The 42,899-nt window shown below is 75.3% G+C and carries 38 protein-coding genes and 3 pseudogenes; 18 read left to right on the top strand and 23 right to left on the bottom strand.

Annotated features, from left to right (window positions below; genetic code table 11):
* From EFE23_RS17275 to mraZ, 4 genes and pseudogenes are all read right to left on the bottom strand, one after another.
* Positions 1 to 254 (bottom strand): annotated as a pseudogene (locus EFE23_RS17275) (penicillin-binding protein 2); the annotation flags it as partial.
* Between the two features lie 3 nt (positions 255 to 257).
* Positions 258 to 842 carry a cell division protein FtsL gene (gene ftsL, locus EFE23_RS17270; RefSeq protein WP_123241962.1) on the bottom strand — a complete coding sequence of 195 codons (585 nt, stop codon included), beginning with the start codon at positions 840 to 842 and terminating at the stop codon, positions 258 to 260.
* Positions 839 to 1,948 carry a 16S rRNA (cytosine(1402)-N(4))-methyltransferase RsmH gene (gene rsmH, locus EFE23_RS17265; RefSeq protein ID WP_123241968.1) on the bottom strand — a complete coding sequence of 370 codons (1,110 nt, stop codon included), beginning with the start codon at positions 1,946 to 1,948 and terminating at the stop codon, positions 839 to 841. Before rsmH ends, ftsL begins: the two co-directional genes overlap by 4 nt.
* 207 nt (positions 1,949 to 2,155) lie before the next feature.
* Positions 2,156 to 2,587, bottom strand: a complete 432-nt coding sequence (gene mraZ, locus EFE23_RS17260) for a division/cell wall cluster transcriptional repressor MraZ (RefSeq protein ID WP_089006009.1) — start codon at positions 2,585 to 2,587, stop codon at positions 2,156 to 2,158.
* A gap of 355 nt (positions 2,588 to 2,942) precedes the next feature.
* Between mraZ and EFE23_RS17255 the strand changes: the two genes are divergently transcribed.
* The 3 genes from EFE23_RS17255 to EFE23_RS17245 are packed head-to-tail and all read left to right on the top strand — an operon-like array spanning position 2,943 to position 5,606.
* On the top strand, positions 2,943 to 4,190 hold the full coding sequence (locus EFE23_RS17255; protein ID WP_123241967.1) for a MurT ligase domain-containing protein: 1,248 nt from the start codon (positions 2,943 to 2,945) through the stop codon (positions 4,188 to 4,190).
* Positions 4,180 to 4,902, top strand: a complete 723-nt coding sequence (locus EFE23_RS17250; protein ID WP_123241961.1) for a type 1 glutamine amidotransferase — start codon at positions 4,180 to 4,182, stop codon at positions 4,900 to 4,902. Before EFE23_RS17255 ends, EFE23_RS17250 begins: the two co-directional genes overlap by 11 nt.
* Complete coding sequence (locus EFE23_RS17245) at positions 4,899 to 5,606, top strand: TVP38/TMEM64 family protein (protein ID WP_123241960.1); 708 nt, start codon at positions 4,899 to 4,901, stop codon at positions 5,604 to 5,606. Before EFE23_RS17250 ends, EFE23_RS17245 begins: the two co-directional genes overlap by 4 nt.
* A 133-nt stretch (positions 5,607 to 5,739) precedes the next feature.
* Here EFE23_RS17245 and EFE23_RS17240 read toward each other — a convergent pair whose 3' ends face one another.
* Positions 5,740 to 6,981: an IS110 family RNA-guided transposase gene (locus EFE23_RS17240; protein ID WP_199737116.1), complete on the bottom strand. Its 1,242-nt coding sequence runs from the start codon at positions 6,979 to 6,981 to the stop codon at positions 5,740 to 5,742.
* Between the two features lie 253 nt (positions 6,982 to 7,234).
* Entirely contained in the window at positions 7,235 to 10,075 is a 2,841-nt protein-coding gene (gene leuS / locus EFE23_RS17235) for a leucine--tRNA ligase (RefSeq protein WP_123241959.1), read from the bottom strand.
* Positions 10,076 to 10,425: 350 nt separating this feature from the next.
* Here leuS and EFE23_RS17230 point away from each other — a divergent pair, with 350 nt between their 5' ends.
* From EFE23_RS17230 to EFE23_RS17220, 3 genes are read left to right on the top strand one after another with little or no spacing between them, the layout of a single operon-like run.
* A complete protein-coding gene (locus tag EFE23_RS17230; RefSeq protein ID WP_123241958.1) occupies positions 10,426 to 11,478 on the top strand; it encodes an AAA family ATPase in 1,053 nt (350 codons plus the stop codon).
* Between the two features lies 1 nt (position 11,479).
* Positions 11,480 to 12,778 carry a DUF58 domain-containing protein gene (locus EFE23_RS17225; RefSeq protein ID WP_123241957.1) on the top strand — a complete coding sequence of 433 codons (1,299 nt, stop codon included), beginning with the start codon at positions 11,480 to 11,482 and terminating at the stop codon, positions 12,776 to 12,778.
* A 16-nt stretch (positions 12,779 to 12,794) separates the two neighbouring features.
* Positions 12,795 to 15,263: a transglutaminase TgpA family protein gene (locus EFE23_RS17220; protein ID WP_123241956.1), complete on the top strand. Its 2,469-nt coding sequence runs from the start codon at positions 12,795 to 12,797 to the stop codon at positions 15,261 to 15,263.
* Between the two features lie 285 nt (positions 15,264 to 15,548).
* Here the strand turns inward: EFE23_RS17220 and EFE23_RS17215 are convergent, their stop codons facing one another.
* The 5 genes from EFE23_RS17215 to EFE23_RS28545 form a co-directional block, all read right to left on the bottom strand.
* On the bottom strand, positions 15,549 to 15,941 hold the full coding sequence (locus tag EFE23_RS17215) for an SCO2097 family morphological protein (RefSeq protein ID WP_123241955.1): 393 nt from the start codon (positions 15,939 to 15,941) through the stop codon (positions 15,549 to 15,551).
* 115 nt (positions 15,942 to 16,056) lie between these two features.
* Positions 16,057 to 17,316: a DNA polymerase IV gene (locus EFE23_RS17210; protein ID WP_123241954.1), complete on the bottom strand. Its 1,260-nt coding sequence runs from the start codon at positions 17,314 to 17,316 to the stop codon at positions 16,057 to 16,059.
* Between the two features lie 38 nt (positions 17,317 to 17,354).
* Positions 17,355 to 18,518 carry an alkaline phosphatase family protein gene (locus tag EFE23_RS17205; protein ID WP_123241953.1) on the bottom strand — a complete coding sequence of 388 codons (1,164 nt, stop codon included), beginning with the start codon at positions 18,516 to 18,518 and terminating at the stop codon, positions 17,355 to 17,357.
* Positions 18,515 to 19,264 carry a methyltransferase domain-containing protein gene (locus EFE23_RS17200; RefSeq protein WP_199737115.1) on the bottom strand — a complete coding sequence of 250 codons (750 nt, stop codon included), beginning with the start codon at positions 19,262 to 19,264 and terminating at the stop codon, positions 18,515 to 18,517. The genes EFE23_RS17205 and EFE23_RS17200 overlap by 4 nt, the downstream gene beginning before the upstream one ends.
* A gap of 14 nt (positions 19,265 to 19,278) precedes the next feature.
* A complete protein-coding gene (locus tag EFE23_RS28545) occupies positions 19,279 to 19,455 on the bottom strand; it encodes a hypothetical protein (protein ID WP_199737114.1) in 177 nt (58 codons plus the stop codon).
* A 179-nt stretch (positions 19,456 to 19,634) separates the two neighbouring features.
* Here EFE23_RS28545 and EFE23_RS17195 point away from each other — a divergent pair, with 179 nt between their 5' ends.
* Entirely contained in the window at positions 19,635 to 20,357 is a 723-nt protein-coding gene (locus tag EFE23_RS17195; RefSeq protein WP_158675878.1) for a sulfite exporter TauE/SafE family protein, read from the top strand.
* Positions 20,358 to 20,399: 42 nt separating this feature from the next.
* On the opposite strand, the gene EFE23_RS17190 is transcribed toward EFE23_RS17195, so the two are convergent.
* The 9 genes and pseudogenes from EFE23_RS17190 to EFE23_RS29450 all read right to left on the bottom strand — a co-directional run bounded on the left by EFE23_RS17190 (position 20,400) and on the right by EFE23_RS29450 (position 29,527).
* Positions 20,400 to 23,750 (bottom strand): error-prone DNA polymerase, encoded by a 3,351-nt coding sequence (locus EFE23_RS17190; protein WP_123241950.1) that lies wholly within the window; start codon positions 23,748 to 23,750, stop codon positions 20,400 to 20,402.
* Positions 23,747 to 24,004 (bottom strand): hypothetical protein, encoded by a 258-nt coding sequence (locus tag EFE23_RS28015; RefSeq protein ID WP_148058464.1) that lies wholly within the window; start codon positions 24,002 to 24,004, stop codon positions 23,747 to 23,749. The genes EFE23_RS17190 and EFE23_RS28015 overlap by 4 nt, the downstream gene beginning before the upstream one ends.
* Positions 23,997 to 24,323: pseudogene (locus tag EFE23_RS29780) on the bottom strand (DNA polymerase Y family protein); the annotation flags it as partial. The pseudogene EFE23_RS29780 and the gene EFE23_RS28015, both read right to left, overlap by 8 nt.
* Positions 24,324 to 24,497: 174 nt before the next feature.
* Positions 24,498 to 25,769 (bottom strand): annotated as a pseudogene (locus EFE23_RS17185) (DNA polymerase Y family protein); the annotation flags it as partial.
* Entirely contained in the window at positions 25,766 to 26,542 is a 777-nt protein-coding gene (imuA', locus tag EFE23_RS17180) for a DnaE2-dependent mutagenesis accessory factor ImuA' (RefSeq protein ID WP_123241948.1), read from the bottom strand. The gene imuA' and the pseudogene EFE23_RS17185, both read right to left, overlap by 4 nt.
* 128 nt (positions 26,543 to 26,670) lie before the next feature.
* Positions 26,671 to 27,174, bottom strand: coding sequence for an SAV_6107 family HEPN domain-containing protein (locus tag EFE23_RS17175; protein ID WP_123241965.1), 504 nt, complete (start codon positions 27,172 to 27,174; stop codon positions 26,671 to 26,673).
* A gap of 434 nt (positions 27,175 to 27,608) precedes the next feature.
* Positions 27,609 to 28,250, bottom strand: a complete 642-nt coding sequence (locus EFE23_RS17170; RefSeq protein WP_233601031.1) for a lysophospholipid acyltransferase family protein — start codon at positions 28,248 to 28,250, stop codon at positions 27,609 to 27,611.
* Between the two features lie 40 nt (positions 28,251 to 28,290).
* Positions 28,291 to 28,926, bottom strand: a complete 636-nt coding sequence (locus EFE23_RS17165) for a DJ-1/PfpI family protein (protein WP_123241946.1) — start codon at positions 28,924 to 28,926, stop codon at positions 28,291 to 28,293.
* 10 nt (positions 28,927 to 28,936) lie between these two features.
* Positions 28,937 to 29,527, bottom strand: a complete 591-nt coding sequence (locus EFE23_RS29450; protein ID WP_305034573.1) for a TetR/AcrR family transcriptional regulator — start codon at positions 29,525 to 29,527, stop codon at positions 28,937 to 28,939.
* A 204-nt stretch (positions 29,528 to 29,731) separates the two neighbouring features.
* On the opposite strand from EFE23_RS29450, the gene EFE23_RS17155 reads away from it, so the two are divergent.
* The 3 genes from EFE23_RS17155 to EFE23_RS17145 are packed head-to-tail and all read left to right on the top strand — an operon-like array spanning position 29,732 to position 32,494.
* Positions 29,732 to 31,129: a ferredoxin reductase family protein gene (locus EFE23_RS17155; protein ID WP_233601030.1), complete on the top strand. Its 1,398-nt coding sequence runs from the start codon at positions 29,732 to 29,734 to the stop codon at positions 31,127 to 31,129.
* Between the two features lie 20 nt (positions 31,130 to 31,149).
* Complete coding sequence (locus tag EFE23_RS17150; protein ID WP_123241944.1) at positions 31,150 to 31,680, top strand: FMN-binding protein; 531 nt, start codon at positions 31,150 to 31,152, stop codon at positions 31,678 to 31,680.
* A gap of 7 nt (positions 31,681 to 31,687) precedes the next feature.
* Positions 31,688 to 32,494, top strand: coding sequence for an FAD:protein FMN transferase (locus EFE23_RS17145; protein WP_123241943.1), 807 nt, complete (start codon positions 31,688 to 31,690; stop codon positions 32,492 to 32,494).
* On the opposite strand, the gene EFE23_RS17140 is transcribed toward EFE23_RS17145, so the two are convergent.
* Entirely contained in the window at positions 32,476 to 33,666 is a 1,191-nt protein-coding gene (locus EFE23_RS17140; protein WP_123241942.1) for an FAD-dependent monooxygenase, read from the bottom strand. The two genes, EFE23_RS17145 and EFE23_RS17140, sit on opposite strands and share 19 nt — an antisense overlap.
* Before the next feature lie 82 nt (positions 33,667 to 33,748).
* Between EFE23_RS17140 and EFE23_RS17135 the strand changes: the two genes are divergently transcribed.
* The 7 genes from EFE23_RS17135 (at position 33,749) to EFE23_RS17105 (ending at position 39,950) form a co-directional block, all read left to right on the top strand.
* Positions 33,749 to 34,501: a TetR/AcrR family transcriptional regulator C-terminal domain-containing protein gene (locus tag EFE23_RS17135; protein WP_123241963.1), complete on the top strand. Its 753-nt coding sequence runs from the start codon at positions 33,749 to 33,751 to the stop codon at positions 34,499 to 34,501.
* Between the two features lie 117 nt (positions 34,502 to 34,618).
* Positions 34,619 to 35,107 carry a YbaK/EbsC family protein gene (locus EFE23_RS17130; protein ID WP_123241941.1) on the top strand — a complete coding sequence of 163 codons (489 nt, stop codon included), beginning with the start codon at positions 34,619 to 34,621 and terminating at the stop codon, positions 35,105 to 35,107.
* A complete protein-coding gene (locus EFE23_RS17125) occupies positions 35,104 to 35,862 on the top strand; it encodes a monooxygenase (protein ID WP_123241940.1) in 759 nt (252 codons plus the stop codon). Before EFE23_RS17130 ends, EFE23_RS17125 begins: the two co-directional genes overlap by 4 nt.
* The gene (locus EFE23_RS17120; RefSeq protein WP_123241939.1) at positions 35,859 to 36,425 is read left to right on the top strand and encodes a GNAT family N-acetyltransferase; all 567 of its coding nucleotides are present in this window, start codon (positions 35,859 to 35,861) and stop codon (positions 36,423 to 36,425) included. Before EFE23_RS17125 ends, EFE23_RS17120 begins: the two co-directional genes overlap by 4 nt.
* Positions 36,425 to 37,264, top strand: coding sequence for a carotenoid biosynthesis protein (locus tag EFE23_RS17115; RefSeq protein ID WP_373684022.1), 840 nt, complete (start codon positions 36,425 to 36,427; stop codon positions 37,262 to 37,264). Before EFE23_RS17120 ends, EFE23_RS17115 begins: the two co-directional genes overlap by 1 nt.
* Before the next feature lie 58 nt (positions 37,265 to 37,322).
* Complete coding sequence (locus EFE23_RS17110; protein ID WP_123241937.1) at positions 37,323 to 38,450, top strand: glycosyltransferase family 2 protein; 1,128 nt, start codon at positions 37,323 to 37,325, stop codon at positions 38,448 to 38,450.
* 12 nt (positions 38,451 to 38,462) lie between these two features.
* Positions 38,463 to 39,950: a phytoene desaturase family protein gene (locus EFE23_RS17105; protein ID WP_123241936.1), complete on the top strand. Its 1,488-nt coding sequence runs from the start codon at positions 38,463 to 38,465 to the stop codon at positions 39,948 to 39,950.
* 81 nt (positions 39,951 to 40,031) lie between these two features.
* Here EFE23_RS17105 and EFE23_RS17100 read toward each other — a convergent pair whose 3' ends face one another.
* Positions 40,032 to 40,721: a CDP-alcohol phosphatidyltransferase family protein gene (locus EFE23_RS17100; RefSeq protein ID WP_123241935.1), complete on the bottom strand. Its 690-nt coding sequence runs from the start codon at positions 40,719 to 40,721 to the stop codon at positions 40,032 to 40,034.
* Between the two features lie 44 nt (positions 40,722 to 40,765).
* Positions 40,766 to 41,683 (bottom strand): methylenetetrahydrofolate reductase [NAD(P)H], encoded by a 918-nt coding sequence (gene metF / locus EFE23_RS17095; protein WP_123241934.1) that lies wholly within the window; start codon positions 41,681 to 41,683, stop codon positions 40,766 to 40,768.
* A gap of 214 nt (positions 41,684 to 41,897) precedes the next feature.
* Here metF and EFE23_RS29445 point away from each other — a divergent pair.
* On the top strand, positions 41,898 to 42,899 hold a 1,002-nt coding region (locus EFE23_RS29445), incomplete at its 3' end, for a helix-turn-helix domain-containing protein (protein ID WP_148058463.1).

Raw genomic sequence — 42,899 nt, 5'->3', positions numbered from 1 at the left:
CGGGCTATCCGTGGCAGCGCCGGCCGGAACGGGTCGCCGGAGCGGTTGCTCCGTGGGGTACGCCGCTGCTCGGCGCCCCCGCCCCCGCCGGCCCGGGCGGCCCCGCCGCCCTCCCGGATGGTCCGCCCGCGCGGGGTGTACGCCCGGGCGTCGGAGATGCCGCCGACGCCCGGCTCCCGGGGCTCGCCGCCCCGGGACGAGCCGCGCCGGGAGCCCGTGGCGTCCCGGCGCGGATCCTCCGATCTCGGCGGCACCGCTCAGCCTCCGTTGCCCTGCTGGCTGGTGATGGACGGCGCGCCCTCCGCCGGGCGCGGAACGCCGATCATCTTCCCGTCCGGCAGCCGGATGTACGCCGGGTCCTCCGACTCGACCAGGCCGAGCCGGCGGGCGTTGGCGGTGAGGTTGCCGGGGGCCTTCTGGTCGGCGATCTCCTTCTTCAGCTCCTGCTCGTCGACGTCGAGCCGGGCCTGCTGCTGCTCGAGCTTCTCCAGCCGGAAGGCGTTCTCGTTGATCTTCGTGTTGACCGCCAGGATGCCGAGCACCCCGCCGACCACCAGCACCACGATCAGCCCGGCGAACGGGGCGCGCGGCACACGCACCGGCGGCGGCGGGGCGACCCGCAGCCGCGGCGCCGTGGCGTCGGTGGTCCGGGTGCGCTCCGCCGGCCGCAGGGCGGCGTTGCCCTGGGTGGGAAACTCGCGCGCCCCCCGGGCGCGAGTCTCCTGCCGGCGGTCGTCCCCCGCCGTCGTGGTCCGCGTGCTGCGCTGCGCCGTGGTCCGGCCCCCCGACCGCGGTGCGCGCTGCCCGACGGCGTCCCGGCCGTCGCGCTTGTCGACGTTCATGTCCCCTCCCCCTCTTCGTCCGTCCCGTTCCCGTCCCCCGGAGCCGAACCCGGGTCCTCGCCGGACCCCGGTGACCCCGTCCCCGGTTGGTGCATCGCCTTCACCCGGCGGCGGTACCGTTCGCGGTCGGTACGCCCCTGCCGGGTCGCCTCCGGGTCGAGCCGCTCCGCGGCCCGCAGCCGCACCGAGGCGGCGCGCGGATTGGCCGCGACCTCGGCCTCCCCGGGAAGCTCGGCGCCCCGGCTGAGCAGCCGGAACGTCGGGCCCGACCCGGGCAGTTCGACCGGGAGGTCGACCGGGCCCTTGCTGCGGACCCGGTCGGCGAGCGCCTGCTTGGTGAGCCGGTCCTCCAGCGAGTGGTAGGACAGGACCACCATGCGGCCGCCCACGGTGAGCTTGTCCAGAGCGGCCGGCAGCGCCGTCTCCAGCGCTGCCAGTTCCCTGTTTACCTCGATCCGTAAAGCCTGAAACGTTCTCTTTGCCGGGTGTCCCCCGGTTCGCCGGGCTGGTGCCGGAATGCTCTCCCGGACCAGTTCGGCCAGCCGCGCCGACGAGGTGATCCGGGCGCGCTCCCGCTCCCGGATGATCGCCGAGGCGATCCGCCCGGCGAACTTCTCCTCGCCGTACACCCGCAGCACCCGGGCCAGATCCGGGTGGGCGTAGGTGTTGACCACCTCCTCGGCGGTCACCCCCCGGGTCTGGTCCATCCGCATGTCCAGCGGCGCGTCCTGCGCGTACGCGAACCCGCGGTCGGGCGCGTCCAGTTGCAGGGACGAGACGCCGAGGTCGAACAGGACCCCGTCGATCGCCGGGTAGCCGAGCCGGTCGAGCACCTCGGGCAGCTCGTCGTAGACGGCGTGCTCAAGGTGGATCCGGTCGGCGAACCGGGCCAGCCGGACGCGCGCGTGGGCGAGCGCCTCGGTGTCCCGGTCCAGGCCGATCAGCACCGTGTTCGGGTGCGCCTCGAGCACCGCCTCGGCGTGGCCGGCCAGGCCCAGCGTGGCGTCGACGTGGACGGTGCGTCCGGTCCGCCCCAGCGCGGGGGCGAGCAACTCGAGACACCGCTCGAGCAGCACCGGCACGTGCGTGCCGCGTAGCTCCCCCATGTCGACCCCCACTGGTTGAGACCCACTTCCGTCCATGTCGCGTCCGTTGTCGTCACGACGCCTCGTCATACCGCCAGATCCCCATCCGCTCCCGCCCGCCGGAGGCCGCGGCCCTCCGTATCGGATCGTGCGCCTGGCACCGGGGAAGGGGTGCCAGGAACTCGAAAGCGGCTGGAGATCTCGCAGTACGTCGGGCGCCGTCACGCCCTACAGACCGCCGGGCAGCACCCCCTCCTCGATGTCGGCGAAGTCGTCTTCGCTCTCGGCGAGGTAGGCCTCCCAGGCCGCCTTGTCCCAGATCTCCACCCGGGTGCTCGCGCCGATCACGACCAGGTCCCGGTCGAGCGCGGCGTAGGACCTCAGGTGCGCGGGGATGGTGACCCGCCCCTGCTTGTCCGGGACCTCGTCGTGCGCGCTGGCGAAGAAGACCCGACTGTAGGCCCGGGCCGCCTTGCTGGTCATCGGCTGCGCGCGCAACTGGTCGGCGATCCGCTGGAACTCGGGCATCGGGAAGACGTAGAGGCAGCGCTCCTGCCCTTTGGTGATCACGACACCCCCCGCCAGCTCATCCCGGAACTTCGCCGGAAGGATCAACCGGCCTTTGTCGTCCAGGCGCGGAGTGTGGGTGCCGAGGAACATCGGCCCAACCCCCTCGCCCTGAGCGGCGTTCGCGGCGCCGCTGACCCCCCGGGCCGGTGTGGCCCTCCCGGCCCCACCATCGCGCCCCACTCTACTCCACTTCCCTCCACCTGCAACCAGAAACGCCCGCGTGGCGCGGCGTTTGCGCGCGCAAAAGAGCACGTCAAAGGGGGTGGGGCGGAGTGGAGGGGGTCGGCGCGCCCCCGGGCCGGTCCGCTACCCGACATTGATCGACTCCGTCCGGCGGAGCGGCCGATGGCCGTCCGCCGGGCGTCCTCGGCCGAACGGATCGCCGTCGGCGGCGATCTGGCGGGCCCCGAGGTCCGGTAACCTCGCTGCCGTGACGGACGCGAAGATGCCCCTGCGGGCAAAGGTGGCCAGCTCCGTGTCACGGACCGCCGCGGCGCTGTCGCGGGCCGCGGGCCGTGGCGACGGCTCGGTGATCGGCGGGTGGATCGGCCTCAAGATCGACCCGGACCTGCTGGCCCACCTCTCGGCGGGCCGCGCCATCGCGCTGGTGTCCGGCACCAACGGCAAGACCACCACCACCCGGCTCACCACCGCCGCCGTCGGCGTGCTCGGCCGGGTGGCCACCAACTCCTTCGGCGCCAACATGCCCACCGGCCACACCTCCGCCCTGGCCAAGGCCGGCAGCACCCCGTACGCGGTGCTGGAGGTCGACGAGCACTACCTCGCCCAGGTGCTGGAGTCCACCGAGCCGCACGTGGTGGCGCTGCTCAACCTCTCCCGCGACCAGCTCGACCGGGCCAAGGAGGTCGCCATGATGGCGCAGCTCTGGCGCGCCGCGCTGGTCCGGCACCCGGACATCCGGGTGGTCGCCAACGCCGACGACCCGATGGTGGTGTGGGCGGCCACCCCGCCGGCCGACCCCGCCCAGGGCCACATCCCGCCGCACGTCACCTGGTTCAGCGCCGGCCAGCGCTGGCACGACGACTCCTGGGTCTGCCCGGAGTGCGGCTCCACCATCCAGCGCTCAGGCGAGCAGTGGTGGTGCACCGGCTGCCCGCTGCGCCGCCCGGCGCCGCAGTGGACCGTCGAGGACGACGGCGTGCTCGACCCCACCGGCGCCTGGCACAAGGTGCAGCTCCAGCTGCCCGGCAAGGTCAACCTCGGCAACGCGGCCACCGCCCTCGCCGTCGCCGCCGAGTTCGGCGTACGGCCGGTGGACGCGGTCTCCCGGCTCGGCGCGGTCACCTCGGTCGCCGGCCGCTACGCGCAGGTCGACCGGGACGGGCGCAACATCCGGCTGCTGCTGGCGAAGAACCCGGCCAGCTGGCTGGAGGCGTTCGACATGGCGGACGTCGCGCCGACCCTGCTCTCCATCAACGCGCGGGACCCCGACGGGCTGGACACCTCCTGGCTCTTCGACGTCGACTTCGCGCCGCTGCGCGGCCGGCAGGTGCTGATCACCGGCGACCGGGCGTACGACCTGGCCGTGCGGCTCGACGTCAACGGGGTGCCGTTCCAGCACGTCCGCAGCTTCGACGAGGCGATCCGGGCGGTGCCACCGGGCCGCCTGGAGGTCATCGCCAACTACACCGCCTTCCAGGACATCCGAGCGGAGCTGGACCGTGTCAACTGAGAGCCTGCGCATCGTCTGGATCTACCCCGACCTGCTCTCCACCTACGGCGACCGGGGCAACGCGCTGATCCTGGCCCGCCGGGCCCAGCTGCGCGGCATGCCGGCCGAGGTGCTGGAGGTCCGCTCCGACGAGAAGCTGCCGACCACCGCCGACATCTACCTGATCGGCGGCGGCGAGGACGGCCCGCAGGCGCTGGGCGCCCAGCGCCTGATCGCCGACGGCGGCCTGCACCGGGCGGTGGCCCAGGGTTCGGTGGTGTTCGGCGTGTGCGCCGGCTACCAACTCCTCGGCACCTCGTTCTTCGCCAAGGGCGCCCGGTGCACCGGGCTGGGCCTGCTGGACATCTCCTCCGACCGGGGTCCGATCCGGGCGGTCGGCGAGCTGGCCGGTGAGGTCGACCCACGGCTGGGCATCCCCCACCTGACCGGCTTCGAGAACCACGGCGGGCGGACCCACCTCGGCGCGGACGTGTCGCCGCTGGCCCGGGTGACCGCCGGCGTGGGCAACGACGGCACGACCGAGGGCGCCTGGCGGGGCAAGCTGCTGGGCACCTACTCGCACGGCCCGGCGCTGGCCCGCAACCCGGCCCTGGCCGACCTGCTGCTGCGCTGGGCGACCGGCATCCACCAGCTGCCCGCGCTCGACGACACCTGGGCCGAGCGGCTCCGGTCCGAACGCCGCGCCGCGGTGGCCGCCGCCGCCCGGCCGTGACCGGCGCCGCCCGACCGCGGCGGCGACGACCGGCGTCCGACCGGCTCGTCCGGCTGCTCCGGCAGCCGTCGGCGCGCCGGTTCGGGCTGCTGCTCCTGCTCCTCGCCGGGTTCGGGCTGGCGCTGCTGCTGGCGCCCCGGCCCGACCTGACCCAGCTGCCCCGGCTCGCCCACTCTCTCGGCGGGTACGCCCCGGTAGCGGCGATCGTCGCCGGCGCGCTGCTGCTGGTGGCGCTGGTCCCGCGGACCTTCGTCACGCTGGCCGCGGGGGCGATCTTCGGGCCACTGCCCGGTGCCGCGTACTCGCTGGGCGCGGCGCTGCTCGCCGCGGCGCTCGGCTTCGCCGTCGGTCGCCTGCTGGGCCGGGAGTTCGTCGCCGAGCGGGTGCGCGGCCGGCTGGCCCGGCTGGACGGCTGGTTCGCCCGGCAGAGCGTGTTCGGGGTGATCACCGTGCGGCTGCTGCCGATCGCCGGCTTCGGGCTGGTCAGCTACGGCTACGGCACCACCGGGGCCCGGGTGCTGCCGTTCCTGGCCGGCAGCGTCATCGCCGCCGCGCCGACCGCCTTCGGGTACGCCGCGATCGGCGCCGCGGTCAGCTCGCCGGGAGGCGTCAACTGGTACGCCGCCGCCCCGGCCAGCCTCGGCCTGATCGCCAGCGTGGTCATCATCCACCGCTGGTGGCGGGCCGAGCGCCGCCGCCGCTAGCCACCGCCGGACCACCCCGGAGGGGCCTCGGCCCCGCCGGGCCGCCACCCTCGGAGGGGCCTCGAACACGGAAAGAGTGGCCATCCTCCGGCGGATGGCCACTCTTGACTCGAAAATGAACCTCCGTTGCTGGTCAGGCGGCGGTTGGGGTCAGGTCGACGTGGTAGCCGAGGCGTTCGAGTTGGGCGATGGCGCGGCGGCGTAGTTGGTCGGGGTTGTGTCGGTTGAGGTGGTAGTCGGCGCCGAGGTCGTGGTGTTCGACGCCTCCGGCGAGGATGTGCCAGATCGCGGTGAGCAGGCTGTGCGCGACGGCTTTGTGGGCGCGTTTGCCGCCGCGGCGGGCGGCGATGCGTCGGAACAGGGCGCCGGCGTAGGAGTTGCGGGTGCGGACGGCGCCGAGGGCGGCGATACCGAGAGCGGCTCGCAGCCACCGGTTGCCGGGGCGGGCTTTCCCGGGTCGGCTGACGCCGCCGGTCTTGTTGTTGCCCGGGCAGGCCCCGGCCCAGGAGGCCAGATGGCCAGGGGTGGGGAACTGGGACATGTCCGGGCCGATCTCGGCGAGGATGGCCTGCGCGCCGGCCTGGTCGATGCCGGGCACGGTGTCGAGCAGGTCGATCTGGGCCTGGTAAGGGGCGACCTGCTGGCTGATACGCGCGTCGAGCTGCGCGATCATGGTGTCGAGGTGGTCGACGTTGGCCAGGATCATCTCCGCGAGGAAGGCGTGATGCTCGTTGAACCGCCCGAGGAGGGCCTGGGCCAGGTCGCGGCGCTTGGCACGCATGCGGCCCTTGGCCAACTCGGCCAGCACCTGGCCGTCACGTTCCCCGGCGATCAGCGCTTCGATCATGGTCCGGGCGGAGACACCGAAGATGTCGGTGGCCACGATCGACAGCTTCACCCCGGCGTCTTCGAGCAGCTTCTCCATGCGCTGCTTCTCCCGGGTGCGTTCAGCGGTCAACAACGCCCGGCGGCGGGTCAGGTCCCGCAGCCTACGGATCGGGACAGGGGGCACGAACGACGGCCGTACCAGGCCATGGGCGACCAGATCGGCGATCCACTCCGCGTCGGCCATGTCGGTCTTACGGCCCGGCACCGCCCGCATGTGCCGGGCGTTGAGCAGCCAGCACTCGAACTGGTCTTCCAGCAGGTAGAACACCGGCTTCCAATAGTCCGAGGTCGACTCCATCCCGACCCGGGTCACCTCGTGCTCGGCCAGCCACCCAGCCAACTCCAACAACCCCGCGGTGAGGGTCGAGAACTTACGCTTGTGAACCCGGTAGCCGCCGCCATCGCGGGGCACCCGCACACACGCCACCAGTGATCCCTTAGCGATGTCCAACCCCGCCGCGCGTTCGACCACCACATCGATCGCCACCAGCCACCCCCTGGCCTCGTAGAGTGCATCCAGGCGGCCGACCGGACGGGAGCCGAAGTACGCAGAGTTTGACTCACGTGCTCACAGCAACAATCCAGGGCACCAGCCCAGCTCCCGCGTCCGATTTCCGACGGGCTCACAACACCAAAGAAGTCACGACGTCCAGCCGGCCGGCCGCCCCACATTTTCACCCATCCAGGACGGCCCACCGGCCAGCCCGATTTCCGGGAAACTGCGCGACGGAACGGGACGGTCAGGCGACGACCGAGACCATCCGGCCCTTCACCACGATGACCTTGCGGGGCTCCTTGCCGCCCAGCGCACCGGCCACCGCCGCCAGCGCCGCCGACCGGACGTCGTCCTCGGACGCGTCGGCGGCCACCTCGACCCGGCCCCGCACCTTGCCGTTGACCTGCACCGGATAGGTGACGGTCTCGGCGACCAGCAGCGCCGGGTCGGCCGTCGGGAAGTCCGCGTACGCCAGCGAGGCGGAGTGGCCCAGCCGGGCCCACAGCTCCTCGGCGATGTGCGGGGCGAACGGGGCCAGCATCAGCACCAGCGGCTCGGCCACCTCGCGCGGGGTCTCGGGCAGCCGGGTCAGCGCGTTGGTCAGCTCGATCAGCTTGGCGATCGCGGTGTTGAACCGGATCGCCTCCATGTCGCCGCGGACCCCATCGATGACCTTGTGCAGCAGCCGCCGGGTCGCCTCGTCGGCCGGCGCGTCGGTGACCCGTACCGCGCCGGTCTGCTCGTCGACCACGGCCCGCCAGACCCGCTGCAGAAAGCGGTACGAGCCGACCACCGCCCGGGTCTCCCACGGGCGGGACACCTCCAGCGGACCCATCGACATCTCGTACACCCGGAAGGTGTCCGCGCCGTACGCCGCGCTCATCTCGTCCGGGGTGACGACGTTCTTCAGGGACTTGCCCATCTTGCCGTACTCGCGCGTGACCTCGGTCTCGCCGTGGAAGTACCGGCCGTCGACCTCGACGACCTCCTCGGCCGGCACGTAGGCGCCGCGCGGGTCGGTGAACGCGTACGCCTGGATGTAGCCCTGGTTGAACAGCCGGCGGAACGGCTCGAACGACGAGACGTGGCCCAGGTCGTACAGCACCTTGTGCCAGAAGCGGGCGTACAGCAGGTGCAGCACGGCGTGCTCGGCGCCGCCGACGTACAGGTCGGTGCCCCCGCAGTCGCCAGCGAAGCGCGGCCCCATCCAGTACGCCTCGTTCTCCGGGTCGGCGAAGCGCGTGGAGTTGGTCGGGTCCAGGTAGCGCAGCTCGTACCAGCAGGAGCCGGCCCACTGCGGCATCACGTTGGTCTCCCGGGTGTAGCGCTTCGGCCCGTCGCCCAGGTCCAGCTCCACCTCCACCCAGTCGCGGCGCCGGGACAGCGGGGTCTCCGGGTTGCTCTGCGCGTCCTCCGGGTCGAACGTCTTCGGCGAGAAGTCGTCCACCTCGGGCAGCTCGACCGGCAGCATCGACTCGGGCAGCGCGATCGGCGCACCGGTCTCGTCGTACACGATCGGGAACGGCTCGCCCCAGTAGCGCTGCCGGGAGAACAGCCAGTCCCGCAGCCGCCAGGTGACCGCGCCGGCGCCGTGCCCGTTGGCCTCCAGCCACTCGATGATCCGCGCCTTGGCGTCGGCCACCCCCAGGCCGTTCAGGTCCAGGCCGCGGTCGGGCGCGGCGCTGTTGATCGCCGGGCCGTCCCCGGTGTACGCCTTGCCGTCGAAGCCGGCCGGCGGCTGCACGGTACGCACGATCGGCAGGTCGAAGACCTCGGCGAAGTCCCAGTCCCGCTCGTCCTGGGCGGGCACCGCCATGATCGCGCCGGTGCCGTAGCCGGCCAGCACGTAGTCGGCGATGAAGATCGGGATTCGGCCACCGGTGACCGGGTTGGTGGCGTACGAGCCGACGAAGACGCCGGTCTTCTCCCTGCTCTCCGCCTGCCGCTCCACGTCCGTCTTGGCCGCGGCCGCCTTCCGGTACGCCTCGACGGCGGCCCGCGGGCTGGCGTGCCCGCCGGTCCAGGCGTCCCTCGTCCCCGCCGGCCAGGCGGCCGGCACCAGCACGTCGACCAGCTCGTGCTCGGGGGCCAGCACCAGGTAGGTGGCGCCGAAGACGGTGTCCGGTCGGGTCGTGAACACCCGCATCGGGGCGGCGTCGGTCGGGAAGTCGATGTGCGCGCCGGTGGACTTCCCGATCCAGTTGCGCTGCATCAGCTTGATCGGCTCGGGCCAGTCCAGACTGTCCAGGTCCGCCAGCAGCCGGTCCCCGTACGCGGTGATCCGCATCATCCACTGCTTCAGGTTCCGCTTGAAGACCGGGAAGTTGCCCCGCTCGGAGCGGCCGTCGGCGGTGACCTCCTCGTTCGCCACCACGGTGCCCAGCCCCGGGCACCAGTTGACCGGCGCCTCCGACACGTACGCCAGCCGGTGGTCGTCGACGATCTTCCGCCGCTCGCCCACGGTCAGCTCGGCCCACGGCCGGCCGTCCGGGGTGGGCCGGACGCCCCCCTCGAACTCGGCGATCAGCTCGGCGACCGGCCGGGCCTTCCGCGCCTCCGGGTCGTACCAGGAGTTGAAGATCTGCAGGAAGATCCACTGGGTCCAGCGGTAGAAGTCGGTGTCGATGGTGGCCACCGAGCGCCGCTCGTCGTGGGCCAGCCCCAGCCGGCGCAGCTGCGCCTTGAACCGCTCGATGTTCGCCTCGGTGGTGGTCCGCGGGTGGGTGCCGGTCTGCACCGCGTACTGCTCGGCGGGCAGGCCGAACGCGTCGAAGCCCATCGTGTGCAGCACGTTGCGCCCGGCCATCCGCTGGTAGCGGGCGTAGCAGTCGGTGCCGATGTAGCCCAGCGGGTGGCCGACGTGCAGGCCCGCACCCGAGGGGTACGGGAACATGTCCAGCACGTACAGCTTCTCGGCGCCCGCCCGCGGGTGGCCCGGGTCGGCCAGCGGGCCGGTCGGGTTCGGCGCGTGGAAGGTGCCCTGCCGCTGCCAGGTGTCCTGCCAGCGCTGCTCGATCTCGTCGGCCAGGGCCGAGGTGTACCGGAACGGGGGGATGTCGGTCGCCGGTGCGGCTGCCTCACTCATGGCGTCTCCTCGGCGCGGGTCAGGTCGGGTATGGGGAGGTCTGCTGCGGACACAAAAAAGCCCCTCGCGCAGGAGGGGCGGCCGTGCTGTCGCGCGTTCAGCGCATCAGCACGGCTCGGTAAGAAGCAGGAAGGCTCCGGCCATGCCGGCAGTGTACCCCGTCCCCCGGTCCGGCGAATATTCCGGGCGTAACCGACCGACCGCCTGCGGGGGTCGGCGACAACGAGAAACATGGTTAGCCTGAGAGACCAGTGAGATTTCTGCGGCAGACGAGGCTCGGCGTCGCGAACCCAACGGCGGGTCCAGGTGCTCTATACAGAGCTGCCGTCCAGGCGACGAGGAGGAGGCCCGTGACACAACAGACCTGGGACGAGGTGGGCGGTCTGCTGCCGCACGACGAGTTCCGCGCCGCCAGCGAGGCCATCGTGGCCAACATCGAGCAGGTCATCGAGGGCAAGACGGCCACGGTCCGGCTCGCCCTGGCCGTCCTGCTCGCCGAGGGTCACCTGCTGATCGAGGATGTACCCGGCGTCGGCAAGACCAAACTCGCCAAGGCCCTCGCGCGCTCGATCGACTGCTCGGTCCGCCGCATCCAGTTCACCCCCGACCTGCTGCCCAGCGACGTCACCGGGGTCAGCGTCTACAACCAGGAGACGCACGACTTCGAGTTCCGGCCGGGTGCGGTCTTCGCCAACCTGGTGGTCGGCGACGAGATCAACCGGGCCTCGCCGAAGACCCAGTCGGCGCTGCTGGAGTGCATGGAGGAGCGGCAGGTCACCGTCGACGGGGTGACCTACCAGCTGCAGACCCCGTTCATGGTGATCGCGACCCAGAACCCGATCGAGATGGAGGGGACGTACCCGCTGCCGGAGGCGCAGCGCGACCGGTTCACCGCCCGGATCGCGATGGGCTACCCGGACGCCGGCGCCGAGCTGGCCATGCTGGACGGGCACGGAGCCGCCGACCCGCTGCACGAGCTGCGTCCGGTCTCCGACGCGACCACCGTCCGCCGGCTCATCGGCCACGTCCGCCAGGTGCACGTCGCCGACGCGGTCAAGCAGTACGCGATCGACCTGGTCACCGCCACCCGGGAAGCGCCCGACCTGCGGCTCGGCGCGTCCCCGCGAGCCACCCTCCAGCTGCTGCGCACCGCCCGCGCGGTGGCCGCCCTGGAGGGCCGGGACTACGTCCTCCCGGACGACCTGCAGACGCTCGCGGTGCCGGTGCTGGCGCACCGGATCATCCCGACCGCCGACGCCCAGCTCGCCCGCCGCACCACCGACGCGATCGTCGCCGAGCTGGTGCACCGGCTGCCGCTGCCGCACGACCGCAAGCGCTCGCCGTACGACACCCGGCCCGCCCCGGGCAACGGGCGCGGACCGTACGAGCCGCGGAGGCCGTGAGGTGCGCGACGGGCTGCGCGGGCTGACCACCCGGGGCCGCTCCTTCCTGGCGGCCGCGGTCGCCGCCGCGATCTCCGCGGCGATCCTCGGCGAGAAGGACCTGCTGCGGGTGGCGGTCCTGCTCGCCATCCTGCCGCTGCTCGCGGCGGCCTACGTCGGGCGCAGCCGCTACAAGCTCGCCTGCAACCGGTCGCTCGAACCGCACCGGGTGCCGGTGGGCGCCAGCTCCCGGGTGGTGCTGCGGCTGCAGAACCTGTCCCGCCTGCCCACCGGCACCCTGCTGCTGGAGGACCGGCTGCCGTACGCGCTGGGCAGCCGGCCGCGGGTGGTGCTGGAGCGGCTCGGCGCGCACCAGGCCAGCTCGGTGGCGTACACCGTCCGGGCCGACGTGCGCGGCCGGTACGAGGTGGGTCCGCTGGTGATCCGGCTGACCGACCCGTTCGGGCTGTGCGAGCTGAGCCGGGCCTTCCCCAGCACCGACCACCTCACCGTGATCCCGCAGGTCACCCCGCTGCCGTCGGTCCGCCTCCCCGGTGAGTACGCGGGCAGCGGCGACAGCCGGGCCCGTTCGGTGGCGGTGCACGGCGAGGACGACGCCGCCACCCGGGAGTACCGGATGGGCGACGACCTGCGCCGGGTGCACTGGAAGTCGACCGCCCGCACCGGGGAGCTGATGGTGCGCCGGGAGGAGCAGCCCTGGGAGAGCCGGGCCACGGTCCTGCTGGACACCCGGGCGTACGGCCACCGGGGCGACGGCCCGACCGCGAGCTTCGAGTGGGCGGTCTCGGCCGCCGCGAGCATCGCCGTGCACCTGCGGCAGGCCGGCTACAAGCTGCGCCTGGTCACCGGCGACGGGGCGGACGTGGACGCCACCGAGGCGGGCGGCGAGGGCCTGCTCCTCGACCACCTCGCCCAGGTGCACCTGGACAAGCGCGGTGACATCACCTCGCTGGTGCAGCAGGTCCGGCAGCGGGCCGACGGTGGCCTGATCATCGCGCTGTTCGGCGCGCTGAACACCGCCGAGGCCGAACTGCTGGCCGGGCTGCGCGGCAACGGCGCCACCTGTGTGGGCTTCCTGCTGGACAGCACCACCTGGCTCAACCTTCCGGCGAAGGCCCGGGCCGAGGCGGAGCACGCCCACGCCGCCGCCGCGCTCGCGCTGCTGCAGAGCGGCTGGCGGGTGATCGGGGTGGAGCACGGCAACCGGCTGCCGGTGCTCTGGCCGCAGGCGGGCCGCGGCTCGCAGGGCTTCGCGCTGCGCGCGGCCATGGCCGAGACGGTCGCCGGAGGCATGCGATGACCGGAAGGGTGGACCCGTGACCGCGCACCGCAACCTCGGTTTCGTCGCCGCGGCGGCGACCCTGCTGGCCGCGGCACCGCTGTCGGCGATCTTCCAGCGCTGGACCTGGCTGATCGAGGCGGCCATCGTGGTCGCGGTGGTGGCCGGCGCCGCCGCGCTCAGCCGGCTCGTCCGCGCGCCCCTGTGGGGCCAGGTCCTCGCCATGCTGGCCGGCCTCACGCTCGGCCTGACCTGGATCTTCCCCGGCGGCGCCGAGCTGCTGGCGTTCGTGCCGACCCCGGCGACCTTCGCCCATTTCGCCGAGCTGCTCGGCGACTCCGTGCAGGACATGCGCTCGTACGGGGTGGAGGTTCCGGACGTCGACTCGCTGCTCTTCCTCACCGTGCTCGGCATCGGTGGCGTGGCGGTGGTGGTGGACGTGCTGACCGTCGGGCTGCGTCGCCCGGCGCTGGCCGGCCTGCCCATGCTGGCGATCTACTCGGTGCCGGTGGCGGTCTACGTGGACAGCGTCCCGGCCACCCCGTTCGTGGTGGGCGCCGCCGGCTACCTGTGGCTGCTGGTCACCGACAACGTGGACCGGGTCCGCCGGTTCGGTCGCCGGTTCACCGGCGAGGGCCGCGATGTGGACGTCTGGGAGGCGTCGCCGCTGGCCGCGGCGGGCCGCCGGCTGGCCGTGGTCGGGGTGGCTGTCGCCGTGGCGGTGCCACTGGCCGTGCCCGGGATGACCGGTGGGCTGATGAACACGGTCGCCAACGGCACCGGCGACGGCACCGGCCGGCCGGGGCAGGGCGGCAGCCCGGGACGGATCGACCTGTTCGCCGCGCTCAGCGGCCAGCTCAGCCAGTCCGAGGTGACCGAGCTGGTCAAGGTGACCACCAACGAGCCGGCGCCGTTCTACCTGCGGTTCGGGGTGGCCGACGAGCTGCGTCCGGACGGCTTCCGGGTCCGCGTCCCCAACGGACGGTCGGTCACCCGGAACCTGCCTGATCCGACCGAGCGCGGCGGGCGGGGCATCGAGCAGCGGCGCTACCGGGCCACCGTCGAGGTGACCAAGAACCTCAACATGCCGCTGCTGCCGGTCTACGCCGAGCCGGTGAAGACCGAGGACCTCAGCGGCAGCTGGTTCTACGACCCGAACCTGCAGATCATCTTCTCCAACCGGGAGAACTCCCGGGGCAAGCGCTACGCGTTCGACTACGTCCGCTCGACGTACAGCCCCGCGGTGCTGCGCGCGGCGCCGTCCCTGCCCGCCGACGACCCGGTGCTGCGCGGGCAGACCGTCACGCCGTCGGTGCAGGCGGTCGACAAGCTGGTCGCCCAGCTGGTCAAGGACCGGCAGAACGACTACGACAAGGTCCGGGCGATCTACAACTACTTCTCGGTGGAGAACGGCTTCACGTACTCGCTCTCCACCAAGGGGGGCACCAGCGGCGACGACATCACCGACTTCCTGGCCACCAAGGTCGGCTTCTGCCAGCAGTACGCCGCCGCGCTGGCCTGGCTGGTCCGGGCCGCCGGCATCCCGGCCCGGGTGGCGTTCGGCTTCACCAACGGCAGCAACTCCGACGGTGACACCTACGTGCTCACCAACCGGAACCTGCACGCCTGGACCGAGGTCTACTTCGGCGGGATCGGCTGGGTGCCGTTCGACGCCACCCCGGCGGCGGCCATCCCGGGCTCGGTCCACTCGGCCTGGGCGCCGGACACCAACGCCGTGGAGGACACCCCGTCGGCGCCGGGGGTGGGTCCCACCGGGGGTGCGACCGACCCGTCCACCGGCCCGAACCAGCGGGACCCCCACGAGAAGGACCCGGACCAGGGCCTGAACGTCGGCGCGGGCGGCCCGAACCAGCAGTCGCCGGTCTGGCCGTGGTGGCTCGGCGGCGCGCTCGCGCTGCTGGCGCTGCTCGCGGTGCCCGCGGTACGCCGGTCGGCGCTGCGGCGGCGCCGGCGGGCCCGGGCGGTCACGCCGGCGGCCACCGTGCTCGGCGCCGTGCCCGGTCCCCGGGGCGGCACCCGGGAGGTCACGGTCGGGGTGGACGCCGAGCGGGCCCGGGCCGACGCCCACGCGGCCTGGGACGAGCTGCTCGACACGCTGGTGGACTACGAGGTGCGCGTCGACCGGACGGAGACCCCCCGCGCCACCGCGGAGCGGCTGGCCCGGGAGAGCCTCGCCGAGGACACCGGGGCGGTGACCGGGGTGCGGCTGCTCGGCCGGGCGGAGGAGCGGGCCCGGTACGCGCGGGACCCCCTCACCGGCGAGGCGCTGCACCCGGCCCTGCGGGCGGTACGCAGCACGCTGGCCGCCCGGGCCGACCGGCGTACCCGGATCATGGCGACCGTGCTGCCGCCGTCGGTGCTGCTGCGCTGGCGGACCGCGGTGGCGGACCGGTCCACCCGGCTGGTCACCACCACCGGGCGGCTGCGCGACCGGCTGCTGCGCTGGAATCCGCGTCGCCTCCTGGCGGGCCGTCCGGCCCGGTGATCCTCCGCCCGTCCGTCGGCGCTCCCCCGCCGGCGGACGGGCGGACCCGCGCCCTCGGTGGGTGTTCCAGGGCCCCCGTCGAGGCGGCGACGCTCTGGGGGCTGCGCACAAAATCAGGGAAGTAGTGGTTCCCGGCAGGTGCCGATGCCACTACTTCCCGGATCGAGCATGATCTTGGCGGGCCGTCGACTGGACGGGCACCGCGAAGGGTCGGGGCGCGGTGGGGGGTACCCGAAACACGACCGGCGGGCGCGCGCGACCGGCGCGGTCAGGGGCGGGGCGCGGTCAGCGGTGCCCCTCGGGGCGCTGCCGCCAGCGGTCCTCCATCCGGTCGAGGAAGGAACCCCGCCGGCTGCTCCGGCCGCGGGTCCGACGGCTGGTCGTGCCACCCACCACGTGCAGGTCGGGCGACTGGGAGCGGCGGTGCGACTGCACCGCGTAGCCCAGTGAGGCCAGCATGACGACGAAGCCCGCCACGGCCACCGGGGTCGTTTTGATCACGGCACCGTAGATCAGCAGGGCCAGACCAACGATGACCACGCCGGCAGCGACGAGCACGCGACGCCGCGCGTGGAAACGCGGGTCGCTGGCGCGCACGGCCGAGGCGAATTTGGGGTCCTCGGCAAGCGACCGCTCGATCTGCTCGAACAGCCGCTGCTCGTGCTCCGAGAGCGGCACGGCACTCCTCCCCGGTCAGGTGGGTCGACCCGGGCGGGCCGACAGACCGTGGCAGCCAACCGGCTGCTTGCCGTCAAGTCTACGAGGGGGCTCGCGCGTCGGAAAGCGGGACGACCTACGGCCGGGGTGGTTTTTCGACTCGCCGGGGATCACGCTTCCCGAGAAGGCTGGCCGGACCTATGACGGAACGCCCGAATCGGGCGGCCGCCGCGTCCGCCGCCGCCTCCGCCTCCCGCCAGCCGCGCTCCGGCTCGCCGAGGGTGAGCTGACGCGGCGTCTCCTGCGCGGCGGCCAGCCCCTCCATGCGTACGCCGACCAGGCGCACCGGCTCACCGGGGGCCAGCACGGTCCAGAGGGCCCAGGACGTGTCGAACATCTCCCGTGCGGTGTCGGTGGGCACGGCGAGGGTGCGCGACCGGTTGACGGTGCGGAAGTCGGCCAGCCGGACCTTGAGCGACACGGTCCGCCCCACCTGCCCGGCGGCACGCAGCCGGGCGCCGACCTTCTCGGCGAGGGCCAGCAGGGCCCGGCGGATCTCCGCCGGGTCGGTCACGTCGGCGTCGAAGGTCACCTCCGCGCCGATCGACTTCTCCACCTGCTCCGGGGAGACCCGGCGCGGGTCCCGCCCCCAGGACAGCTCGTGCAGGTGGGCCGCGGCGGCCTCGCCGACGGCCCGGCGGAGCAGGCCGAGCGGCGCCTCGGCCAGGGCGCCGACGGTGTGCAGGCCGAGCCGGCGCAACGCCTCGGCGGAACGCTCCCCCACCCCCCAGAGCGCGTCGACCGGCAGCGGGTGCAGGAACTCGAGCACCCGGGCGGCGGGCACCACCAGCAGGCCGTCCGGCTTGGCCCGGGTCGAGCCGAGCTTGGCCACGAACTTGCTCGGCCCCACCCCGACCGAGCAGGTCAGCTGCTGTTCCTCGGCGACCCGGCGGCGGATCAGCCGGGCGATCCGCGCGGGCGGGCCGAACAGCTTCCGGGCACCGGCCACGTCGAGGAACGCCTCGTCCAGCGACAGCGGCTCGACCAGCGGGGTGACGTCCCGGAAGATCCGCATGACCGCCCGGGACGCCGCGGAATACTGGCTGAAGTCGGGCGGCAGGTAGACCGCGTCCGGGCAGAGCGCCCGCGCCCGGGCGGTGGGCATGGCGCTGCGGACGCCGTAGCGGCGGGCCTCGTAGCTCGCCGAGCTGACCACCCCGCGGGGCCCGATCCCACCCACCACCACCGGCCTGCCGCGCAGCTCGGGACGGCGGCGCACCTCGACCGAGGCGAAGAAGGCGTCCATGTCGACGTGCAGGATCGGGCAGCCGGTGTCGTCGGCGTCCGGCCCGAAGCGCGGATCACCGCCCCGGGGCAACGACTGGCTGCGGCCCATGCCCGCAGGCTAGCCGCCGGGTCCGACACGCCGGCCGGTCAGCCCCGCACCACCAGCAGCGGGATGATCATCTCGGCGGCGGTGTCGGCGCCGTGGTACGCCACCAGCCGCGACACCACGGGCTTCTCCGACCGGGTGGCCACCACGGCGTACGTGCCCCGGCAGATCACCACCACGTCGCCGATCCGGCCCAGGTGCTCCTCGGGCACCGGCCCGAACCAGCCGGTGGCCACCGCCTCCTCGCGGGTGCCCACCCGGGCCGCGTCGCCCAGCACCGCCGACCAGGCGGCCACCACGTCGGCCGTGGCGCCGGGCTCGACATGCAGGTAGCGGACCCGGGGCTCGCCGGCGACCACCCGGACGCCGGCCCGCAGCCGGGGATCGGTGTCCAGGTCGATCCGGTGCCCGTCGGGCACGTTGAGCTGGCCGTGATCGGCGGTGACCAGCAGCGCGGCGTCCGGCGGCAGCCCGTCGACCAGCCGGGCGAGCAGCCGGTCGACGTCGGCGGCGGCGAGCCGCCACGGCACCGAGTCGACGCCGCTGACGTGCCCCCGCTGGTCCAGGTCGGGGTGGTAGCCGGAGACCAGGGCCGGCCCGGCGCCGGCCGCGAGGGCGGTGAGCATCCGCGCGGCGAGGGCGTCCACGCCGGACGCGCCCCGGTAGTCGCCGCCCCGGTTGGCGGCGAGGGTGAGGCCGCTGCCGGCGTACTCGGGGCGGCTGACCACGGTCACCGCGACCCCGGCGGCGCGGGCCCGCTCGTACCAGGTGGGGACGGGCTGCCAGCGCAGCGGCTCCGGGTCGCCGCCCCACTCGATGTGGCTGAGCACCCGGTCGGTCCCGGGGACCCGGACGGTGAAGCCGAGCACCCCGTGCGCGCCGGAGGCGGCCCCGGTGCCGAGGCTGACCAGGCTGGTCGGGGTCGTCGACGGGAAGCCGGCGGTGAGCGGGACACCGGCCGCGGCGGTCAGCCCGGCCAGCGTCGGGGCGTACGGCGCGGCGGTCGGGATCTGGTACCAGCCGAGGCCGTCGACCAGCAGCACGGCGAGCCGGCGTACCCCGGCCAACCGGGGGGCCAGGCCGAGCAGGTCGACCGCGCCGGGCACGCCGAGCAGCGCGCAGGCGCTGGGCAGCACGTCGGCGAGGCTGCCGCCGCCGTAGCGGGGCGCGACCGGGTCGAGCGGACCCACCGCCGGGCCGGTCATGCCGGGCGGCGGGCGAACAGGTGCAGCTGGGCGGCGAGGTCCCGGTACGGCGGCCGGGCGGCCAGGGCCCGTTCCAACTCGACGAGGGCGGCCGGCTGGCCGTCGGCCACGGCGGCGGGGAGCAGGTCGGCCAGCACGCGTACCCCGTGGATCTCCTCGACGGCGAGCCCGGCGGCGGTGAGCAGCGCGGCGACGCCCTCGGCGTCGTACCGCCGGCGCAGCGTGTCGCGCGGGCCGGCGCTGCCGTCCGGATCGGCGGCCAGCGCGGCGGCGACGTCGAGGTGGCCGTTCATCGCCCGGGTGAGCACGGCGGCGGCCCGGCCGGCGACCAGGACGCTGGCCGCGCCGCCGGGGCGCAGGGCGGCGACCAGCGCGGCCACCACCGGGGCCGGGTCGTCGACCACCTCCAGCACCGAGTGGCAGAGGACCAGGTCCACGGTGGCCGGCTCGACCAGCCCGGCGAGCGCGTCCCCGTCGCCCTGCACCGCGCGTACCCGGTCGGCGACGCCGGCCTCGGCGGCCCGGCGGGTCAACGCGGCGAGCGCGTCGGGGCTGGCGTCGACCACCGTGACCCGGTGGCCGGCCTCGGCGAGCGGGACGGCGAAGCCGCCGGTCCCGCCGCCGACGTCGAGCACGGTGAGCTGCGTGCCGGCCCGCCGATCCAGCTCGGCGCGGAGCACCGACCAGATCACGGCGGTACGGGGGGTCAGGGTTCGGGTCTGCTCCACCCCGCCGAGCCTAGTCACCCGCGCCGGTGGGGTCAGGACTCGCCGCCCCCGGCGGGGTCCTCCTCGGCGTGGGAGCGGCGGGGGTTGGCGACCGGTCCGTCGGTCACCGGGTACTCGTGCGCCTCGGTGTCGTGCGCCGGGACCCAGTCCACACCGAGTCGGGTCCGTCGGGCGTTCGCGACGCCACCGTGGGTGTTGCTCCCCGTCATCGTTCTCCACCTTTCCCTCGTGGGCCGCTCTGCCCACGCCGGCGGACCGTATCTCCGACCCGCCTCCCGGTGAAACGGGGATGTGGCCGACGCCATGCCCGCCGGGGAGCCGGTGTGGCGAAGATCTCCGCGCCGTGGGCCTGTTGCCCGGGCGCCCCGGACCGGATCAGGCTGACCGCGTGGTCGTCGTCCTGCTCACCGCCTTCGGCATCGTGCTGCTCGGCACCGTCGCGCAGGCGGTCAGCGGCTTCGGGTACGCGCTGGTGACCGTCCCGCTGCTGGCCGCCGCGGTGGATCCGCGCAGCGCCGTGGTGGTGTCCGCCCTGACCGGCATCGGGTCGACCCTGATCACGGCGGTACGCGAGCGCGCCTTCGCCCGCTGGCGGGTGGCGCTGGCCGTCACCGCGACCGCCCTGCTCGGGCTGCCGGCCGGCCTGCTGGTGCTCGCGTACGCCCCGGAGCGGCTGCTCAGCGCGGTGATCGCGGGAGTGGTGCTCGGCTGCGTCGCGCTGGTCTGGTCGGACGCCCGGATCCGTACCGGCCGGGTCGGGCTCGGTGCGATCGGCGTGCTGGTGGGCGCGCTCACCGCCGCCACCGGCACCAACGGGCCGCCGCTGGTCGCCGCCTTCCACTCGCTCGGCTACGACCCGCGCACCTTCCGGGCCACCATCGCGGCCACCTTCGCCGGCACCGGCCTGATGGGGCTGGCCGGGTTCGCCGCCACCGGCCAACTGCACGCCGACGTGCTCCGCACGGCCCTGGTCGCGCTGCCCGCCGTGCCGCTGGGCTGGTGGCTGGGCAACCGGCTGTTCCACCGGCTCGATCCGGTGCTGTTCCGGCGGCTCGTGCTGGTCGGGCTGCTCGGCAGCGCCGGCGTGGCGCTGGCCGGCCTGGCCGGTTGACGCCGGGCGCCGCTCGTCGGCCCCGGGCCGGGGTGGCGGCGGTCAGCGGAAGTCGCGGGACGCCGGGGTGACCGGCGGGTCGATCGCGTCCAGCCGGTCGGCGACCAGGTTGGTGACCCCCTCGTGCCGCTGCAACCGGCCCCGCACCACCAGGGCCGCGCTGGTCCGGGCCACCCGCCGGTGGCGCTGCCACAGCCCCGGCGAGCAGGTGACGTTGAGCATCCCGGTCTCGTCCTCGAGGTTGAGGAAGGTGACCCCGCCCGCGGTCGCCGGCCGCTGCCGGTGGGTGACGATCCCGCCGACCCGGATCCGCTGCCCGGGCTCCACCCGACCGAGCCGGGCGATCGGCACCGCGCCCAGGGCGTCCAGCCGGTCGCGGATGAACCGGGCCGGGTGGCTCTCCGGGGACAGGCCGGTGGCCCAGACGTCGGCGACCAGGCGGTCCACCGCCTCCATCCCGGGCAGGGTCGGCGGGGCCGTGCCGGTCACCGTGCCGGGCAGCCGGCCCGGCCGGTCCTGGGCCGCCGCGCCGGCGGCCCAGAGGGCCTGCCGCCGGGTCAGCCCGAAGCAGGCGAAGGCGTCCGCGGTGGCCAGCGCCTCCAGCTGCGCGGCGGTCAGGCCGACCCGGCGGGCCAGGTCCGGCATGTCCCGGTACGGCCCGTGGGCCGTGCGCTCCGCCTCGATCCGCTCGGCCACGTCGTCGCCGAGGGTACGTACGCTGCCCAGCCCGAGCCGGACCGCCGGGCCGCCCAGCCCCCAGGCGTGCGGCGGCTCGCCGGGCTGGCTGCCCCACCGGGTCTCCGGGGTGGACTCCAGCACCGCCTTGGCGCCGCTGGCGTTGATGTCCGGGCGGCGCACCTCGACGCCGTGCCGGCGGGCGTCGTCGACCAGGGTCTGCGGCGAGTAGAAGCCCATCGGCTGGGCGTTCAGCAGGGCGGCCAGGAACGGGCCGGGGTGGTAGCGCTTCAGCCAGGAGCTGGCGTACACCAGGTAGGCGAAGCTCATCGCGTGGCTCTCCGGGAAGCCGTAGCTGGCGAAGGCGGTCAGCTTGCGGTAGACGTCGTCGGCCAGCTCCCCCGTGATGCCCCGCTCGGCCATGCCGGCGTACAGCCGGTCGGCGATCTGCGCCATCCGCTCCACCGAGCGCTTCGCCCCCATCGCCCGGCGCAGCTGGTCGGCCCCGGCCGCGTCGAACCCGGCCAGGTCGATGGCGAGCTGCATGAGCTGCTCCTGGAACAGCGGCACGCCGAGGGTCTTCTCCAGCGCGTTACGCATCAGCGGGTGGGCGAAGGTCACCGGCTCCTGGCCGTTCTTGCGCCGGATGTACGGGTGCACCGAGCCGCCCTGGATCGGGCCGGGACGGATCAGCGCCACCTCCACCACCAGGTCGTAGAACTCCCGGGGCTTGAGCCGGGGCAGGGTGGCCATCTGGGCCCGGCTCTCCACCTGGAACACCCCGACCGAGTCGGCCCGGCAGAGCATGTCGTAGACCTCGGGATCGTCCAGGGTCATGTCGCCCAGGTCGAGGCTCATCCCGATCATGTCGTAGCCGTAGTGCAGGGCCGACAGCATGCCGAGGCCGAGCAGGTCGAACTTGACCAGGCCGACGGCGGCGCAGTCGTCCTTGTCCCACTGCAGCACGCTGCGGCCCGGCATCCGCCCCCACTCCACCGGGCAGACCTCGATCACCGGCCGGTCGCAGATCACCATGCCGCCGGAGTGGATGCCCAGGTGCCGGGGGAAGGTCTGCAGTTCGTTCGCGTACGCGACGACCTCCTCCGGGATGTCCTCGACGTCGACCGCGGCGACCGAGCCCCACCGGTCGATCTGCTTGCTCCAGGCGTCCTGCTGCCCGGGCGAGAAGCCGAACGCCTTGGCCACGTCCCGCACCGCCGACCGCGGCCGGTACGAGATGACGTTGGCGACCTGGGCGGTGTGCTCCCGGCCGTAGCGGGCGTAGACGTGCTGGATCACCTCCTCCCGGCGGTCGGACTCGATGTCCACGTCGATGTCGGGCGGGCCGTCGCGCTCCGGGGCGAGGAAGCGCTCGAAGAGCAGCCGGTGCCGGACCGCGTCCACGTTGGTGATCCGCAGCGCGTAGCAGACCGCCGAGTTGGCCGCCGAGCCCCGGCCCTGGCAGTAGATGTCCTGCTCCCGGCAGAACGTGACGATGTCGTAGACCACCAGGAAGTAGCCGGGGAAGCCCAGCTCGTCGATCATCCGCAGCTCGTGCTCCAGCTGCGCGTACGCCTCGGGGTGCGCCTCGGGCGGCCCGTACCGCTCGTGGGCGCCGGCCAGGGTGAGGTGGCGCAGCCAGCTCATCTCGGTGTGCCCGGGCGGCACCGGGTACGCCGGCAGCCGCGGCGCGACCAGTTGCAGGTCGAAGGCGAGTTCCGCGCCGAACTCGGCGGCCCGGGCCACCGCCCCCGGGTACGCGGCGAACCGCGCCGCCATCTCCGCGCCGCTGCGCAGGTGGGCGGTGGCGGCGGCGGGCAGCCAGCCGTCGATCTCGTCCAGGCTGCGCCGGGCCCGGACCGCGGCCAGGGTGGTGGCCAGCCGGCGCCGCCCCGGGGAGGCGTAGTGCACGTTGTTGGTGGCCACCGTGGGCAGCCCGGCCGCGGCGGCCAGCTCGGCCAGCGCGTCGTTGCGATCGGCGTCGACCGGGTGCCCGTGGTCGGTCAGCTCCACCGCCACCGTCTCGGCGCCGAAGAGCGCGGTGAGCCGGTCCAGCTCCCGGGCGGCCGCGTCGACCCCCTCGGTGAGCAGGGCGGCGGGCACGTGCCCCTTGCGGCAGCCGGTGAGGACCAGCACGTGGTCGCGCAGCTCGGCGGCGACCTCCTCCAGCTCCCCGTAGACCGGGCGGCCCTTCTCGCCGCCGCGCAGCTGGGCCCGGGAGATGGTGGCGGCGAGGCGGGCGTACCCCTCGTGACCGTGGGCGAGCACCAGCAGGTGCCGGCCGAGCGGGTCGGGCTCGCCGTTCTGCGGGCCGGGCAGCCCGAGGGACAGTTCCGCGCCGAAGACGGTCGGCAGGTGCAGCGCGCGGGCCGCCTCGGCGAAGCGCACCACCCCGTAGAAGCCGTCGTGGTCGGTGACGGCGAGCGCGGTGAGCCCGAGCCGGGCGGCCTCCTCGGCCAGTTCCTCGGGGTGGCTGGCGCCGTCGAGGAAGCTGAAGTTGGAGTGCGCGTGCAGCTCCGCGTAGGGGACGCTGCCGTCCGGACGGTCCAGCTCCGGCGGGCGGTATTCCTGGCGCTTGCGGCTCCACGCCGGGGAGTCCCCGCCGTCGGCGTCGACCGCGAGGGGGTCCACCACGTGCAGGTGCCGCTCACCCTTCACCCGCCCCGAGAGCACCTGCTCCAGCTTCGACCAGGGCAGCTTCGGGTTGTGGAAACTCACCGCCCCACCCCGCGCCGGTCCGTGCCCGGCGCGGGGACCGGGCGGCGGATGACCTGGAGTCGCCTGCAAACTTGATGACGCGGATGAATCGCCGTGCCGGCGGTGACGGTGACGGTGCCGGTGGTGGTGGTCGTGACGGCGGTCGTGATCCGGTGGGGCGATCCGTTCGCGTCATCAAGTTCGTAGGCGGTGACAGGTGGACGCCGGCGCAGCGCGCCGACGCGCCGCTCGGCCGGAGCACGCCACTCAGTCATAGATCGCCTCCACCAGCCACTGGCCGCCCTCGACCGCGAGCAGCAGGGCGGCGCCGTCGGCCAGGCAGACCTGGAACCGGGCCCGACGGCGCGCCTCGGCCGGCGCCCACCAGCGCTCGTCCACCGGCCACGGACCGGCCCAGCCGACGATCTCGGCCGGCCGGCCAGCGCCGACGACCAGCCGCGCGGGCGCGGCGCTCACCGCCAGCCGGGCGCTGACCACGACCGGCTCCCCGGCGGCGTCGTGCACGGTGGCGAGGAGCGGGGTGGGCAGCACCACGGCCGGCGCGGGCGGCGGCAGCCGCCCCGGCCACGGCGGGACCGCCGCCCCGCCGGACCGCGCCGCCCCACCGGACCGCGCCGCCGGTGATCCACTCGCGGTGCGGCGAGTCGGGTCTTCCGGGGCCGGGGATGGCACGGTTCGCGCCCGTCCTGAGTGGATCGAGGGCCGGCCGCCGGGTCCAGTCGGCCCCGAGCCGTCCGGCAGGGCAGACTCACCCGTCGAGGTCGGGCCGGCCGGCAGGGGCGGCGGGCCGGGGCGGGTGGGCCGGCGTTCGTCGCCCCACGGGACCAGGCGTACCTGGTCGGCCGGGGAACGCCCGCCGCCGAGCACAGCGGTCACCACCGCCTCGGGGCCGAGGATGCCCTGCACCCGGCTCAACGCGCGGTGCGCCCGCTCCCGCTCCTCGCCGGTCTCGCCCCACAGCCCGGGTTGCAGGCCGGCCTGGGCGAGCATCCCGTCCGGCACCAGCCGCAGCCGGATGATCCCGGCGGTGGGGCGGGTCGGGCGCGCACCACCCCGGCCGTTGCTGCCCGAGAGCCAGCCGTCCAGCTGCCAGCGGACCCGGTCGGCGATGGCCGCGGCGGTGAGCAGGCCGTCGTGCCGCCAGACCCGGTGCAGTTCCTGGCCGTGCGCGGTGACCGCCTCGATGCCGAGCCGGGTGCAGGCCAGCCCGTGCCCGGCGAGCCGCTCGTGCAGCTGCTCGGCCAGCATCCGGGCCGCGAACGCCGCCGCGTCGACCCGGTCGAGTGGCTCGTCGTAGTCGGCGGTGACGGTCAGGTCGGCCGGCGGCTGCCGGACCGCGAGCGGCCGGTGGTCCCGGCCCGCGGCCAGGCGGTGGGCCAGCGCCCCGTCGAACCCGAACCGGGCCAGCACGTCACCGGCGGGGAGGGCGGCGAAGTCGCCGAGGGTGCGTACCCCCAACCGGCGCAGCAGGTCGGTCAGGGCGGGCCGGCCGAGCGCCTCGACGGGCAACCCGGCCAGGAAGTCGGGACTCCCGCCGGGCGGCACGATCCGCCCGTCCCGGGCGGCCAGCCCGGCGGCGAAGACCCCGTCGGCGATGCCGACCTGGCTCTCCACCGCGCAGGCCTGGGCGACGTGCTCGACGATCCGCTCGGCCGCCGCCTCCTCGCCGCCGAGGTAACGGCTCGGCCCCCGGGCGGCCAGTGCGCAGGACCCGGGCCGGAGCACCTCCACCCCGGCGGCCACCTCCTCGACGGCGGCCACCACCGGCTCGAACGCCCGGGCGTCCCGGCCGGGATCGTGGTCGACGACGGTGAGCTGCGGGCAGCGCCCCTGCGCCTCCCGGCGGCGCAGCCCGCGGCGGACGCCCTCGGCGCGGGCCCGCTCGGAGCAGGCGACCACCCGGTTGGCGTGCAGCACCACCACCGGATCGGTGGCCGGCACCCCGTCGACGATCTCGGCGGCGAGGACCGGCCAGTCCGGGCACCAGAGCAGCAGGGTCCGCACCGGCGAGCCGGTCATGCCGGCCCGACCACGGTGAGGGAGCGGGGAGCCGGGCCGGCCGCGGGCGCCACCACCCGGAACCGCCGGGGCGGAGCGGCGGGCGCGGCGACACCGGTCCCGGCCGCCCGGGGGATGACCCGGGTCAGCTCGTCGCCGGGCAGCCAGACCTTGATCTCCTTGGGGCGGGCGGCGGCACCCCGCCCGCGCGCCGAGACGGTCACCTCCCGGCGGCGCAGCCGGCCCCGGCCCGCCCCGAGCCCCTCCCAGACCCCGCGGACCACCTGGAGCGTGACGTCCGCGCCGTCCCACCGGCCGTACGGGACGAGCACGCTGCCGCGTTGCCGGGCCCGGGCGGCCAGCCGGTTGGCGACGGAGGCGGAGACCGTGGCCGGCACGGCGGTGACCACCACGTCCACCCCGTCGATGAGCGCGGCGACGACGGTGGGCCACTCAGGGCCGGGATGCGGCACCAGGGCGAGCCGGTCCAGGGCTATCCCGGCCTCGGCCGCCGCGCCCGCCCCGAAGGTGGGGACCCCGACCACGGCGCACCACGAGCCGGCCCGGGACGCCTCGGCGAGCAGGGCGAGGATCAGTGAGGTCCCGCCACTGCGCCGGGGCTGTCCGACGCCGACCGCGACGGTGCTGCCACGCCGCAGCCCGCGGTGGGGCAGCAACCCGGTCAACTCGCGCCGGACGGGCAGCACCCAGTGCCCGCCCGCCGGGTCCGGCGCGCTCGCCGGGCGTACCAGCTCGGCCAGTGCGGCGGAACCGACCACCATGCGGCCCGCCATCGGACCTACCCCCCGTCGTGTTCGCCACGGGTACCGCCCGTGGGTGGTGCTGTCATCGGAAGTGCGTGACGCGCCGGACGGCGCCCGGCCACCGCTGGGTCCCGCCGGTGGTGGCCGGACGCCGCGACTCAGGCGGCGGCGGCTCCGGGTCGCGGCGCGGCGTCGGACACGCCGAGCCGGAGGGACCCGGGCAGGCCGTCGAGCACCGGCTGGTGGGCCAGGCCGAGCGCGGTCTCGACCACGGCCACGAACTGCTCGGCGGCGCGGAGCAGGTCGTCGGCCTCCCGGGCGGTGACCACCCGGGGGATGCCGGCCTCGGCGGCGGCGCGCTTGCTCGCCCCGGCGGCGAAGTAGCTCGCCCACTCGTCGAGCTCGGGGGCGATGCCGGAGAGCAGCACCCAGACGCTGGTGATCCGGTTGCGCCGGGTGGGCGCGGGGCGGGCGCGGGCGGCGAGCAGGGCGGCGGCGGCGCGCAGCGCGGCGAGGTGGGCGGCGGCGTACCGGAGGCCGTCGGGACGGGTGCGGGCGGCCTCGGCCAGCCCGTGGCGGGCCACCACGAGCAGTTGGGCGGGGGTGCGGTGCGGCAGCACGTGCGCGGGCACCGTGGGCGCCTGGGCCGGACTGGTCGGCATGGTCATCTCCTCCGCGTGGGCCGGGGCGGGCGGGCCGCACGACGGATCGGATCCGCCGGTGGGACGCCCGGAGCGGGTGGTGCGGAGGAAGACGCACCGGGTGGGGGCCGGCCGGGTGTGGACGCTTCCCCACACCACACCCGGCCGGCGTACCGGCGGGTTCGTCGCCCGCCGCCCGGGGGTCGTGGGCGGCGGGCGACGATCCTGCCTGACGGGCCCGGACTCGCGACTGTCCGGTGCCCGGTGCGGTCCGCGGAACCGCACCTCCCGGGAGCCGGCGCCGCGAAACACCTCTCCCGGGCGTTGGAACGAGCGTACGACTGAATCGAACACTCGTTCTAACTACCCCGACAGTACACCTCCCCTCCGACGAAAACGCAACGTGTGACGCGCCGGAGAACCGGGAGCCCTCTCGACTGATCGGGGGCCACCCGTCACAGGGCCGCGGCGGAGAGCTCGTTGTAGCCTTCGGCCAACTCCTGACCGGACAGCTCCCGGATCGCCGCCATGATCTCGTCCGTGACCGCGCGCCGGGCCTGGCCGGCGCTGCCCGGCGGCGGCGCGAACCGCATCGGGGTGCCGAAGCGTACGGTGATCCGGCCGAGCCGGGGCAGTCGCGCGCCGACGGGCTGGATCCGGTCGGTGCCGAGGAGCGCGACGGGGACGACCGGCGCGCCGGAGGCGAGCGCCAGCCAGGCCACCCCGGTACGCCCGCGGTAGAGCCGCCCGTCCCGGGAGCGGCTGCCCTCCGGATGGATGCCGAACGCCTGCCCGGCGGCGAGGATGCCGAGGGCGACCTCCAGGGACTCCCGGGCGGCCCGGTGGCCACCCCGCGGCACCGGAACGGCGTCGATGCCGGTGAGGCAGGTCCGGGTCAGCCAGCCCGCGAACCCGGGGCGCCGGAAATACTCGGCCTTGGCGAGAAAGGCCACCGGCCGGGGCGCCACCAGCGGGATCACGAAGCTGTCGAGGACGGAGAGGTGGTTGGCGGCCAGGATCACCGGCCCCTGTGGCGGCACGTTCCCACTGCCTTCGATGACCGGCTGGTAGACCAGCCGGGCGAGCGGAGCGGCCACCCTCCGCACGATGGCTTGCAACAGCACGGCGCCCCCGATGTCAGTAGAGGATGGCATCGCGCCGGGCCCGCAGCCCGGCGACGATCTCGGCGGGCGCCTGGTCAGGCGAACCAGCCTGGTAGGGCGGACTGGGCGCGTACTCGTGCGCGAGCTGGATGGCCTGCGCCACGGCGTCGCCGGCGATCCGCCCGGCGAGGGTGAACGCCATGTCCAGACCGGCCGAGACGCCGGCCGCCGTGACGTACTTACCGTCGATCACCACGCGCTCGGCCACCGGTACGGCGCCGAGCGGGCCGAGCTGGTCGACCGCCAGCCAGTGGCTGGTGGCACGCCGCCCGGTGAGCAGGCCGGCACCGGCGAGCAGCAGGGATCCGCTGCACACCGAGGTGGTCCAGGTGCTGTGCCGGTCGGCCGTACGCAGCCAGCGCCGCACCGGCCCGTCGGCCATCCGGGCGTGCCAACCGGGGCCGCCGGGCACGACGACGACGTCCGGTCGGGGTGCGTCGGCGAGGGTGGCGGTGGCGGTCAGGTGCAGGCTGCCCACCTCGTTGACGACCGGCCCCGCCCGTTCCGCGACGAAAATCGTCTCCGCGCCGGGCAGGTGGGACAGCACGTCATAGGGGCCTACCGCGTCGAGCGCGGTGAATCGGTCGTAGAGCAGGATGGCGATCTGCATGTGCTCCCCCTCAGGGCCGCCCGGGCCCGAGGTGGGCCTCCAGCGCGGCACGCAACAACGGCTCCACCTCGTCGACGCCGGTCACCAGTTGCAGGCTGCCCCACAGCCGGAGCTGCGCCAGGCCGTGCAGGCTCGCCCAGAGCGCCCCGGCGACCACGACGGCGGGCGGCGCGCCGGACGTGGCGGGCCGGGCGCGGGCGACCAGATCGACGAGGATCTCGAACAGCGGCACGCTGGCCTCCCGCAGGCCCAGCTGGTTCCCCCGGAGCAGGTCGTGCCGGAACATCAGCTCGAACATGCCCCGGTTGTCGCGCGCGAAGTCCAGGTACCGCCGGCCCAGCGCGAGCAGCAGGGCGTACGGGTCGTGGCGGCCGTCGCCGATCAGCTCGGCCACCTGGCGACCGAGGTCCCGGTAGCCCTCCAGGGCGATGGCGGCCAGCAGCGCGCGATGGGTGGGGAAGTGCCGCCGCGGCGCGCCGTGCGAGACCCCGGCCCGGCGGGCGATCTCCCGCAGGGAGAGGGCTTCGGCCCCGTCCCGCGCCACCAGGTCGACACCCGCGGCGACCAGGCGGGCCCGGAGCCCGGCATCCGAGTGATCCACGGCAACCTGTCTACCAGGGTGCGTAGACATTGTCTACGCACCGGTCGGCCGTCCCGCCCCCGGCCGGCCCGGCGGCGCGCCGCCGGGACACGCCGGAAGAAGGTTCGGATTCTCAGCCGGGGCACAGCATCGGCAAAGGGAAGACCGAGTTCCCCGGCCCAGGGTGGACGTCATGAACGTCAGCCGTACCGAGAAGAGCCGCCGGTGACCGCCGCCGTGGCCGACCGGCGGACCGGGCGCCGTGCCCTGCCGGCGGTCCCCACCTGGTGGGCCGACGTCGCCGGCAGCCTCGCGCTGCTCAGCCTGCTGGTCGTCACCGCCCTCTGGACCGCCGACCGCGGCGTGCAGGAACTGCTGGGCGGCGCGGCCACCGGGCTCACCTCGCTCGGTCGGCTCGCCGGCCTGGTCAGCGCCGACCTGATGCTCATCCAGGTGGTGCTGATGGCCCGGGTGCCGCTGATCGAGCGGAGCTTCGGCCAGGACCGGATCGCCCGCTGGCACCGGCTCGCCGGTTTCACCTCGTTCAACCTCCTCCTCGGCCACGTGGCGCTGACCGTCCTCGGGTACGCCGGCACCGCCCGGCAGGGCGTGCTGGCCGAGACCTGGGACCTGGTCGTCACGTACCCGGGGATGCTGCTGGCCACCGCGGCGCTGGCCCTGCTGGTGCTGGTGGTGCTGACCTCGCTCCGCGCCGCGCGCCGCCGGCTGCGCTACGAGTCCTGGCACCTGCTGCACCTGTACGCGTACCTGGGCATCGCGCTGGCGCTGCCGCACCAGCTCTGGACCGGCGCCGACTTCCTCGCCTCGCCGGTGGCCCGCGCCTACTGGTGGACCGGCTACCTGCTGGCGCTGGCCAGCGTGCTGGTCTGGCGACTGGGGCTGCCCGCCTGGCGGTCGGCGCGACACCGGATCGAGGTGGCCGCGGTGGTCGCCGAGGCGCCCGGGGTGACCTCGGTCTGGCTGCGCGGGCGGCACCTGCACCGGCTGCCGGTCCGGGCCGGGCAGTTCCTGCTCTGGCGGTTCCTGGACGGCCCCGGCTGGTCCCGGGCGCACCCGTACTCGCTGTCCGCGCCGCCGAACGGGGACCTGATGCGGATCACCGTCAAGGACCTCGGCGACGACAGCTCCCGGGTGGCCACCCTGCGCCCCGGCACCAGGGTGCTGGTCGAGGGGCCGTACGGGCGGTTGACCGGCCAGCACTGGCGGGGCGGCGGGATCACCATGCTGGCCTGCGGGGTCGGGATCACCCCGCTGCTGGCGCTGCTCTGGGAACTGCCGTACGCCCCCGGTGAGGCGGTGCTGCTCTACCGCGCGCGTACCGGAGCGGACCTGGCCTTCCGGGCGGAGCTGGACCGGCTCGCCGCGGACCGCGGACTGGTCGTGCACTACCTGGTCGGCCCCCGGGCGGCGCGGCCGGGCTGGCTGCCGGCGTACGCCGAGGGGATGCCCGACGCGGAGGCCCTGCATCGGCTCTCCCCCGGCATCGCCGCCCACGACGTCTTCCTCTGCGGGCCGGACGGCTGGGTCGACGCCGCCCGTGCCGCGACCCGCGCGGCCGGGGTCCCCGACGCGCACGTCCACCACGAACGTTTCGCCTGGTGACAGGCGCGAAGGGAGGATCCGTGCGACGGATCACCATCTGGTTGCTCTCCACGGTGGCCGCCCTGGTGCTGCTGTTCAGCTACAAGACCAGCACCATGGGCGCGGGCGGGGAGACCAGCGCGATCGCCTCCGGCTCGGACGGCTCGGCCGGCAGCTCCTGGAGCGGGACGGACGACAGCGGCACGGACGGCAGCGGCACCGGCACCACCGGGTCGGGCCCGTCGAGCGGCGGCACGTCGGGCGACAACGGCAGCGGTGGCCCGTCGAGCGGCAGCGGCACGGCCACCGGGTCGGTGGCGCGGACCCGGTGGGGGCCGGTGCAGGTGAAGATCACCGTCGTCAACGGGAAGATCACCGACGTCAGCACCGTGCAGGTGCCCGACGGCAACCGCCGGGACCAGGAGATCAACGACTACGCGGTGCCGATCCTGCGGCAGGAGGCCCTGGTCGCGCAGAGCGCCCGGATCGACACCGTCTCCGGTGCCACCGTGACCAGCGACGGCTACCGGGAATCGCTGCAGTCCGCGATCGACGCGGCCCACCTGAGGTGAGGACGGGATGATGGAACTCGACCGCCGGGCCTGGGTGGTGCAGGTGATGGGGCTGCCGGTCAGCGTGCACCTGCGCGGGCCCGAGGTGCGCACCGACGCGGTGGCGGAGCGGGTGGAGCGGGTCTTCGCCGAGCTGCGCGGGATGGACGCGGTGTTCAGCACGTACCGGCCGGACAGCGTGCTGGGCCGGCTCGGCGGCGCGCTGCCCGACCCGGCCACCACCGCCGACCCGGTGGTGCGCGAGGTGGTGGAGCTGTGCGAGGCGGCCCGGGTGCGGACCGGCGGGTGGTTCGACGCGCGGCGCCTGCCGCTGCCCGGCGGCGGCACCGGCTTCGACCCGTCCGGCCTGGTCAAGGGGTGGGCGGTGGAGCGGGCCGCGCGGCACCTGGCCGACCTGCCCGGGCACGACCTCTGCCTCAACGCGGGCGGAGATGTGCTGCTGCGGACCGCGCCGGGCCGGCCGGCCTGGCGGGTCGGGGTCGAGGACCCGGACCGGCCCGAGCGGATGCTCGACGTCGTCGAGCGGGCGCACGGCGCCGTCGCCACCTCGGGCACCGCGCGGCGCGGCACGCACATCACCGACCCGCGCACCGGCCGGCCGGCCGAGGCCGTCCGGTCGGTCACCGTGGTCGGTCCCGAGCTGCTCTGGGCCGACGTGTACGCGACCGCGGCCGTCGCCCGCGGCGCGGACGCGCTGGACTGGCTGGCCACCCTGGACGGGTACGCGGCCCTGCTGGTGGACGTCGCCGGGCGGGTCCGGGCCACCCCGAACTGGCCCGGCTCCCGGCCGGCGGGTCAGACCCGCGCCGCGTAGTCGGGCAGGTCGGCCTCGGTGGCCACCGCGCCGACGCTGCGGATCAGCATCGACTGGACCGGGCGGGCGGCCAGCAGCCGGTCGCGCAGCCACAGCCCCCAGCCGCTGGCCGGGGCGAGGAACTGCCCGGGGCTGGCGCCGCGCTGCCAGCGGCCCGCGTACCCGCGCATCCGCCGCTCGTACGCGGGCAGCGCGACCCGGTGGTCGCCGCCGGCCAGGGCCAGCTCGCCGGCGAGCACGTACGCCCCGACGAGCCCGGTGCCGGCCCCCATCCCGCCCAGCGTGACGCCCCAGGCCGCGTCGCCGAGCAGCACGCTGCGGCCGGTGTGCCAGCGGGGCACCCGCACCTTGGCGATCGCGTCGAAGTAGAGCTCCGGCGCGTCCCGCAGGCCGGCCAGCAGCCGCGGCACGTGCCAGCCCAGCCCGGCGAAGGCGGTGGTGATCAGCTCCTTCTGCCGCTCGACGTCGAGCCGGTCGTGGTCCTGCGGAGGGCCGGTGAAGACCACGAAGGCGGTGGCCCGGTCCGGCTCGCGCGGGTCGGCGGAGACGCTGGCCATCCGGCCGGGCACGTTGTACTGCCGGGGCACGGCGTCCGCCCCCAGGTCGTTGGGCAGGTCCCAGCCGGCCAGGTGGTAGCCGAGGTGGGTCACGTACGCCGACTCGGGGCCGAAGGCCAGCCGGCGCACCCCGGAGTGCAGGCCGTCCGCGCCGACCACCAGGTCGACGGTGCGCTCGTCGCCCCGGGCGAACGCGACCCGCACCCCGTCGGCGGTCTCGGTGAGCGCCGCGATCCGGTCGCCGAACCGGTACTCCACCCGGTCGGCGCCGTGCTCGTAGAGGATCCGGGACAGGTCCCGGCGGCGGACCTCCAGTTCACCGCCGGCGAACTCGGCGGGCAGCCGGAAGATCTCCCGGCTGTGCTCGTCGACCCGGCTCATCGCCCCGGCGTGGGTCTGCACCGCGCGCAGATCGTCGAGCACGCCCATGGCGGCGAGCACGCCGAGGTGGGTCGGCCCCCGGAAGTCGACCGCGAAGCCGCTGGTCCGCAGGGCCGGGGCGGCCTCGACGACGGTGACGTCGGCCCCGTGCCGGGCCAGCCAGCAGGCCACCGCCGGGCCCGCCACCCCGGCCCCGGAGACGAGCACCCGGAAATCGCGCAGCGAAAAGGACATGTCTCCCCCGTAACCTAAACTGTTTCCGTCGGATACAGAGTACTGTAGACACAGTTTTGGTCCGCGGACAAGAGGGGTGCGCGTGGAGACCGGTGGCGTCGACAAGAAACGGCTCTACGAGCTGCTGTGGGGCACGCCCAGCGGCCCCCGGCGCGGCCCCCGCCCCACCCTGACCCTCGACGCCATCGCCCGGGCCGGCATCGCCATCGCCGACGCCGACGGGCTCGAGGGGTTGACCATGCAGCGGGTCGCCGAGTCGCTGGCCGTCACCAAGATGGCCCTCTACCGGTACGTGCCCGGCAAGGCCGAGTTGGTCGCCCTGATGCTGGAGACGGCGATCGGCGCGCCACCCCCACCCCCCGAGGGCGCCGACTGGCGGGGCCAGCTCGACGACTGGACCCGGCAGATCTTCGACCGGTTCCGCCGCCACCCGTGGGCGCAGGCCGCCACCGTCGCCCCCCGGGTGCCCGGCCCGAACGAGCTGGCCTGGGTGGAACGGGTGGTCGCCGCGCTCAGCGACACCGGACTCACCGGCGATGAGCGGCTGGACGTCGCCGTGCTCCTGGTCGGCCACGCCCGCAACCTGGCCCAGCACACGGCCGCCGGCACCGCGCCCGCGCAGGGCCGGGAGGCCGCCTTCGCGGTACTGGTAAGCGGCCGGGAAGAGCGCTTCCCCGCCCTGGACGCCGCGCTGCGTTCGATCCCCACCGAGGCCCCCGGTGACCAGGCCCTCGACTTCGGCCTGGCCCGCATCCTCGACGGCATCCAGGCCCTCATCAGCACCCGAGCCACTGCCGCCCCGCCCGGAGATCACCCGCCTCCTTCCCGGAAGTAGTGCCATCGCCGCTGGAATTGCCACTGTTTCCAGGAATCAGTGCGGATCTTGAGCGCGCGGCGGGACACGGGGTGGGGCGGGGACACCTGAGGGAACGCGGCGGGAAGAATGAGCGGCATGCAGTCACACCCGAACGTGCAGGCGGTGCAACAGGCGCTCGACGACGCGGGCGCGCGGGACGGCTCCGGCGGGGCGAGCCGGGTCCGCCTGCTGCCGGAGGCGGTGCACACCGCCGCCGCGGCGGCCGAGGCGCTCGGCGTCGGGGTCGGCGCCATCGCCAACTCGCTCATCTTCGACGCCGACGACGCGCCGCTGCTGGTGCTCACCTCCGGGGCGCACCGGGTGGACACCGCCGGGCTGGCCGCGAGCCTCGGCGTCACCCGGCTGCGCCGGGCCACGCCGGAGTTCGTCAAGCGGCACACCGGGCAGGTGATCGGCGGGGTCGCCCCGGTCGGACACCCCGGACCGTTGCGCACCCTGGTGGACACCGCCCTGGCCGGGTACGACGAGGTGTGGGCGGCCGGCGGCGTGCCGCAGGCGGTCTTCCCCACCACGTACACGGAGCTGCTGCGGATCACCTCCGGCGCACCGGCCGAGGTGGCGTGAGCGAGCGACCCGTCAGGCCCAGCAGCGAGGTTCCTGACCTGGTGACGCTGCACGTGTGGCGGATCCGCCGGACGGCGGTGCCCGGGGCGCTGCGACGGATGGCGGCCCACCCGTGGCGGCTGCGCCGCCTGCCCGGCGTCCGGTTCGCCAAGCTGCTCGGCACCGGGACCGGCACCGGCTTCGGCCCGGGCGACGCCGACCCGACCCGCTGGGCCGCCCTGGTGGTCTGGGACTCCCCCGCCGCCGCGGCCGGCTTCGACGCCTCGCCGGTCGGGCGCTCCTGGGCCCGGATCGCGCGCGCCACCGCCCGGGTGGAGCTGCGCCCGCTGACCAGCCGGGGCGAGTGGTCCGGGCGGCGGCCGTTCGGCGAGCCGTCCGGCGGCCGGGTCGACGGGCCGGTGCTGGCGCTGACCCGGGCCCGGCTGCGGACCCGCCGGGCGGCCACCTTCTGGCGGGCCGTCCCGCCGGTCGCCGCCGCCCTGCACACCGCCCCCGGGCTGCTCGCCCGGTTCGGCGTCGGCGAGGCCCCGCTGGGCTGGCAGGGCACGGTGAGTGTGTGGCGGGACCCGGCGGACCTGGTCGCGTTCGCGTACCGTCACCCGGAGCACCGCGCCGCGATCACGCGGACCCCGACCGAGGGGTGGTACGCGGAGGAGCTGTTCGCCCGGTTCGCGGTGCGGGACGTGGTCGGCGACCCGACGGTGCTGGGCTGGGCGGTCGAGGGTGACCCGGACACGGCGAGAGGACACGGATGAGGTTGGTGCGCTGGACCCCGGACGATCTGGTCCGGCGGCTGGACGACGTGGTGGCCGTCTACGGCGAGGCGATGGGCTACCGCACCGACCTGCTGGAGGCGCGGCGCGGCTACATCGCCACCCATGTCCGCCGGCCCGGCTTCCGCGCCGTCGCCAGCCTCACCAGCGAGGGACACCTGGTCGGCTTCGGGTACGGCTACCTCGGCGCCGCCGGCCAGTGGTGGCACGACCAGGTGCACCGGGCCCTCGACGCCGAGGCCCGGCGGCGCTGGCTGACCCACTGCTTCGAGGTGGTGGAGCTGCACGTCCGGCCGCCCGCGCAGGGGCACGGCCTCGGCGCCGGCCAGCTGCGCGCCCTGCTCACCATGGCGGAAGGCAGCACCACCCTGCTCTCCACCCCCGAGGCCGAGGAGCAGAAGTCCCGCGCCTGGCGGCTGTACCGCCGGTTCGGCTTCGTCGACGTCCTGCGCCACTTCCACTTCCCCGGCGACGAACGGCCGTTCGGCGTGCTCGGTCGGGACCTGCCGCTGCCCCCGCCGACCCCCGGCCCGGCCGCCCCGTGATCCGGCGCCGGCTGCCCTGGGTGCTGCTGGCCGTCCTGGTCCTCGCCCAGATCGGCTACCCGCTCACCACCGGCGCCACCCGGGCCGGGCTGACCCTGGCCACGGTCGGGCTCGGCTACCTGCTCGCCGTGGGGCACGCCCTGCTCAGCCGGGGTCCGCGTGCCGCGCTCGCGCTGGTCGCGGTGGCCACCGGCGGCGGCTTCGCGGTCGAGGCGCTCGGGGTGGCCACCGGCGTCCCGTTCGGCAGCTACGACTACTCCGGCGAGCTGGGCCCGAAGCTGGCCGGCGTGCCGCTGATCATCCCCCTGGCCTGGACCTGGATGGCCTGGCCGGCCTGGCTCACCGCGGTCCGGATCACCCGCGACCGGCCGGCGCCGGGCTGGGCGCGCCGCCTCGGCCGGATCGGTCTCGCGGCGCTCGGGCTGGCCGCGTGGGACCTCTTCCTCGACCCGCAGATGGTGGCCGAGGGCTACTGGGTCTGGCGGGACGCCACCCCGGCGCTGCCCGGCCTGCCCGGCGTCCCGGCCAGCAACTACCTCGGCTGGCTGCTCTTCGCGGTGCTGCTGATGGCCGCGCTGCGCCCGCTCGCCGGGCCGGCCGTGGACCGCGGCGACGGGCGGGACGCGCCGATGCTCGCGCTCTACCTGTGGACGTACGCCTCCAGCGTGCTGGCGCACGCGGTCTTCCTCCGGCTGCCCGCCTCGGCGCTCTGGGGCGCGGCCGGCATGGCGGTGGCCGCCGTGCCGCTGGCCGTGGCGCTGCTGCGCGCCCGACGCGTCGGCGCCCCGCCCCGGACGGCGGAGCCGGCGACCCGCACCGGCGTCGACGCGCCGGCATGAGCGGGCGGCCCGGCGCGGTGCCGCCGCACGGACTCGCCGGTGGCCCGGAGGCGCCGGCATGACCGCCGTGCTCGCCCTGGTGGTGGCGGTCGCCGCGCTCACCGCGCACACCGTCGTGAACGCCACCCGCTGGCTGCGCCGCCCCGGCGCCGGCCCGACCGAGGTGACCGAGGCGGTGGCGGTGCTGCTGCCGCTACGCGACGAGGCCGCCCGGGTGGCGCCCTGCCTGCGCGCGCTGCTCGCCCAGCGGGGCGTACCCGACCTGCGGATCGTGGTGCTCGACGACGGCTCGACCGACGGCACCGCCGACGTGGTCCGCGCGGTGGCCGGCGACGACCCGCGGCTCACCCTGCTCACCGGCGTCGCCCCGCCGCCCGGCTGGCTGGGCAAGCCGCACGCCTGCTGGCAGCTGGCCAACCGGACCGACCCGGCGCCGACCGTGCTCGCCTTCGTCGACGCCGACGTGGTGCTCACCCCGTACGCCGTCGCGGCGGCGGTGACCGAGCTGCGCGCGGCGAGCGCGGCGCTGCTGTCGCCGTACCCCCGGATCGTGGTGCGGACGGCGGCCGACCGGCTGGTGCAGCCGCTGCTGCAGTGGCTGTGGCTGACCTTCCTGCCGCTGCGCGCGATGGAACGCTCACCGCGGCCGTCCCTCGCGGCGGCGGGCGGCCAGTTCCTGGTCGTGGACCGGGCCGGCTACCTGCGGGCCGGCGGGCACGCGGCGGTGGCCGACAAGGTCCTGGAGGACATCGAGCTGGCCCGGGCGGTCAAGCGGTCCGGCGGTCGGATCGCCCTGGCCGACGGCTCCCGGCTGGCCAGCTGCCGGATGTACGAGAACTGGCCGCAGCTGCGCGACGGCTACGCCAAGTCGCTCTGGGCCTCGTTCGGCCACCCGGTGGCCGCCGCCGTGGTGGTGACCCTGCTGCTCCTGCTCTACACGGCTCCCCCGCTGGTCGCGGTGGGTGCGCTGGCGGCCGGCACGCCGGCGGTTGCCGGCGCGGCGTTCGTCGCCTGGCTGCTGGGCGCCGCCGGCCGGGTGGTCACCGCGCGGGCGACCGGTGGACGCGCCTGGCCCGACGCGCTGGCACACCCCGTATCCATCACGGTCCTCGGTTGGTTGACCCTGCGGTCGTACCATCTGCGGAAGCGACGCCGGCTCACCTGGCGGGGTCGCGCGGTCAGCTAGGAGGGGCACGTCATGGCGCGGATCGTGATCATCGGCGCCGGCGTGGGCGGGCTGGCCACCGCCGCCCGGCTGGCGGTCAACGGGCACGAGGTCACCGTGTTCGAGCAGGCCGACACGGTCGGCGGCAAGCTCGGCCGGTACGCCCACGACACCCCGGCGGGGACGTACCGGTTCGACACCGGTCCCAGCCTGGTCACCCTGCCGCAGGTCTTCCACGACCTGTTCGAGGCGACCGGGGCGAAGCTCGACGAATACCTGGACCTGGTGCCGCTGGACCCGATCGTCCGGCACGTCTTCCCCGGCGGCGGTCCCACCCTGGACTCCTGCGCCGACCCGGCCGAGTTCACCGCCCGGATCGGCGCCGCCCTCGGCGATCGGGCCGCCGCGGACTGGCAGCGGCTCTGGCGGCGGGCCACCCGGGTGTGGACGGCCTCGCACCGGGACATCCTCGGCCGGGCCATCGACTCCCCGCGCGACCTGGCCGCGCTGGCCTGGCGGCTCGGCGACCTCGCCGCCATCGGCCCCGGCCGCACCCTGCGCGGCCTCGGCCGCCGCCATCTGTCCGACCCGCGGCTGCGGATGCTGCTCGACCGGTACGCCACGTACACCGGCGCCGATCCGCGCCGCGCCCCGGCCGCGCTGGTCGCCGTCCCCTACGCGGAGCTGGCGTTCGGCGGCTGGTACCTGCGCGGCGGGCTGGGCAGCCTCGCCGACGCGCTGCTCTCCCGCTGCCTGGACCTGGGCGTGGTGGTGCAGACCGGCACCACGGTCAGCCGGATCGACGCCGCCGGCGGCCGGGTGCACGGGGTACGCCTCGCCGGGGTGGCCGCGCCGGTCCCGGCCGACGTGGTGGTGGCCAACGTGGACGCGCTCACCCTCTACCGGGACCTGCTGCCCAGCCCCCGCCGGCTGGCCGGGCTCACCGACCGCAGCCTGGCCGGCTTCGTGCTGCTGCTCGGCGTACGCGGGGACTCCGGGCTGGCCCATCACACCGTGTTCTTCCCTCGCGACTACGACGCCGAGTTCGACGCGGTCTTCGGCGACCCGGGCCGGGGCGTACGGGCCCGCCCGGCCCTCGACCCGACCGTCTTCGTCACCGTTGCTAACGACCCGACGGTCCGCCCGGACGGGCACGAGGCGTGGTTCGTGCTGGTCAACGCCGCCCGGCACGGCACCGCCCCGGGCGCGGTCGACTGGCGCCGGCCGGGGCTCGCCGAGGCGTACGCCGACCGGATCCTGGACGTGCTCGCCGAGCGGGGCGTCGACGTCCGGGACCGGCTGGTGTTCCGGGAGATCCGCACCCCGGCCGACCTGGGCGCCGCCACCGGCGCGCCCGGCGGGGCCATCTACGGCACGGCGGGCGGCCTGCTCCGCCCGGCCAACCGGGGCCCGGCAGCCGGGTTGTGGCTGGTCGGCGGCTCCACCCACCCCGGCGGCGGCCTTCCCATGGTCACCCTCTCGGCGCAGATCGTCGCCGACGAGATCGGCCCCGCCTGGTGAAAGGCGGGGCCCCTCGTTAACGCTTGCGGTAGAGCAGGGGCCCCTTGTTAACGCCTGCGGCGGGCCGGCCGGCCCGCCCGGTCAGTCGGCGCCCATCAGGGCGCGGCGGACGGCGGTGAGGAGCTGCCCGAGGCCGAACCCGGCCAGCAGCACCCACACCGTGGTCGCCATGGTGATCGTGCCGGCGATCAGGTCGGCGTCGACCAGCCCGGTCAGCCCGGCGACCAGCAGCCCGACCAGGGCCACGCACACCCGGGTCGGCCGCTCCCCCACGGTGACCGCGCCGATCTCCCGCATCCCGGCCGAGACCGCGCGGGCCCGGACGTACTCGTGCAGCCAGGACAGGCCACCGGCCGCGGCCACCAGCGCGCCCGGCGCGCCCAGCAGCCAGAAGGCGATCAGCCAGGCGACCTCGCCGAGCCGGTCGGCGACCGAGTCGTAGACGTAGCCGAGCCGGGTGGTGCGGTTGGTGGCCACCGCGACCGCGCCGTCGACGCTGTCCGCCACGGCGGCGAGCAGCACGAACAGCGCGCCGAGGAACGGCCCGTCGCCGGCCCGCCCGACCAGCGGCGGTACGCAGAAGCAGAGCAGCACCCCGACGACGGTCACCGCGGTCGGGCCGATCCGGAGCCGACCCAGGACGAAGCCCACGTGGTAGGCGAAGCGCAGCCACGCACGGACCACCGGGGCCGCCACCCGCGGGTCGAAGCCGCCATGCAGCCGCGCCCACGCGGTCGCGTACTGGTCCCAGTTCAGCTGTGTGCCCACCACGGATCAACCGTAGAAGGGCGGAGCGGGTGTCGCGGGCCGGGTCGTCACACCCGCGCGCCGGCCCGCAACTGCTGCCAGACCTCGCGGGTGGCGGTGGACCGGTTGAGGGTGATGAAGTGGATCCCCGGCACGCCCTCGTCGAGCAGCTTGGCGCACATTTCGCTGGCCTGCTCGATGCCGAGCCGCCGGACCGCCTCCGGGTCGTCGGCCACCCGCTCGAACCGTTCGGCCAGCGCCGGCGGGAACGGCGCGCCGGAGAGCTGCACGGACCGCTCGATGGTGCCGATCTGGGTCACCGGCATCACCCCGGCCAGGATCGGGGTGTCACAGCCGGCGGCCGCCACCCGGTCCCGCAGCCGCAGGTAGTCGTCGGCGTCGAAGAACATCTGGGTGATCGCGAACTCGGCGCCCGCGCGGCACTTGCGGACGAAGTGCGCCGTGTCGCTGGTCACGTCCGGGGAGCGCGGGTGCTTGTACGGGAAGGCGGCCACCCCGACGCTGAAGTCGCCGGCGTCGCGGATCAGGCGGACCAGCTCCTCGGCGTAGCGCACGCCCTCCGGGTGCCGGACCCACTCGCCGCCCGGGTTGCCCGGCGGGTCGCCGCGCACGGCCAGCACGTTGCGGACACCGACCGAGGCCAGCCGGCCGATGACGTGCCGCAGCTCGGCGACCGAGTGGTTGACGGCGGTCAGGTGCGCCATCGGCAGCAGGGTGGTCTCGGTGGCGATCCGCTCGGTCACCGCGACCGTGGTGTCCCGGGTCGAGCCACCGGCGCCGTAGGTGATCGAGACGAACGAGGGGCGCAACGACTCCAACTCGCGGATGGCCTGCCAGAGCAGCCGCTCCCCCTGCGGGGTCTTCGGCGGGAAGAACTCGAAGGAGAACGTCGGCTGGCCGTCGCGGATCAGCTCCCCGATCGCCGGCTGCGGATTGGGGAGGACGGAGGGAAGACCGAGCGCCACGCCCCGACTGTAGTCGCCGGGCCCCGCCGTACCCAGGGTCTTCCCAGCCCGCGAGCACGGCCCGGCGGAGCGTCGTACCCCAGAGGTAGAAACGGGTCAGCGCGGTGGGACCGGCCGGCGGCCGGTGTCCGGGGGCCCGCGCGGGGGTCAGCACGACCGGCGGCGCGCCGCCGGATCCGCGTCGCCACCCGCGCCGAGGCCCTCCGGAGGACCGATGAGCCCGTTCCCGTCGCCCGAGCCGCGCCCGCTCGGGCCGCTCCTGGCCGAGCTGCGGTCCGCGCTCGGCTGGAGCCAGCAGCGGCTCGCCGGGGCGCTCTGTGCCGCCTCCGGCGTGCCGACGCTGACCCGGCACGAGGTCTCCCGGTGGGAGCACCAGCGCCGGCTCCCCGGCGACTTCTGGCTGGGCTGGCTCGCGGTGGTCCTCGGGGTGCCGGGTGCGCTGCTCGCCGACGCGGCGGCGCACAGCCGCCGGCTGGCTGCGGTGCCGGCGGCGGTCGACCGGGCCGGCGCCCGTTCGCGGGCCGCCCTGCTCGCCCTGGCCCACCGCTGGGCGGCCGACCCGTCCCGCGCGCCGCTCGGCGCCCCACTCGCCGCACCCGCCCCGCCGGTGCCCGGCGGAGCGGCCCCGGACCGCGGACCGGCCCCGACCGGCGCCGGACCGGACGGGCCGGCCGGTGACGACCTCGCCGAGCTGCGCCGCTGGGACGACCTGCTGGGCGGGGCGGACCTGGCCGGGCACGGCGCCCGCCGGCTGCACCGGGCGGTCCGGGGCTACCGGACCGCCGGGCCGGCCGCCCGCCGCCGGCTGCTGCCGGAGCTGGCCGGGTCCGCCCAGCTCGCCGGCTGGCTCGCCGCCGACGCCGGGGAGGTGACGGCCGCCCTGGACGCCTACCGGTTGGCGCTGCGCGCGGCGGCGGCCGACGCCGATCCGGCGTTCGCCGGGCACGTGCTCGGTTCGGCGAGCCACCTGCTGGCGGGCGTGGGCGACCCGGCGGGGGCACTGGCGCTCGCTGGCGCCGGGTACGCGGGCTGCCGGGACGTCGCCTCGCCCGGGCTGCGGGCGCTGCTGCTACACCGGCTGGCGTTCGCCGCCGCGCTCGCCGGGCGGTCCCGGGCCGCCCGCCGGGCACTCGACGCGGCCGGGCGGGCCGGCGATCCCGCACCGGGCCGGGAACCGCCCTGGCTCTACTGGCTCGACCCGCCCGAACTGGCCGCG

The sequence above is a fragment of the Micromonospora solifontis genome, assembly GCF_003725545.1.
Taxonomy (GTDB): domain Bacteria; phylum Actinomycetota; class Actinomycetes; order Mycobacteriales; family Micromonosporaceae; genus Micromonospora; species Micromonospora solifontis.
The sequence above is the reverse complement of the archived record's forward strand: the minus strand, read 5'-3'. Positions and strand labels throughout refer to the sequence as shown.

Bases quoted from the DNA above. Each gene is read 5' to 3' on its own strand.
- ftsL (WP_123241962.1), bottom strand. From the start codon at position 842: ATGAACGTCGACAAGCGCGACGGCCGGGACGCCGTCGGGCAGCGCGCA.
- rsmH (WP_123241968.1), bottom strand. From the start codon at position 1,948: ATGGGGGAGCTACGCGGCACGCACGTGCCGGTGCTGCTCGAGCGGTGT.
- mraZ (WP_089006009.1), bottom strand. From the start codon at position 2,587: ATGTTCCTCGGCACCCACACTCCGCGCCTGGACGACAAAGGCCGGTTG.
- EFE23_RS17255 (WP_123241967.1), top strand. From the start codon at position 2,943: ATGCCCCTGCGGGCAAAGGTGGCCAGCTCCGTGTCACGGACCGCCGCG.
- leuS (WP_123241959.1), bottom strand. From the start codon at position 10,075: ATGAGTGAGGCAGCCGCACCGGCGACCGACATCCCCCCGTTCCGGTAC.
- EFE23_RS17210 (WP_123241954.1), bottom strand. From the start codon at position 17,316: ATGGGCCGCAGCCAGTCGTTGCCCCGGGGCGGTGATCCGCGCTTCGGG.
- EFE23_RS17205 (WP_123241953.1), bottom strand. From the start codon at position 18,518: ATGACCGGCCCGGCGGTGGGTCCGCTCGACCCGGTCGCGCCCCGCTAC.
- EFE23_RS28545 (WP_199737114.1), bottom strand. From the start codon at position 19,455: ATGACGGGGAGCAACACCCACGGTGGCGTCGCGAACGCCCGACGGACC.
- EFE23_RS28015 (WP_148058464.1), bottom strand. From the start codon at position 24,004: ATGACTGAGTGGCGTGCTCCGGCCGAGCGGCGCGTCGGCGCGCTGCGC.
- imuA' (WP_123241948.1), bottom strand. From the start codon at position 26,542: ATGGCGGGCCGCATGGTGGTCGGTTCCGCCGCACTGGCCGAGCTGGTA.
- EFE23_RS17175 (WP_123241965.1), bottom strand. From the start codon at position 27,174: ATGCCGACCAGTCCGGCCCAGGCGCCCACGGTGCCCGCGCACGTGCTG.
- EFE23_RS17165 (WP_123241946.1), bottom strand. From the start codon at position 28,926: ATGCAGATCGCCATCCTGCTCTACGACCGATTCACCGCGCTCGACGCG.
- EFE23_RS17145 (WP_123241943.1), top strand. From the start codon at position 31,688: ATGATGGAACTCGACCGCCGGGCCTGGGTGGTGCAGGTGATGGGGCTG.
- EFE23_RS17140 (WP_123241942.1), bottom strand. From the start codon at position 33,666: ATGTCCTTTTCGCTGCGCGATTTCCGGGTGCTCGTCTCCGGGGCCGGG.
- EFE23_RS17130 (WP_123241941.1), top strand. From the start codon at position 34,619: ATGCAGTCACACCCGAACGTGCAGGCGGTGCAACAGGCGCTCGACGAC.
- EFE23_RS17120 (WP_123241939.1), top strand. From the start codon at position 35,859: ATGAGGTTGGTGCGCTGGACCCCGGACGATCTGGTCCGGCGGCTGGAC.
- EFE23_RS17110 (WP_123241937.1), top strand. From the start codon at position 37,323: ATGACCGCCGTGCTCGCCCTGGTGGTGGCGGTCGCCGCGCTCACCGCG.
- EFE23_RS17105 (WP_123241936.1), top strand. From the start codon at position 38,463: ATGGCGCGGATCGTGATCATCGGCGCCGGCGTGGGCGGGCTGGCCACC.